This is a genomic window from Shewanella sp. (genome assembly GCF_041630135.1).
Lineage (GTDB): Bacteria > Pseudomonadota > Gammaproteobacteria > Enterobacterales > Shewanellaceae > Shewanella.
Genome location: NZ_JBFKLW010000024.1, coordinates 1 through 55,475, shown reverse-complemented (window position 1 = coordinate 55,475; position 55,475 = coordinate 1). Strand labels below are relative to the sequence as shown.

The following is a 55,475-nucleotide window of genomic DNA, read 5'->3' as shown; positions in this document are numbered from 1 at the left end:
GACTCGGTCAGGGTGTAGTCGCGGTTGGCCATAAAAATCACCCCGGCGAAGATGGCGCAGTTTACCGTCAACAGTGGCAGGAAGATCCCCAGGGTCTGGTACAGCACCGGCATAAAGCGGTCGAGCACCATTTCGAGGATTTGCACCAGCGCCGCAATCACCCCGATAAAGGTGATGAGCTGAAGGTAGGACAAATCCAGCTCAGGGAAGCCGGCCCACGCCAGGGCACCCGGCTTAAGCACGGCCACGTAAATCAGCTGATTGAGCGGCACCGCCAGCACCATTACCACAATCACGGCAATGCCGAGACCGAGTGACGTCGACACCTTCTTCGAAACCGCGAGGAAGGTACACATGCCCAGGAAGAAAGACAGCGCCATGTTGTCGATAAATGACGCCTGGATAAACAGATTAATGTAGTGTTCCATGACGTTATCCTCAGGCCTTGGCGCGCTTGCGCTGGGCTATGTTAACCACCCAGATGATGACGCCAATCAGGAAGAAGGCGCTGGGGGGCAGCTTGAACATCTCATTGGGCAGATACCAGCCGCCCTGCTCTATGGTCTTCAGAATGCTGTGACCAAACAGGGTGCCAGAACCCAAAAGTTCACGCACAAAGGCGACGCTCAGCAGGATAAAGCCGTAACCGGCGGCATTGCCGATGGCATCCATCACCGACAGGTGTGGCGGCTCTTTCATGGCAAAGGCTTCGGCACGGCCCATCACGATACAGTTGGTGATAATCAGACTCACAAACACCGACAGCTGCTTGGATAAGTCCGGCGCCACGTCCTGAAGCACCATATCCACCACAATCACCAGCGAGGCGATAATGGTCATCTGGGCGATGATACGCACGCTGTTGGGGATAAAGGCGCGAATAAGCGAGATAAAGAAGTTGGAGCACACCAACACAAAGGTCACCGCCAGTGTCATCACCAGCGCGGTTTGCATGGAGTTACTCACCGCCAGGGCCGAACAGACCCCCAGCACCTGCATGGCCACCGGGTTATTGGCAAACACCGGGCGCATCAGGAGTTCACGATTGGATAATACTGCGCTCATCTCACACCCCCGCCGCTTTCAGCTTGTCGATAAAGGCATCAAAGCCTTCAGGACCAAACCAGAACTGCACCGCCTTGGCCACGCCCGCACCTGTGCGGGTGGCACCACTTACACCATCGACGGCACTCTTGTCTCCGGCCTTGGCTTCGCCCTTCACAATCTTGAAGGCCACATCGCCCTTGGCGTTGAAGATTTGCTTGCCCTGCCATTTGGCGAGCCAGTCGTCGTGGTTAATAAAGTCGCCGATGCCCGGGGTTTCACCGTGCTCGTAGAACACAGCGCCTGTGATGGTATTGAGGTCGGCCTCAATCCCCACAAAGCCGTAGATAATCGACCACAAACCCTTGCCATACACCGGCAGCACCAGCGCCTGCAGCTCGCCCTTGTCGTCCAGCACTTTGAAGATGCGGATTTCATTGGCGCGGGTCTTGATACGGGCGGTGTCTTTGGCAATCTTGCTGGAGGTATCCGGGTTGATGGCCGCCATACGCTCGTCATAGTCGAGGATGTTGTCACGCTCATGCATCTCGCCGCTGGCAAGGTTCACCATCACCGGGCGCACCCGCGCTTCGAAGGTGGCTTTGACATCACTGACATCCTTGATGTCGGCCGCCACCAGCACGTTTTGCATCAGCTCGTTGCGCTTTTTCACCAATTTGCGCTCCTTGAGCACATCGGCGGTGCCGGTGATCATAAAGGAGCAAACCAGGCACAGGACGACCGTGAAGGTCATGGTGCCGAGAACACTGTCTTTGTTAAAGGCCATTGCGCTTCAGCCTCCGTTTGATATTGAATCTAGCCACCAGCGAATCCAACACAGGCGCCCACAGGTTGGCGAACAGAATCGCCAGCATGATGCCCTCGGGCTGCTTAACGTTGGCCACGCGGATAAGAATGGTCATGGCGCCCACCAGGATGCCGAACATCAGCTTGCCGGGACGGGTGTAGGCGGTGGTCACAGGGTCGGTTGCCATAAACATCATCCCCAGCGCAAAGCCGCCGGTGACCAGATGCCAGGTCCAGGGCATGGCCGCCATGGCATTTTTACCGTCGCCAAACACATTGAACAGCAAGGATGTGGCGATGGCGCCAATAAGCACGCCCACCACAATGCGCCAGTCGGCGAGACGGGTAAGGATAAGCAAGAGACCACCGGCAAAAATCGCCAGCGCCGAGGTTTCACCAATGGCGCCCACTTCGAAGCCTAAGAAGGCATCCCACCAGGCGGCGTCGTTAAAGGCGTGGTACCAGGGGTATTCGGCAAACTTCATCTTGTTGGCAGCAACCTGCGCCAGGGTAGTGGCCGAGCTGTAACCGTCTACCGCTACCAGCTGCGCCGAGGTAGTCACTTCGCTTGGGTAGGCAAAATAGATAAAGGCCAGACCCGCCAGTGCCGGATTCAGGAAGTTGTAACCCATGCCACCGAACAGCTCTTTGGCAACAACCACACCAAAGCTGATACCCATCACCACCAGCCACAGGCTGATATTGGCGGGCAAACACAGGCTGAACAGCAGCGCGGTAACAAAGAAGCCTTCCTGCATTTCCTGACGTCTGGCCCGGGCAAACACCATTTCCCAGAAGATGGTGGTGGTAAGCGCCGCCAGATAAATCGGCAGGTAATAAATAAAGCCGTACGCCATCAGACCAAAGATGCCGGTGCTTTCAGTCAAACCGCCGAAGATGGCGTTGTAAAAGCTCTGATGCCAGGTATCCAGCGGCGCGCTGCCCGCCAGAATCGCAATTTGCGCCTGCAAGCCGGTGTTGTAGATGCCAAACAAAATAGCAGGCAGCAGACACAGACCCACCAGGGTCATGGTGCGCTTCACTTCAATGGCATCACGTACGTGCACCGTATCCTGGGTACTGGCGCCATGGCCGATAAACAGCGAACGGAAATAGTCTTTAATCGTGTGTCCGGGAGCGTAGTAAGCGTCCTGGACACTGGGTTTCTTCATGGGCTTGCTCATTAGCCTTCCCTCTCGATAATCGTCAGGCAGGCGCGAAGCTCCTGGCCAAAATCGTACTTACTGGGGCAGACGAAGGTGCACAGGGCCAGATCTTCTTCATCCAGCTCCAGTGCGCCCAAAAGCTGCGCCTCGTCGGTGTCACGAACCACCAGATCCCGCACCAGCAAGGTGGGCAGAATATCCAGCGGCATCACCCTATCCAGCTGGCCAAAGGCCATCATGGCGCGCTTGGCACCGCCGGTGTGGGTGGTCATGTCGTAAAGCTTCTTGGGCAAAAAGCGCGACAGCACGGTTCGGGTAATGGAGAACTTGTCCCGGCCCAGGCGTACCCAGGGCAGGAAGTGCTCACTGTCATCTTCAGTGACAACCGAAATTTGCGGGTGGAAGCGGCCGAGGAAGTCGAACGCGCCTTCGGCGCTGTGGCCAGACAGCACAGAGCCAGAAACGACTCTGGAATGCACCTCATCTTTGATTTCGCCTTTAACGATATCGCTGACCTTGGCCCCCAGCACAGTGGCAATCAGCCTTGGCTTAAGCACATTGGGGCCGGCGAGCGCGACGATGCGGCGGTTATCCAGCTGTCCGGTGGTAAAGAGGCGACCTACTGCCATCACGTCCTGATAGCCGATGTGCCATGCCTGACGCTCCATGCTGACGGGCATCAACATATGAATGTGAGTGCCCACCAACCCGGCAGGGTGCACGCCCTGGAATCTGTGGGTCTGTACCTGTGGCAGCTCGGCGCCCGGCAGCAGCTCGTGATTGCCGTCCTGACACAAAAATACCGGTCCGTCAGTCAGGTGAGTGAGTACCTGCATACCGGCGGCAAAAGCCTCAGTATCGGTATTGATTATCACCCGTGGGTCGGCGGCCAGAGGATTGGTGTCCACTGCGGTAACAAACAAGCCGGCAGGCACTGAACCCGGTTTGGGCGCGCGGGAAAACGGACGGGTGCGAAGTGCGGTCCACAGGCCACTTTGCAGCAGTTTGTCCTGCACCTGCTCACGTGAAAGGGCAGCCAGATCTGCCTCGGCGCCGAAGTCGATTGCCTCTTCGGTGCCATCACAATCGATGACCACCGACAGCAGCATACGCTTCTCGCCCCTGTGGATAGCAGAAACAATTCCGGCGCAGGGCGCGGTAAAGCGCACACCCGGGTTGCTCTTGTCTTCAAACAGCGCCTGACCCTTGATGACCCGCTCGCCCTCTTCCACCAGCATGGAAGGCTTAAGCCCTACATACTCCTTGCCAAGCAAGGCCAACTGGGAAGGTTTGGCGGCGAGATCAATCTCTTGCCTTGGCGCACCGGCAATGGGCACATCCAGGCCCTTTTTCACTGTGATTATCGCTTCGAAATAATCTGCCATGATTGCGGTCGCTCTCTCGGAAAATACACTGCGGGTGATGTTACGCATTGCCGCAATAAAAATCCGTCAGCCACATCACAATTGGCTAAAAAATGAAATTAAACAACAAAACCCTGTTAAATCGCGTTGTTTACGTGCAAAAAAGGCATAAAAACTGCCAATTACGTTATTTAATTACATAAATTCAGATTATCCTAATTTACTAAATTTACCTTATTTAACATTAAGATAGGTTAATCAACGGGATCTGCATCACTAAATAATTGTATTGAAAATCATAGGATTTAGTGAAAAACAATTTCTTGCCAACGGTGGCCAATCCGAAAAAGCCCGGGTGACCAACCTCTCAATTCCGGAATAAAGGTTACGTGACCTGTAAGACATTGAGCGGCAATTCCTTGTGCCAGGTTCACAATCCTTCCGTCTGCGTCCATTCATTTAACGGCATCTTTTGCCAGCTACACCACTTATCGCCATTCTTTCGCTACCAGTTCCTCTGCTCAAATAAGACAGCATCCTGCCAGCACAAGTTTGGGCTGTTACTAAAGAACAGCTTCCAAAAACAGCAACACCTACCCAAAAAGCAATAACAAAGCAGGAATGACTTTCATTTACTGTTCAGACACTAATCCTGAGTTTAAGAGGCATGGCAAATACCTGAAATCAGGGCGACACACCGACAGTTTGGTTAAATTTCAAACTGAGAAGCAGATCACGGTCAAAAACATGATCTCGATCTACAAACCATTCCGATACCCCCTATGAGGTATACCCACAAAGATAACAAGGTCTAGACTCGAAACTATTCTGATTGGCCCACCAGCCAGTCATATTGACCCCGGTTCAAGTGAGCAAAATGTCATGACAAAGGAATATCACGTCACCAGTCTGGTGGTGCATGCAGCCCCCAGCATGGCCAATGCCATCCATGATGCCATTGCCGCCCTTCCCGGCGCCGAGGTTCATGCCACCAGTCCCGAAGGCAAGTTGGTCGTCACCCTGGAAGGGTCAACCCAGCGAGCCATTCTCGACAATGTCGAGACCATCAACGCCCTTAACGGGGTGCTATCCAGCAGTCTGATCTATCACCAATCAGAGCAAGAACAACAAGTGAGTGAGGAAACACCATGAGCATAAGCCGTCGCGAGTTTCTTAAAGCCAATGCCGCCGTGGCTGCGGCCACGGCAGTGGGTGTCACACTGCCAGTAAAAGTGGTTGAAGCCGCTGAGCAGAAAGACAACATCAAATGGGACAAGGCCCCCTGCCGTTTCTGCGGCGTGGGCTGTTCAGTGCTGGTCGGCACCCGGGGCGGCAAAGTGGTTGCCACCAAGGGCGACCCCGAAAGCCCGGTTAACAAGGGCCTGAACTGTATCAAGGGCTATTTCCTGTCGAAAATCATGTACGGCAAAGACCGTCTGGACACGCCGCTTTTGCGCATGAAAGACGGCAAGTACGACAAGAACGGCGAATTCACCCCGGTGAGCTGGGATGTGGCGCTGGACACCATGGCCGACAAGTGGAAAGCCAGCCTCAAGGCCAAGGGTCCAACCTCTGTAGGCATGTTCGGCTCAGGCCAGTGGACCATCTGGGAAGGCTATGCCGCCGCCAAACTGCACAAGGCCGGTTTCCTCACCAATAACATCGACCCCAACGCCCGCCACTGCATGGCCTCTGCCGTAGGCGCCTTTATGCGAACCTTCGGTATCGATGAGCCTATGGGCTGCTATGACGACCTCGAAGCCGCCGACCACTTTGTGCTCTGGGGCGCCAACATGGCCGAGATGCACCCGATTCTGTGGGCACGCCTGTCTGACCGTCGCCTGAGCAATCCCAACGGCAAGGTGCATGTGCTTTCAACCTTCGAGAACCGCTCCTTCGATCTGGCCGATAATCCCATGGTATTCCGTCCACAAACGGACATGATTATCCTGAACTTTATCGCCAACTACATCATCCAGAACAAGGCGGTAAACAAGGACTTCGTCAGCAAGCACACCAACTTCGCTTTGGGTGTGACCGACATTGGTTATGGCCTGCGTCCTGACCATCCGCTGGAGATGAAGGCCAAGAATCCGGGTAACGGCAAGTCTACCCCGATTTCCTTCGACGAATACGCCAAGTTTGTCAGCACCTATACCCTGGAATACGCCAGCGAAATGAGCGGCGTAGCACCAGAGCGTCTGGTTGAGCTGGCCAAGGCCTATGCCGACCCAAGCGTGAAGGTGATGAGCCTGTGGACCATGGGTGTGAACCAGCACGTGCGTGGTGTGTGGACCAACAACATGATCTACAACATTCACCTGCTGACCGGCAAAATCGCCACCCCGGGCAACAGCCCCTTCTCGCTGACCGGTCAGCCATCGGCCTGTGGTACCGCCCGTGAAGTGGGTACCTTTGCCCACCGTCTGCCCGCCGACATGGTGGTGGCCAATGACAAGCACCGCGCCATTACCGAAAAACTCTGGCAGCTGCCTGAAGGCACCATTCCGCCCAAGCCCGGCTTCCACGCCGTGCTGCAAAGCCGGATGCTCAAAGACGGCAAGCTGAACTGTTACTGGACCATGTGTACCAACAATATGCAGGCCGGCCCCAACATCAACGATGAAATCTATCCGGGCTTCCGTAACCCCGAAAACTTCATCGTGGTATCAGACCCTTATCCAACAGTGACCGCCATGGCCGCCGACCTTATTCTGCCAACCGCCATGTGGGTGGAAAAAGAAGGTGCCTACGGTAACGCCGAGCGCCGCACCCATATGTGGCATCAGCAGGTGAAGGCCCCTGAAGGCGCCAAGTCTGATTTGTGGCAGCTGATGGAGTTTGCCAAGCGTTTCACCGTGGATGAAGTCTGGCCCACCGAGCTACTGGCCAAGAAGCCCGAATACGCCGGTAAGAGCCTGTATCAGGTGCTGTTTGCCAACGGCGTTATCGACAAGTTCCCAAGCTCCGACTGCAAGGGCGAGCTGAACGATGAGTCCGAGCACTTCGGCTTCTATGTGCAGAAGGGTATTTTCGAAGAATATGCTGCCTTCGGTCGCGGCAAGGCCCACGATCTGGCGCCGTTTGATACCTATCACACCAACCGGGGTCTGCGCTGGCCTGTAGTTGATGGCAAAGAAACCCTGCGCCGCTTCGTTGAAGGTTCCGACCCCTATGTGAAGGCTGGTGAAGGCTTTAAGTTCTACGGTAAGCCCGATGGCAAGGCGGTGATTTTCGCCCTGCCTTACGAGCCCGCCGCCGAAGAGCCGAACGATGAATACGATCTGTGGATGAGCACAGGCCGGGTACTGGAACACTGGCACACCGCCTCAATGACCGCCCGGGTACCTGAGCTGTACCGCGCTTACCCTGACGCGCAGATTTTCATGCACCCTGAAGACGCCAAGGCCCGTGGCCTGAACCGTGGCGACGAGGTAATAGTGGCCTCTCCAAGGGGTGAAGTGAAGACACGTGTCGAAACCAAGGGCCGCAACAAGCCACCCCGTGGCGTGGTGTTTATGCCCTTCTTCGACGCCCGTCAGCTGGTAAACAAGCTGCTGCTGGACGCCACTGATCCTCTGTCAAAAGAGACAGACTTCAAGAAGTGTCCGGTGAAAGTGATGAAGGCCTGACAGGGCCGGAGTACGCCAAGAAAGTGAACGGGAGAGCACTATCATGACCAGACAACAGAGTAAGACCCAAGGCATTAACCGTCGCCAGTTCCTGGCGACGACGGCCCGGCTGTCCTGCGCTGTTGCTCTGGCCGGAGGCGGCATTGCCACAGTAGCCAAATCACAGCCGCTGGGTCCCCAGGCCATCAGGCCACCGGGGGCACTGGCCGAACAGGATTTTCTGTCGGCCTGCGTGCGCTGTGGCTTGTGTGTCGAGGCCTGCCCCTACGATACCCTGAAACTCGCCCGCTGGTTTGAACAGGCACCCACCGGCACGCCCTGGTTTGAGGCCCGCAAGGTGCCCTGCGAGATGTGTGATGATATCCCCTGCATCAAGGCCTGCCCCAGCGGCGCCCTCGAGCAGGCTCTCACCGACATCGACCAGGCGAAAATGGGCATTGCCGTACTGATTGATGAGAAAAACTGCCTGAACTTCAAGGGGCTAAGATGCGATGTCTGTTATCGGGTTTGCCCGCTGATTGATAATGCCATCACCCTTGAGCGTTCACGCAATGAACGCAGCGGCCATCACGCCATGTTTATTCCTGTCGTTAACCCGGATACCTGCACCGGCTGCGGCAAGTGTGAACATGCCTGCGTGCTGGACGAGGCGGCCATCAAGGTACTGCCACCCCATATCGCCATGGGTAAAACCGCCGATCACGACACCTATTTCAATACCGAAAGCACCACCCTTGAAATGCTGAACAAGGGGTTTGAACTATGAGCACAGCCAAGGTAAACCAGGCACGCTTTGCCGAGGATGCCATCCGCGAGCTGGGATGGTGGAAGGCGCATCGCTTTTTGCTGCTGCGCCGCGCCACACAGCTGACCGTGCTGGCGCTGTTTGCCATCGGCCCTCTGTTTGGTCTGTGGCTGCTCAAGGGCAACCTGTCGTCCAGCTTGCTGCTCGACACCATTCCCATGGCTGATCCGCTGGTCACACTGCAGCTGCTTACCTCCGGCCATGTGCCAGAGGCCAGCCTGCTGATTGGCGCTGCCATTATCGGCCTGTTTTACGCGCTGATGGGGGGGCGGGTGTTCTGCAGCTGGGTGTGTCCGGTGAACATGGTGACGGATCTGGCGGCATACCTTCGCAGACGCTTTGCCCTGCCAAGAACCCCGGAGCTGCCGCGCCAGCTGCGCTACTTTATGTTGGCGCTGGTGCTGCTGTTGCCTGTGGTGACGGGCGTGGCCGCCTGGGAGTGGCTCAATCCCGTGCCCGTACTTTACCGCGCCGTGCTGTTTGGCGCTGGTGCCGGGCTTGGGCTGCTTGTCGCTATCTTCCTTGCAGATCTCTTGCTGGTCGAGCGGATGTGGTGCTCGCACCTGTGCCCCAGCGGCGCCCTGTTTGCCCTCCTTGGCAAGTTAAGCCCGGTAAAGATGACCGCGGTGAACGCCAAAGACTGCAACAACTGCATGGATTGCTTCGTGGTCTGCCCCGAGCGTCAGGTGCTCAAACCTGCTCTCAAGGGCGCAAATCCGATGATTACAGACTCGGACTGCACCCAGTGCGGCCGCTGTATCGATGTGTGTGCCAAAGGCGTATTCCAGTACAAGAACCGATTTACATTCCAGGATAATCCTTTACAGAAAAGCCCCCGAATTGCCAAGAAGGCGGAGAACGAACAATGAAAAGAGTACTCACCTTAGCTGCGCTGTTTGTCGCCATCGCCGGTTGCAGCGGCCAGAACGCCCCGGTGAACAATGAGCCGGTTAATGTCCAATCACTGGCAGGCAGCGCCCAGATCACTGACGTGCGCCCTGCCGATGCGCTGCCCACCTACCCCAAGCGTGGCACCGCTATCGAGCGTAACTACAGTGAGCAGCCACCGCTTATTCCCCACAAGGACGACTACGCCATCAGCTTAAATAAAAATGGCTGTATGAACTGTCACAGCTGGGATAAGGCCGAGCGGATGAAAGCCACCCCAGTGGCCAAGTCCCACACACTGGACGCCAAGGGCACCCTCAATGGTCAGAACTACTTCTGTACCCAGTGTCACGTGGCCCAGGCCGACAACAAGACCGAGCTGGTGGAAAACACCTTCAGCACCAAATAAGCCGGTTGCCATTAACAAAAAGCCCCGCAATCGCGGGGCTTTTTGTTTGCAGTGTTATTGGTTTGGGTCACTTATCACAGCGCCACCAAAGCAGCCTGTCACCATTTTCCAGCAATTCATCCGGTTGCCAACCTGCCTTAATATAAAAGGCTTCGGCACGGGTGCCGGGCTCAGTGGTCAGTTTTACCTCACACAGATGGTGCTCACGAAAGTAATCCATCATGGTCCGCAGCAGACTCCGGCCATAGCCACAACCTTCAGCGTGGGGAGCCACAAATAACGCCCACACACTGGCCTGCTCCCGATTGGCAATGGCAAACGCCTGAATCTGACCATTTTCCTCCACCACCCAGCCCCGGCCACTTTGCGCAATTTGCGGCAAATAATCGGCTTCGGTAATGGCGCTGCTGGTGAGACGGTTTTCCTTTACCGCCAGGCGAATCCGGTGCATGGCGGCAATATCTTTATCAGTGGCTTGTCTTAACATGTAGCTACCTGAGTTTAAAATCAAATCTGTTGCTGACCAAGGCTCTGGCGTGCGGCCGCCGCCAACGCACGGTAGATAATGGTGGTGTGCTTGGCCTTGATATTCCAATGCTGCCAGTATAGGGCCACATCCATGCCAAGCCCGGGGCACAGGTCAACCAAGGTGCCTGCAGCAATGAGTTTGTCGGCTTGCAGATGCCCCACCAGACCATAGCCCAAATGCTGCACTATGGCATCCAGAAAACCTTCCGACGAGGGCACTGTATGCTGATAAAAACCATTGACTGGCATGGAGAAATAGCTCGACAGAAAGCGCTCATGCAGCCTGTCTTTGGTGGAGAAAATTACCGCCGGAGCCTGGCTCAGGGCCTCGGTGGTCAGGCCGTCGGCAAAAAAGCGCGCCACAAAGTCAGGCGTGGCCACGCAGCGGTAGTGCATCACCCCCAGGAACTCACTGGAGCAGCCCGCCATTGGCTCGGCAGTGGTGGTCACGCAGCCCACCGCATCGCCATTTTTCAGGAGGTTATGGGTATAAGACTCGTCATCCACAATCAGCTTCATCAGCCAGCCGTAGCGGGCAAACAGCGGGCTTAACGCCGGTAAGAACCAGGTGGCGAGGCTATCGGCATTGACTGCGATGGCAATTTGGGTCGGCTTGCCCGGATCTTCTGCGTTAAGCTCGCTGCCAAGCTCACTCTCAAGCAATGCCACCTGCCGATAGTGGCGCAAGAGCCTCTTGCCTGCCGGGGTTGGCGTAACCGGCACCGAGCGGATCAGCAGCGACTGACCTATGCGCTCTTCAAGCTGGCGAATGCGCTGTGATACCGCCGACTGGGTGATACAGAGCACCTTGGCGGCGCGCTCAAATCCCCCCGCCTCTACCACCGCAGCCAATGCTTTCAGATTGGTGTAATCCAGCATGCCCGATCCCCTGTCGCCATCATCTGTTAACAGCGCAAAAACATTATAAGAGTTTCTAATGTCCCATAAAAAACATTAGTTATCTTAATTATTTTTTCTTGGATAAGCTGCGCTCAATTGCTACAGAGTCGAGGAAAACCCAGTGGAAACCGCATTCGTTCAGGGGCTGGCCATAGGCGCCAGCCTTATCATCGCCGTTGGCGCCCAAAACGCCTTTGTACTCAAACAGGGGATAATGCGCGCCCACAGCCTGCCCATTGCCCTGACCTGCTCCATTATCGATGCGCTGATGATTGCAGCCGGTGTGGCAGGTCTGGGGTCACTGGTGCTGGCGTTTCCGATACTGAAACACGCTGCCAGCCTGGGCGGCGCGGCCTTTTTGATCTGGTACGGCACCAATGCCCTGAAGGCCTCCTTCAGCGATAAGGAAATGGATTTGTCCAAAGCCACAGGTGCGGGCAGCCTCAAGGCAGCGCTGATGACGACTCTGGCCATCAGCTTTTTGAATCCACACCTGTATCTGGATACCGTGGTGTTGCTGGGCTCCATCAGCACCCAGTTTTCCGGCCCCGACCGCCAGTGGTTTGGTGCAGGCGCCGTGCTGGCCTCGTTTGTGTGGTTCTTTACCTTGAGTTTTGGTGCCAGACTGATGGCTCCTATGTTTGCCAGGCCTGCGGCCTGGCGTTATCTGGACCGCTTTATCTTTGCCACCATGTACAGTATCGCCACCGCGCTGCTGTGGCCTTACGCCAAGGCGTTGCTGCAATGAATCCCTTATCGCTGTGCCCGCCCCAGAGCGGGCATGGCTTAGCGGCCATTTCCAATAGCTTATCCGGCACTGCACTCCCCAAGCGCGTAGTCAAAGCTGCCGCCGCCATCGAGGCACGCATCCACTGCCATAGATAACCCTTTCTGTCTCATCCCAGGCATCCCCGGAGGCTTGCACCGCGCCGGGACGCGCCAACACAACAAATGCCAATAGCTACTATACTTCTTCATACTCAGGTTGGAGAAAACAGCGATGGACAGAAAATTCATCATCACCGCCCTCATCTACGCCATTATCGGCATGTGCCTTGGCATTTACATGGCCAAGTCCGGCGACCACGGCCACAGGGTCAGCCATGCCCATATCATGCTGGCGGGCTTTGTGGTGTCCTTTATCTATGGCCTGTGCCACAAGTTGTGGCTGCCTGGGGCTTCAGGCGCCCTGGTACAGGCGCAGTTCTGGTTGCATCAAGTAGGAGTACTGATGATGTCGGCGGGATTGTTTCTGCTCTATGGCCAGCATATAGCCGTGGAAACCATCGACCCTGGGCTGGCCATCTCTTCACTGATGTTACTGCTTGGCATGGTGCTTATGCTGGTGCTGTTTATCAAAAAGCCAACAGCACCACATTAACTCAGCGACCAAGAGTCAGGCTGGAACCAGCACCAAGGCCAAGGCGCCATACCCGGCCGAAATGCTTGTAATGGCCTGCTGCAAGCCCGGCATCACTGCCCATGCCGTGGTAAAGGTCGAGATGACCGCCATCCACGGCGCCGCCGGTATCCAGCGCTATCAGCAGCCTCAGCTCATGCTTGCCGGTCCAATTTCCTTCAACATCCAATACAGGCACCTCGGCCAACAGGGGCGTGCCCATGGGCAACAGCAACTTATCAGCGGCAACGGCCGCCATCGGCAGCAGCGGAATACCGGCGCTGCCGAGCACATCCAGGTTGGGGCGGGACTGGAAGAATACATAGGAGGGGTTTTGCGCCAGCACCGGGATGACCTTCTCCTTTGGATTGGTGTCGGCCCAGTTCTTAATGGCCTTTAAAGACATCTGCTCCCGAGGCACTTCTCCCGCCTCAATCAGCACCTTGCCAATGCTGCGATAAGCATGGCCATTTTTGCCACCGTAGCCCAAGTATTCCAGGCTGTTATCATCGCCATAATGCACAAAGCCCGAGCCCTGCACCTCCATCAGAAAGGTGTCGATAAGGCTGTCGCTGTAGGCAAGCTCCAGCCCCTGCCCCGCCAGAGCGCCCTGTAAAATGGCTTCACGGCTTGGACAGGGCGTTTTTTGTTTTACGCACCCAGGCACGCCATAGAGCGGATATTGAAAGCGGCTGTCTGGCTCGTGCCGTACTTCCAGCACGGGGGAGAAATAACCGGTAAAAAGCACGTGCCCCTGACGGTCGGCACCACCCAGCTGGGCTGCTTCTATACCGAAGTTTCCCAGAGACACTGGATCGCCGCCACTTTCAAGCCACTGTGACAGCTGCTGGTATACAGCAGCGTACTTGGCGGCCAGCCTGGGTGAGCGTGCAAGCACCAGGCTGCTTTGGTCAGCAAAAGTGCTGTAGTTACGGCCGGCATCAGACTGCACAGCGGCCACCCAATTGAGAGCCTCTGGCAGCTCTCCGTCCTGATAACGCTTACCAAGTTCCTTGTCAGGCTGACTTGCGCAGGCACTGATAATCGTGGCCAGAAGCAGACAACTGACGGATTTAAACGGGGCTGATTTCACCTTTGGCTCCAAAGCGGTAAAGATTGCCGCACCATGCCAAAAATCACGGATAAAGGCAAAGCCATTCATCATTTTGCGGCCAGTTTCAGCTTGACTCACTCTGGTCAAATTTTTACCATACGCGGCCAGTTTTACAGAGGTGCCTATGGCGCAAATCACTGACCAAATTTCCCTTGCCGTGACCACCCTTAACCGGGGTGAGCTGGTGGCTATGCCCACAGAGACGGTATACGGCCTTGCCGCCGATGCCGCCAACGAGGCTGCTGTCGCCAAAGTATTTACCTTGAAGGGCCGTCCGGCGACAAATCCACTCATTGTGCATGTGGCCGACGCGAGCTGGATTAATGACTGGGCCTGCGATATCAGTACCGACGCCGAAGCGCTGATGGCGGCCTTCTGGCCCGGTCCTCTGACTCTGGTACTACCGGCAAAAGCCGGGGTATCCCGCACTGTAACCGCTGGGCAGGATACAGTTGCCTTAAGAATGCCGGCGCATCCGCAGGCGCTGGCGCTGCTGAATGGCCTTGGCCGCGCCTTGGTGGCCCCTTCAGCCAATAAGTACATGTCCATCAGCCCTACCAGCAGCGACCATGTGGCGCGCCAGTTCGCCGATGATGAGCTGCTTATTCTGGAAGGTGGCAACTGCGAAGTAGGACTGGAATCTACCATTGTGGCACTGCTGCCCGGCGATGAACCCAGATTGCTGCGACCCGGCATGGTAACTGTGGCCAGCATCGAAGCTGTGCTTGGTCGTCCTGTTGCCCAGCAAAGCGGCGGCGTAGTGGCCCCCGGACAGCATCACAGGCATTACTCCCCCGGCCTGCCCTGTTACCGTTTTGGGGCAAACACAGATATGAGCCATCTGTATCAGGCCGAAGATATTGGCTGGATCTTCTGTGGTGGTGGCCAGCCTGTGGCCGGAAAGCTGATTGACCTTGGCGCCGAGCCTGAAGGCTATGCACAGGGGCTATATGATGCTTTGTATCAGCTCGACCACCAAACCTTAAGCGCCATCTACATTGCCGAACCGCCGCACGGCAGCGACTGGCAAGCGGTGCATAACCGTCTCGAGCGGGCCGCCAAGCCGCTCTAAAAAACCGCGGTAAAAATCACCTGTAAAAAAGGGGCCCAGCGGCCCCTTTTCGATATTCACAACAGTCGACTTAAAGGTGTATGGCTATTTGGGCAATTCCAGGGAGCCGAAACGCCCCGTCTGATAGTCATTGATGGTCTGCCGGATTTCTTCCTCGGTGTTCATCACAAAGGGGCCCATATGCACGATTTTCTCACCTATGGGCTCACCGGCAAACAGCAGCACTCCGGCGCCTTCAGCGGCGGCGATAAATTCGATATTACCGGCCTCCAGTACCAGATACTCGCCCTGTTCATGGCGCTCGCCGTCGTCCCCTATCAGAGTCCCCTGATATATATAGGCACCGGCAAAACCGCGATGGCCAAGGGCACAGCGCGCGCTGCCATTGGCTTGCAGGCTTAAGTCTGCCACAGCACCATTGGCAGCCAGGCCTTGGATTAAGCCTTCAAGCTGGTGCCCTTCAAACTGCCAACTGCCTGCGAGCGGATAAAGGCTGGCGCCACGGCCATTGTCATGGCGCGGCTTGTCCATTTGTGTGCTGTCCAGATAGCGTGCCGGGCGCATTTTGTCGGCGGCAGGCATGTTGAGCCATAGCTGAAAGCCATGCAGGCCATCGTTGGCATCGGCCAGCGGCATTTCTGAGTGAATGACCCCGGAGCCGGTGCTCATCCACTGCACATCAGCGCCGCGGATAGCGCGCACATTGCCCATGTGGTCACGGTGCTCAAATCCACCCTTGCGGATATAGGTAAAGGTTTCAATGCCCCGGTGAGGATGTGGCGGAAAGCCGCCGATAAAGTCACTTTTATCGTCAGAACGGATTTCATCCACCATCAAAAACGGATCCAGCAGCAGCCGGTTAAAGTCGGCCACCCGGCGGATATTGACGCCGTCTCCATCCATGGCGGGGCGGGAAAATAAACGGGTCTTGAGTTTCATGACGCTTCCTCCAGTTTAATGAAGAACAGCATATTCCGACTCAAGACGAAAGAATATCGCAATATTACACGCTAACGTTTCGAATAAATCGAATAACCATCAATCGGGTTTAAATACCCCAATCACAGCGCCGGTGGCCTTTTTAGCAACCTTTTCATCTGCTTGTTGCTCGCGGTAATCACACTCAACACACTCAACGGTTTCAACACCATTGTCTTTAAACAGCACTATGCTGTCGGTTGCACCACACTTGGGGCACTTGGCGCCAGCCACAAAACGTCTTTTATTCTGACTCATTGGAAACACCCACCTGAAAAAACGCCGCTATTGTGCCACAGCTTACACAGTCTGCCCTAATCCCGGCTTCACGCTGGATGCCAGCGCCGAACTTGGTTATCATTCAGCCCTTTCCCACTGCGTGTTGAATATCCATGATCACCCTGTCCCAGGCCCAGCTTATCCGCGGCAGCAAAGTCTTGCTGGATGAGGCCAATCTCACCATTTACCCCGGCCACAAAGTTGGTCTGGTCGGCGCCAACGGCACCGGCAAGTCGTCACTCTTGGCGCTGATTATGGGCAAGCTGACGCTGGATAAGGGTGAGCTGCAGGTACCGCGCGAATGGCGCATTGCGTCGGTGGCGCAGGAAACCCCGGCACTGGATGTCTCGGCACTGGAATATGTGCTTGATGGCGACGTGGAGTTTCGGGAGCTGGAAGCGGACCTGCGTCAGGCCGAAGCCGACAACGATGGCCATGCCATTGCCCTGCTGCACGGCAAGCTTGATGCCATTGGTGGCTACAGCATTCGCGCCCGCGCCGGTGCCTTGCTGGCGGGTCTGGGTTTCAGCGAAGACAAACAGTCATCGCCGGTACGCAGTTTCTCCGGTGGCTGGCGGATGCGTTTGAATCTGGCTCAAGCACTGCTTTGTCGTTCAGAATTGTTGCTGCTTGACGAACCCACCAACCACCTTGATCTGGACACCATGTTCTGGCTCGAGGATTGGATCAAGAGCTACCCGGGCACCCTGGTGCTGATAAGTCACGATCGCGACTTTATCGATGCCATTGTCGATGAAATCGTCCATGTGGAGCAGCAAAAGCTCAACTACTACAAGGGTAACTACTCCACCTTCGAGCGCACCCGTGCCGAGCGCATGGCGCAGCAGCAGGTGGCCTTTGAGCGCCAGCAGCGGGAGCGCGCTCATATGCAGTCCTTCGTCGACCGTTTCCGCTACAAAGCCAGCAAGGCCAAGCAGGCACAGAGCCGCCTGAAGGCATTGGAAAAGATGACTGAGCTGCTGCCCGCCAAGGCCGACAGCCAGTTCTATATGGAGTTTCGCGAGCCTGCCAGTCTGCCAAACCCCTTGGTGGCCATGGAAAACGTGTCTGTGGGTTATAGTGAAACGCCCATCCTCGGTAAGGTACATTTAAACTTGGTGCCCGGTGCCCGTATCGGTCTTTTGGGCCGCAACGGCGCCGGTAAATCGACCCTGATTAAACTGCTGGCCAGTGAACTCAAACCACTCACCGGCAAATACGAACCCAACCCGGGCCTCACCATTGGCTACTTTGCCCAGCATCAGCTGGAGTATTTGCACATGGATGACAGTCCGCTGATGCACCTGCAGCGTCTGGCACCCACTCATCGCGAGCAGGAGCTGCGGGACTTCCTCGGTGGTTTTGGCTTTAATGGCGACATGGCGCTGTCACCGGTGGCTCCCTTCTCCGGCGGCGAAAAAGCCCGTCTGGTGCTGGCATTGCTGGTGTGGCAACGTCCCAACCTGCTGCTGCTGGACGAACCCACCAACCACCTGGATCTTGAGATGCGCCACGCGCTGACGCTGGCACTGCAAACCTTTGAAGGCGCGATGGTAATTGTCTCTCACGACAGACATCTGCTACGGTTGACCTGCAACGATTATTATCTGGTCGATGGCGGCGAAGTCAGCACCTTTGAAGGGGACTTGGACGATTACCATCAGTGGCTGCTGGATGCAGCCAAGGCAGCGGCATCCCGCGCCTCCAGCAACGACAATGAACGCCCCACCGTCGACAAAAAGCAGCAGAAACGGCTGGAAGCCGAACTCAGACAAAAGCTATCACCGCTGAAAAAGCAGCAGGACAAACTGGAACAACAACAGCAAAAGCTGGCACAGCGCCTGTCGGTACTGGAACAACGCCTCGCCGACACCAGCCTGTACGACGCAGCCAACAAGGCCGAGCTGACCCAAATTCTGGCCGAACGAACCACCCTTGGGCAGCAACAGGAAGAAAGCGAAATGGCCTGGCTGGAGTTACAGGAACAAATTGATGCCATCGAACTTGAGGCCATGGGCGCCGCTTGATGGCGAAAGGAGCCGGAAATTGACCACAGAGGAAATCTTCACCCCTGAGCTTTGGCATGCCTGCGAGGCTCACTACAGCAGCCACGAGGCACTGTGCCTTTCGCTGCAGGAAGACTACCATCTCAACGTCAATCTGCTGCTGTTGGCCTGCGAACTCGACCGACAGAGTATCGGATTGCCGGCAGAGCAATGGCAACAACTTATCAGGGATGCAGCCTCCTGGGATGAACGGTTAATAGGTCCCTATCGCCGCTTGCGCCAACTGGCCAAAGCCAGTCTCAGCGATAATGAATACCGGCAGATGCTGGATGTGGAACTGATGATGGAGCGCAAGGTGCAAACCTTGCTGCTGCATCGGCTGAATCAGATTGAAGCCACCGAAGGCGATGCTGACAACCTCAGGCTGCTTTTATCCGAATTTGGCCTTGAAATCGACGTGGCCGCCAAGCTCAGATACTGACTTTAACCCACATAAAAAAGGCGCCCATGGCGCCTTTTCTATGTCTTGAATGTCTTACTGTTGAAACTGGCTCTTAGCCCTCAGTCACCGGGGCATCGAGAACGACGTCTGACGCCGGTGCCGCTGCCGGCGTTAACTCCTTTGCCAACGCAGTGGCATTACGGGCGGTAATGCCATAAATCGAAAGCTGCGGGTTAGCCCCCAGACTGGTTGGGAAAACCGAGCCATCCATCACCGACAGGTTTTGCAGATAATGACTGCGCCCCATGCTGTTGACCATGGTTTTGGCCTTATCTTCACCCATGGGGCAGCCGCCCATCACATGCGCCGACGCCACCACAGTTTTCAGTGGCGCCAGTGGCATATCGGCAATTGCCGCTTTAGCCTCCTGCCATGAGTTTAAATACCCCACCCCTTCACTGATAGGCAACACCTTGCGGGCACCGGCGGCAAATTGCAGCTCGGCCATGCTGGCAAAGGCTCGCCGTGCTGCCTGCCAGAAACCTGCGCTGAGCGGATAATCCAGGGTGAAGCCATTGTCGGTCAGCATCACCTTGCCACCGGGGCTGTCGGGATGGAAGCCATCGCGGATCAAGGCTATCACCACCTGCAACTGGTTAAAGTTGGCCATCAGCTCTGCATGGCTCTTTCCAAACCCGAGGGTTTTGGAAGCAATCAGCACGGGATGAATGGGCGGCACTTCCAACTTGTAGCCAAGCTCACCGGCGGCCCCGTTTTGCCAGACAAACTGGTCGGAATAAATTGATTGTGGCGCACCACTGTGGCCATTAATGGCCTCATCGAACAGAGCCCCCGAGAGCACGGTGGGATGCAGCAGGGTACGTTTACCCAGCAGCTGCATGGGGTCGGCAAGTTTGGAGCGCATCATCAGCACCGGAGTATGGATTGCGCCACCAGCCAGAATATAGTGCTTGCCCTTGAGCATCAGCTCATCAGCACGGGGCTTAAGGGCGGCATCCCGGGCCCGAACCCGAATACCAAACACCTTGTCGCCCTGATGTTCAATCTTCACCGCTTCAAAACGGCTCAGCAGGGTCGCGCCACCACTGAGCGCCGCCGGAATTGTGGTAACCAGCATCGACTGTTTGGCATTGACCGGACAACCCATGCCACAATAGCCGGTGTTCCAGCAGCCGAGTACATTGCGCTTGATAACGGTGTAATCCCAACCCAGTTGCTCACAGCCTTTACGCAGCATGGCATTGTTGCGATTGGGATCAAAGGTCCACTGACTGATATTAAGCCGCTGTTCCATTTGCTCAAACCAGGGGGCCATGTCCGCCTCAGACATACCCTTTACAGCATATTCTGCAGCCCAAAAATCCAGCGCATGGGACGGGGTGCGAATCGAGGTGGTCCAGTTCACTGTAGTAGAGCCGCCCACCGCACGCCCCTGAAAAATCCCAATCGCTTTATCGGCTGTTTTCATCGCCGCAGCCTGCTGATACAGATTGGGGTAGGCAGTGCGCTCTTCCATATCAAAGTCACTGGAGGAGCGCAGCGGCCCCTTTTCGACCATGATGACCGACAGGCCAGCCTGAGTGAGAATTTCAGCAGCTGTACCACCGCCAGCACCGGTGCCGACAATAATCACGTCCGCTTCGAGAGTTTGCAGCTTGGCGGGCGCTTCGTAGCTGGCACCATCCAGATGTTTCCAACCAGCCGCCAGCCCTTCACGGATGGGATCCACAATAGCCATAACGGTCTCCTTAAGCCTGGACAGCGATCCCGGGTAACTCGGGTTTTGCGTAGTTGAGTGCAACCCAATGTTCGGGGCAGCTGTAAAAGCTGGCAAGCACCAGCTCCCGAAGACCCAAATAGGCGCTATTAAACAGCGCAAGGCTGCTTTGGCGCCAATCGTCAATAAAGGCGTTCAGCTCTGCTGGCGTGCGCAGCAGCAGCGGTGCCATGCTGCCGGTAAGCAGTAACAGACCGAAGCGATTTTCGAGGGAATCGAGCAACTGCAGCAACTCCTGACGCTGATCGGCAGGCAGCACTGATACGGTTTTGGCAATGGCATCCAAGGTGCGATTCATGGCGGTTTCCCTTGGCAACGCCATTTCGGGTAAGGCACCATCAAGCAATACCGGCAGCAGCACTGAAAACAACAGCCGGTGCTCCTCATCGTAGCTTTCATCCAGCGCAAACTCGGGCTGATACAAGCTCACACCCAGCGCCAGCGCTGCAGTGCCGCCCAGGGCAGCGAGTAAAAATGTGCGTCTATTCATTGACTCCCCTCCTGCCAAGGCAGGTTAAGTCCTGACAGAACCAAACGGCAATCATCGCACAGGGTACTTTGTGCAGCCACCGCTCATGGTTATAATTGCCCAACTTAAACACACGTTTTATTTTCGGGCAACTAAATCAAAGGTATGACCAGCTATTTCAGACCCGCCTGGTGGGCGAAAAGCCCCCACGTACAAACCATACTGCCGGTATTGACCAAAAGGCCAACACCGGCTCTCACACGTGAGCGGCTGGAGCTGCCCGACGGTGACTTTCTCGATTTGGACTGGCTGGGTAAAGCAGAAGATGGCAAGCCGCTGATTTTAGCTATCCATGGATTGGAAGGCAGTGCCCGCTCCCACTATGCCAGCCGCTTGTTGCACAGCTGTAAGGCGGCCGGCATTGCCGCCGTAGTTCACCATCACCGCAGCTGCTCAGGCGAGCCCAATCGACTGCCCCGTTCCTACCACAGCGGCGATACCCAAGACCTGGCCCATACCCTGCAATGTATCCGCCACCGCCTGCCGCACAGCCCCATACTGGCAGTGGGTTACAGCCTGGGTGGCAATGTGCTGGGTAAATATCTGGGGGAACTTGGCAAGCAAAGTGAGATAACGCGGGCGGTAGTGGTCTCGGCGCCACTGCAATTGTCGGCCTGCGCCAAGCGACTGGAGAAGGGCTTCTCACGGGTGTACCAGAGCTACCTTATCCGCCAGCTGCAGACCAAACTTGCTTTTAAAGTAAATGATGCCCGGCTGGGACCGGCTATGCCGGTGCTGTCCCAGGATGTGAATTCACTGCAAACTTTCTTTGAGTTTGATGACAAGGTCACGGCGCCATTGCACGGCTTTGCCAATGTGTACGATTATTATCAACGTGCCAGCGGCATGCCGTTTCTGAAAAACATCACCACTCCGACGCTGGTAATGCACGCCGCGGACGATCCTTTTATGACGGATGCGGTGATCCCCAAAAGTGCCGAGCTGTCACCGGCGGTGGAGTATGAGCTGCACAGCAACGGTGGTCACGTCGGCTTTATCGATGGAGGCAGCCCCTGGCGGCCACGCTTTTATCTGGAGCGACGCATTTTGCAGTTTTTAACCGGAGGTCTGCATGCTGATCCCCTATGACGCCCTGGGGCAGTTGCCCGCGGAAACCCTGAACAACCTTATCCGCGAATACCTGTTAACCCAGGTGGAGGATGGCAGCTTCGCCAGCCTGGATAATGACGGGCTTGAATGTGCCATCGCCCATTGCAAAGGCTTACTGAAAAAAGGCGAGCTTGTTGTGGAATATTCGGAAGACAACGACAGTGTCGGCATTCGTCAAAAGAGTGAACTGGCCGCTTACAAAGGCCTTGAATAACCGCGGGCACTATTGACCGGCAGGGGCCGAACCCCGTATAACTAAAGGGTTTCGCTAGCTTTTCATCTTTTATTAACATTTCAGGAAGCGCCATGTCTGCCAAGCATCCCATCATTGCGGTTACCGGCTCATCCGGCGCCGGGACCACGACGACGACGACCGCCTTCAACCACATTTTCCGCCAGCTTGGTATCAATGCGGCCTATGTGGAAGGCGACAGCTTCCACCGTTATACCCGCGCTGAAATGGAAGTGATGATCCGCAAGGCTAAAGCTGAAAACCGCGACATCAGCTACTTCGGTCCGGAAGCCAATGATTTTGGCCGCCTGGAACAATGCTTTGCCGATTACAGCGCCACCGGCACCGGCGAAACCCGCAGTTACCTGCACACCTTCGATGAAGCCGTGCCCTATAACCAGATGCCCGGCACCTTTACCCAATGGCGCCAACTGCCCGGCGATACCGATATGCTGTTTTATGAAGGTCTGCACGGCGGAGTAGTCACGGCTGAGCATGATGTGGCGCAGCATGTGGATTTATTGATTGGTATGGTGCCTATCGTCAATCTGGAATGGATCCAGAAAATTATCCGCGACACCTCAGACCGGGGCCATAGCCGTGAAAAAGTGATGAACTCCATCGTGCGTTCCATGGACGATTACATCAACCACATGACGCCGCAGTTTTCGCGCACCCATATCAACTTTCAGCGAGTTCCTACGGTTGACACTTCCAACCCGTTCTCTGCCAAGGCTATTCCCAGTCTGGATGAAAGTTTCGTGGTAATTCGTTTCCGCGGCTTTAACAAAGTGGATTTCCCCTATTACCTGTCGATGTTACAGGGCAGCTTTATGTCGCGGATGAACACCATGGTGGTGCCCGGTGGCAAGATGTCACTGGCGATGGAGCTTATCCTGACCCCTCTGATCCGGGAGTTGCAGGAAAAACGCCAAGAAATCCATGATGCAGATACGGGGTCTGAATAAGTCCAAAAAGTGACTTTATTAATCGCGATTTCAGTTTCTCTTAAGTCATAGGGCTTATGCTGTGTTTCGTCGGGATTTCAGGCGAAATTACGATAGTTGACATACTCTCGGGAGCGGATTCCCCCATCTTGATCTGTTCGCTCCCCTGAGTATGTCAGCGACCTCACCCAAAGCAGCACCCTTGTTTGGACTCCCGCCCCCCCTCTCCCCCTCCCAAAAAAATAAACAACAAAAAACCCGAACGAGTCGGGCTTTAGTGCGTTAAGAGGCATTTACGGCTGCAAAGGGATCACTTCCCGATAAGGCTTACCCTGCTGATAATGCTTAAGGCGCTGATGAAACTCTTCGGCCTTTACCTCTGTTTGCTTAACATGCTCAAGGGCCGCAATAGCGCGCTGCTGGGCGGCAACGGCATTGTTAAAGTCTCCAAGTTCGGCATAAGCCGCGGCCAGGTTATCCAGATTTGTCGGGTCGTTGGCGTTTTCAGACAGCAGCTTCAATGCCAGGGTCACCGCCTTGGAGCCATCGCGGTATTTGGCTTCGGGACAGGTGGCTAGAATCCAGGCGGCATTGCCAAGGGCAACCTGATCACCCGCCAGCTGAAATTGCTCAATCGCCCGGCCACAGTTACGTTCAACGCCATCACCACCGGCCGCATAAATAAAGCCGAGACGGAAATTGGCCCAGCGCTCACCGCGAAGACTCATTTGCAAGTACCAACGTTCGGCTTCGGCAAGATTACGATTTACCAACTGGCCTTCAAAACGCAAATCGGCGAGTGCTTTTTGCGCCTTGTCATGGCCTTGATTGGCTGCGCGGCCAATCCATTGCAAACCAAGATCGGCATTTTTGGCAACATAGCGGCCGGACAGATGCATCAATCCCAGCAAAAATTGTGCATCTGCATCTTCTTTGGCGGCCCGCATTTCTATATGCAGTAATTTTCCTGCGGCCTCATCGCCAGCAGGACGGGGCAGCGAGAACGCCTGAACCGCACCCACATTCATCAATAGAACTATTGCTGCAGTAATACCTTGCCAGTACTTCACATCTTGGCTCCCTGTTGCATCAGTTTCATGAGTTAGCCAGAAAACACCAACTATGTCGAGTATCAAAAGGTACCATGGCGCCCCACTTTACCAAATGGAAGAATAACACCACTAATCGCTACAGCATGCCATTAAAGGATGACATCGATCCAAACCGAAAGATTTGGGCGTGTGACATAGACTGCATACTGGCGCTTTGAGTGAGATCCACTTACGGTATTGGTTGACATACATCACCAAAACACCAAAATAAATCATTAATTTTGATGCGTAATTGCGTACATTCTGTTGTTCTGAACTTCGATCTGCATCATGGTTTGACCAGATACATTGGCGTAGAATACTTATTTAGAACGACCTTAGTTAAGTTTTTACATGCGAGGAATACGGGCATGGCACTGATTGGCAAACCAAAACCTGATCCAACTTTGGAATGGTTTTTATCCCACTGTCACATTCATAAGTATCCGGCCAAGAGCACCTTGATCCACGCCGGTGAAGACTCTGATACCCTCTATTACATCGTTAAGGGCTCCGTTGCCGTTCTGATTAAAGACGAAGAAGGCAAGGAGATGATCCTGTCTTACCTCAATCAGGGGGACTTTATCGGTGAGCTGGGTCTGTTTGAAGAACAAGCCGAACGTACGGCCTGGGTTCGCGCCAAGCAGGCCTGTGAAATTGCTGAAATTTCTTACAAGAAATTCAAGCAACTGATTCAGGTAAACCCAGAAATCCTGATGAAGCTTGCCGCACAAATGTCTGTGCGCCTGCAGAGCACCAGCCAAAAAGTAGGCGACCTGGCCTTCCTCGATGTAGCAGGTCGCATTGCCCAGACGCTGCTGCACCTGGCACGCCAGCCAGATGCCATGACTCACCCTGATGGCATGCAAATCAAGATCACCCGTCAGGAAATCGGTCAAATCGTAGGTTGTTCACGCGAGACTGTGGGTCGCATCCTTAAAATGCTGGAGGAGCAGAACCTTATTCAGGCTCACGGCAAAACCATCGTGGTGTACGGCACCCGTTGATATAGCATTCAGCTTGACTTAAGTCTGCTCACGTAAAGTGGCTCTCGATCTATCCGGAGCCACTTTTTCTTTTAGGAGTATGCATGTCGCGACGACTGCCTTTGGGCATCCTCATTACATCCGTTCTTCTACAGGGGAAAGTGGCTGCTTCTGCCATTGAGCTGGAGCACTACGAGGCTAAACGCCTGGTCAGTGAAGGGCAGATCTTATCCCTTGATGCCACCCTCAAAAGGGTCGCGGCCTTTTGCCAGGGAAAACTGCTCGACGCCCACCTGTATCAGGATGGAGACTCATGGCGTTACGATTTGCAGTTTGGCTTTCAACGTGGTGAGATAACTCATCTGAGCGTTGACGCATCGAGCGGGAAGCTCAGTCCCGATTCAGAACTGCCGGACGAATGCCAAACCCATGAAACTGCTACTCGTTGAAGACAATGCGATGCTGGTCAAAGAGCTGCAAAAGCAGCTTAAACAGGCCGGCTTTGTAACCGATGTGACCGACAAGGCGGTAGACGCCGACTACCTTATTAAAGAAACCCAATATGACTGCGTGATCCTCGACATCGGTCTGCCCGACGGCAATGGGCTTACTCTGCTTGAAACATGGCGCAATGCGGGTGTTACCACCCCGGTCATCATGCTCACTGCCCGCAGCCAGTGGCACGAAAAAGTCGAAGGTTTCAATGCAGGTGCCGATGACTATCTGGGCAAACCCTTCCATGCCCAGGAACTGCTGGCACGTATTCACGCATTGATTAACCGCGCCCACGGCCGTCCGGCCAGCCCCGGCAAGCAGCTCAGCTATGGCGGCGTCACCCTGGATGAATCCCAGCAAACCGTGCAGGTTGGCGAGCAAACTCATGAGCTTACTGCCATGGAATTCCGCCTGCTGAAAATCTTTCTGCTGTCACCCAAAAAACTCCTGTCCAAGTCACAGCTCACCGACAAGCTGTACCAGTTTGACGATGAAAAAGAGAGCAACGTGGTGGAAGTGTACGTAACCCACCTGCGCAAGAAGCTCGGCAAGACCGCCATTGAAACCCGTCGCGGTCAGGGATATATCTTCCACGGCGTGGAAGTATGATCTCGATTCGCGCCAAGCTCAGTCTATGGCTGACCGGGCTTGTGATTGTGGGCACCATAGTCGGCCTGTTTTTGTTTGAATCCATGCTCAGACAGGCCTTTCACGACTCCATTATCAACCGACTCGAAGAAGATTTAGAGCATGTTATCCTCGCCACCCACATACAGGACGGCGATATTGGCATAGAACAATCGATGCTATCCGGCTTTTATAAACCCGCCTATTCCGGACGCTACTATCAGCTGAACCTGCCCGAAGACGTCATTCGCTCCCGCTCGCTATGGGACCAACAGCTGGACATTTTGGCTCTCTCCCCCGGTGAAACCCGGGTATGGCAGGCCAAAGGGCCGAAAAATCACGATATGCAACTGCTCAGCGTCGGACTCAAATCCCAAAGTAGTAAAATTCAGGCCACGCTGACGGTGGCTCAGGACTTAAGTATCGGCCGCCAGGTGTTCAGTGAAATCTATGGCACCAAGCTGATGGTGAATCTCGGCATGTTATTGGCAATGATCACTGGCATATTTTTGGTGCTGCGCCAATCATTCCAGCCACTGAGCAAAATAAAAGAAGCGTTGTTCCGTCTCAGGGACGGTGAAACTGACCGTCTGGCGCTGGACACCATTCCTGCCGAGCTGCACCCACTGGCCTCCACCTACAACGAGCTTTTGGATTACACCAGCAAGCAGATTGCCCGTAGCCGCAATAATTTGGGCAATTTGAGCCATGGTCTTAAAACTCCGCTGGCGGTAATGCAGCAACAAGTGGAAACCTTAGGGCTGAGCGATCCAGAGATGGCCGAAGCGATGCAGCAACAGCTGGATATGATCCGTAAGATGATTGAGCGCAAGCTCGCCGCGGCGCGCATCACCGGCGACATGCTGCCGGCAGCGCAAATGCAGATCCCAAGGGATATCGACAGCCTTACCGGCACCCTGGAGAAGGTGCATCGCAGCAAAGAAATTCGCTTTGCGGTGGATATTGCCAAAGGTATCAACCGCATGCCTATTCACCGTGAAGATGGCATGGAGCTGCTTGGCAATCTGCTGGACAATGCCTGCAAATGGGCTGCAGGTGATGTATCCCTGCGTATTTTCCCTTCGGAAAACAGTCTATGGCTGGAGATTGAAGACGATGGTCCGGGAGTGGCACCGGAGGCCTTGTCTCAGCTTACTGAGCGCGGCAAACGTCTGGATGAAGCTGTAATGGGGCACGGACTGGGGCTGTCGATTGTGAAGGAAATCTGCGAGCAATACGAACTCATGTTGGATTTTTCCCGCAGCGAACGCTTGGGTGGCCTTAAGGTCAGCATCGGCTTCAGACTCAGCTAATCATCTGCTCCGCGATACAAAAATCCCGGCCTTGGCCGGGATTTTTGTTTGCTGCATTTTTCATCTGCCCGCTGGCAGCTGCGAGATCACAGAGGATCAGTTAACATTGGTGCTCTCAAAAATCTTGTCGGCCGATGCGGCCACAAAACCTGTGTAAAGCTCACCATCAACCTTGGGATAGCGCAGGGCAAACTCGTAAAAACAGCTGGGCAGTTCAACGGTTTGATCGTCAAAGGCCACTGCAATACGGTCAGCCATGGTAGATGACTGCTCCAGCAGCTCCGCAGGCGAGCCTTTTACTTCTCCGCCGACTGCGTTCAGCACAAAGTCACCCTGCTTGAGGGCATCATTCACCTCAAGGATACTGCTGTAGCCGGGCAAATGGTTGATAGACACAGTAAAGTGGTTGGCGCGATAACCAAAGGCAGCGACCCAGGCGGCGTATTCACTCTCAGCCAACAGTTTTTGATAGGTGGCAAAATCCACTTTCCAGTGGCGACCTGAATAGAGGAAGTTCTCAGCTGTTGTGGCCGACTCATCTACCTGTGCCACCATCTCTTTCACAATGGCTTGCAGTTCAGGGCTGAATTCTTCCACCAGCAGCTCGGAAATAAACACCTTTGGCTGGGTAGTATCGGGATGCTCGAAATGCTTTGCACGCAGCTTCTTCTTTTCAAAGTTATAGTCGGCGCACGCCCTGTAACCCAAGGCTTCAAAATGTGCCGCCAGTACGTCCAGATTTACCTTTTCCAGGTTAAAAGTTCGAAGGGCAATATGATCATTGATAATGGCTTCACCCTTACCAAGCAGCGTATGTACTTTGGCGGCGGAAGGGGTCATGTCGATATAGTCCTGCCAGAGGGCGGCAAACAAGGCATTTACATCAGTGTGCATCAATCACTCCTTAACAGCAGCGGGAACCAGTGTGCTTGTGGTGTCCTGCTGCGCCCGGTATTACGGGTGTTCAGTACGTCAGTGGTTACTACAGATACGGGGAATACAAAACGGCGCGCCCAAATGGAACGCGCCGTCAGAGGTTATATCGACAGACCCGGACTCAGGCTGGCTGGCATGGTCACGCTGTCGGACTCCATGGATGCCACCGGATAAGCGCAGTAGTCGGCAGCATAGAAAGCGCTGGCGCGGTGGTTACCTGAAGCGCCTACCCCACCGAACGGAGCTGAGCCAGAGGCACCGGTGATCTGCTTGTTCCAGTTCACAATACCGGCGCGGATACGATCGAGGAAGTACTCGTAGTCGGCTTTGTCGTCAGCCAGAATACCGGCAGACAGGCCATAGCGGGTGTCGTTGGCCAGACGAATGGCTTCATCAAAGCTGCTGTAACGCACTACCTGCAACAGGGGGCCAAAGTATTCTTCGTCAGGTAACTCAATCACATCGGTCACATCAATAACCCCCGGAGAAACCAGCCCTGTACCTGCTTTAAGATGAGTCAGTTCCACCAGTGATTTTCCGCCCAGATTTTGCAGGTTACGCTGTGCATCCAGCATCCCCTTGGCGGCGGTTTCTGAAATCATTGAGCCCATAAATGGCTGCGGCTCGGCATTCCATGGCCCAACCTTGATAGCCTTAACGGCATCAACCAGTCCGGCGAGCAACTTGTCGCCATCAGTGCCTTTCTCTACGTACAAACGGCGGGCACAGGTACAGCGCTGACCGGAAGAGATAAAGGCCGACTGAATAATGTCGTGTATCGCTGCGCGGGTATCACTGACGCCCTTGATAATTAGCGGATTATTGCCGCCCATTTCCAGCGCCAGGATTTTACCCGGATGACCGGCATACTGCTGATGCAGCAGATGACCTGTGCGCGAGCTGCCGGTAAAGAACAGGCCGTCGAGTTGCGGGTGAGAAGCAAGCGCCTTACCTGTTTCCACTTCGCCCTGTACCAGGTTAATCACGCCCTTGGGCAGACCGGCCTTGTCCCAGAGTTTCAGCATCTCTTCGGCCACTTTTGGGGTCAGCTCAGAAGGCTTGAACACCACAGCGTTACCCGCCAGCAGCGCAGGCACTATGTGGCCATTTGGCAAATGACCGGGGAAGTTATATGGGCCGAATACCGCTACAACCCCATGCGGCTTATGACGCAGCACCGCCCGGCCGGCAGCCCCGTCATTAATCTCGGTACCAGTACGCTTATGGTAAGCAGCAATCGACAAACCAATCTTGCCTATCATAGCGCCCGCTTCGGTCGCGGTTTCCCACAACGGCTTGCCTGTTTCCTGCGCTATTACATCGGCAAGCTCAGACTTGTGCGCTTCAAGTTGGGCTCTGTAAGCCTCAACAATGGCCTGACGCCTTTCGAAGCCCAGCATAAACCAATCAAACTGGGCGTTGCGTGCTGCCATGACCGCGGCTTCAACCTGAGCGGGTACCGCCGCCTTGCCCTGCCAAATCACCTCGCCATTGGCGGGGTTCTTTGACTGCATCTCTTTGCCTTCGCCAGCAAGCCACTGACCATTAATAAATTGCGTCATATCGAAATCCTATATTGCCAGTACGCGCACCAGCTCACCCTCTGTAACCATCAGGCCAGCGGCGAGTTCCGGGCTTAAAACAACGTCATCGCCATCTTTGCTTACTTGCAGTTCGGCGCAGCTGGCACGGTAATCGGCCAACTTGGTATTGGAGATAATAAAGCTGTCCTCAGAGGCTGGCATGTCACCAATTCGTACGGTTAACACCCGACTTTCACGGACCCCACGAATATCCTGCAGGTTACATTCAACCGTTGGGCCAGCATCAAAGATGTCAACATAACCACGGCATCGGAAACCTTCGGCACGCAGCAAACTGATCGCAGGTCGGGTATTGGTATGTACTTCACCAATGACTTTTTGTGCGTCTTCGGGCAACAGGCATACGTAAACAGGGTTTCTGGGCATCATCTCTGCCATAAAGGCCTTTTGCCCCAGGCCAGACAGATAGTCCGCCTCAACAAAATCGATACCCAAGAAGTGTTTCTGCAGCCAGGAGTAGAATGGCGAATTGCCATTTTCATCGCTGACGCCACGCATTTCGGCAATAACAGTCTCACCAAAACGGGCCGCATGTTGCGCCAAAAACAGGAACCGACTGCGTGATAACATTCTGCCGTTGTTGCCTTTGCGGTAATCTGCCTGCAAAAACAAGGTGCAAAGTTCGGCTGCGCCTGTGTAGTCGTGACACAGGGTCAGGGTTTCGACCTCATTACGAACCTGGATTTGTTCGGAGTGATAAACCTCTGTACCGAGACGATAGTGATAAAACGCATCCTCCATGCCCACGGCAGCTTCCAGAGCACAGGTGCCCACTACCTTACCGTTAGCTGTATCTTCCAGCACCATCAGATAGCCTTCATCAAAAGGCTTATCGACCGCTTTCTGAAAGGATGCTTCAGAGCGTGCAATTTTGCGTTTGAGCAGTTCTTCGTTAACAGGCAATGAGGTGAAACCATGGCCTGATTCCACTGCAATGCGGTACAGAGAATCGAAGTCACTGGATCGGATTGGACGTATGATTAACATCGTTGTTTCTCCTCCCGGTCCCGCCCGCCGTTTTTTCTTTAATTTTGCCTTTTCAAGGTGCAATAGCCATCGACAGAAATTCTGTCAATGTAATCACCTCTGGCGATTGGCAGGACTTCGCAGATTTTTGGGGCGATAACGAAACGATCGCCCCGGACTTATCAGGCCGCAGTAACCTTGGCTACAGCACGCTCAAAGCGAGCCAGACCTTCAGCAATATCTGCCTCAGAGATCACCAATGAAGGGGTGAAACGAACCACGTTGGCGCCCGCCATCAGGCTCAGTAAACCTTCGGCAATGGAAGCGTTAAGGAAGTCGCGGCTGCGACCGGCATATTGCTCGTTCAGCACGGCCCCCAGCAGCAATCCCTTACCACGCACTTCAGAGAATACATGGTATTTTTCATTGATAAGGGCCAGGCCATCGCGCAGTAATTGCTCGCGATGTTTCACGCCTTCCAACACGTCTGTGGTGTTCACCACATCCATAACGGCATTACCGATAGCACAGGCCAGCGGGTTGCCACCGTATGTTGAGCCGTGAGTACCTACTTTCAGATGAGCGGCTATCTTGGCCGTGGTCAGCATGGCTGCTATCGGGAAGCCACCGCCCAATGCCTTTGCGGAAGTGAGGATATCGGGAACTATGTCGGTGCCCATATAGGCATACAGCTCACCGGTGCGGCCAATACCGGTCTGGACTTCATCGAAAATCACCAGCGCATTGTGCTTGTCAGCCAAACGGCGAACCGCGCGCAGGAACTCAGGATCACCGTTGATGATGCCACCCTCGCCCTGCAGCGGCTCAAGCATGATGGCACAGGTATTGTCAGATACGGCAGCTTCAAGCGCAGCAATATCGTTAAATGGCAGGTGGGTAATGGCTGCTGGCTTAGGGCCGAAACCATCAGAATACGCGGCCTGACCGCCCACAGAAACGGTAAAGAAAGTACGGCCGTGGAAAGCCTTGTCAAAGGCAATGACTTCAACCTTGTGCTCACCGAAGTTTTCGATGGCATAACGACGGGCCAGTTTCAGGGCCGCTTCGTTGGCTTCGGCGCCTGAGTTGGCGAAATAAACACGCTCAGCAAAAGTGGACTCAACCAGCTTGGTGGCCAGCGCCAATGCTGGTTCGTTGGTCATGGTATTGGACAGGTGCCACAACTTTTCGCCTTGCTCTTTCAGTGCAGAAACCAGCGCGGGATGACAGTGACCGAGACAGTTAACAGCAATACCACCGGCAAAGTCGACATACTCGTTACCCTGCTGGTCCCAGACTCGGCTTCCTTCACCGCGCACGGGAATTACGGCAGCAGGCGCATAGTTAGGCACCATAACTTCATCAAACTGGGCACGTGTCAGATTCATGTTGTCAGTCATTCCTGTTCATCCTTCGTATGTTTGGCAACCCTTGAGATTACCTGTTCCGCCGCTGCCTGACTGTTATTATGCTTGAGTTGGCAGCGTATGCTTGTTTTGGCTGGATGTCATTATTAGCCAAAATGTGATCAAAATACCAGTTTTTCACAATCAACTGCCACAAACCCGCACCTGTCGCTGCATAAAGATTTGCCATATAACAGTAGAAAAGCACCTAATGCGGGGAATTTTGGCATATTTAGTCATAAAAAAACTTATTAACCCGCATTTTTTTAGACTATGCAGCAAATATGCATAACTACACATCTGGCTCACCGCAGATAACGATGAATAAAATCCACGACTATCTGCCGCCCTTCCTTGGCTTCAGGCACAAGCTCAAACAATGGAAATACATGGGGCATATTGGCGATAAAATGGCTTTCCACTAGATTTCCCGCCGCTGCCAGCCGTACGGCCATGCGCTCAGAATCCTCAAGCAGCAACTCGCGCCTTCCCGCCAATAACAGTACCGGCGGCAGTCCATGCAAGTCACCATGGAGCGGACTGACTTCCGGCATCATGGGATTGGCGCCCCGGAGGTAAGCTCCCCGTAATCTGAGCAGTGACTCCGGGGTAAAAAAGGGGTCGTCCGCCGACAATAAGCGCTCACTGTCACCGGTAATCGCCAAATCCAATGCCGGGCTCAGGAGTACACAGCTCTGTGGCAACCGCAATCCCAGATCCCGTGCTTTCAGCAGCAAGGCCATACCCAAATTACCACCTGCGCTGTCACCCATAATCACAAACGGCCCCTGCCACCTGTCCAGAAATGCACTGAACCCTTCCAGCACGTCCTCAAATGGTGCAGGAAAGGGATACTCAGGTGCCAAGCGGTAATCAGGTACAAAAGCCTCAGCACCAAGCTGGCCACAAAGGGTGGCAATATAGCGACCGTGAGCATGGGGGGTTTTGAAACAAAAGCCACCGCCACGAACATAAAAAAGAGCTGGCTTTGCTGTATGCTCAGCCCCCTTCTGGGGGTTACCCGCCAAGCGGTAATGCAACAGCTGGCTGTGTGACAAGGACAATGCTTCTGTTACCAAGTCCTCCGGCCAGGGCAGATATCGACAATCAAGGGTTAAAAGACGCACACGGATATCTGCCAGCGACATGCGAACACCACGGGCGTTCATGCCGGGCTTGGCAATGTAGGAAAGAATGCTATTGAGAACCTTCGCCTGCCAACTTGCCACGATGCGGCCTCAGAAGAGATCCATCTTTCGGTAATTTTGGGCACTGAGGCGGATAACTTCCTGCTCCGAGAGACCGTAATATCGGTACATCAGTCTGGCTTCCTGGGGTTCCAGTAACCGGGCTTCCTCAAGGGTAGTGACCTGAGCATAGCATGACGCTTTGGCTAGAATTTGCGCATCCAAGGGCAACTCGGAGATAGTCAGGGTTTCATCCAATGCCTTTAAACTTTGCACCATCTCATGATTGTCAAATTTAAGCCTGGCCGGTATCGCCCAGGCCAATTTGGATGAGTGTTCGAATACCAGCTTCAGCACTTGCTCAGCAGGAAACTCGGTTGCCATCACAGCATCATAGAGTTCCTTGTCACGGCTGGCACTGGCTTCTCTGAGCCAATTACCCCAATTTTTTTCATAGATGGCTGCGGCGCTTCCAAGCACCATAGTGATCCCGAACTGCTCCAACATGGCACTGACAAAAGCAAGGGTCTCATTACGTTGGTGAAGTCTGGCTAGCGCCCGGGCCGCTGTGGCACACATCAACGAGTATTGCCACAGTTTACGATTGGTCCAAAGCAAACAGGAATGCCCGGTCGGTAACCAGTTACGCATACTGTAATAAGGCACCAACTGGCGCAGATTTTCAACGCCGATAAAGTTGAGAACTAACTTGATATCCGTCACCTGCACATCAGCACGTTGTGGGTGACGTTGGCGAAATGATGTGCTGTTGACTACATTGGTCAAGTCACGTGACAACCATCCCACACCATTCATCAGCAACCGGATCCGGCCCATATCAGGACTGGCTTTACACAGCTGCTCAAACAACGCCAACTGGGTTTCCGTAAGATGTGAGCGCTGAATCAGCCTATCCATATCCGACAAGGTGATAGCTATTTCATCCATGATGGTATCTGTAAGTTGGGCTGATACCGCCTGAAAAGTTTCCCGGGATTTTTGCTGACGTTCAATTCGCTCCAATACAGCTGCACGCTCTATATCGAGCTTGAAGGCAATGGACTCGAGCTCCTGATCCAATTCGTCAGCCATCTTTGACGCTTTCTGCCGGCCAACGATAAGTTGCCGGAATAAACGTCGTTCTAGCTCCAGGACTTTGCCAGGCTTTACACCGCCTACCGCACTGATAACCACCCTATCTTGCTCCCTCGGAGTAAACCTCTGATTTCCTATTCTTCATTATTAGCACATTTCGCCCCGCATGCGGGACTGATATTTGCCCAACTGACTGACAAACTATCAGTTTTTAAAAATAAAACAGGGCCATATGGCCCTGTTATCAACAACCGGTCAGCCGGTTACTTAAGTTCGGATTCAAACAGCTTATAAATCCGCCGGTATTCGTCGAGCCAGCTCGAAGGCTCACGGAAGCCATGGGGCTCAACCGGATAGATGGCGGTTTCGAACATGGACTTTTCAAGCTCAATCAGACGCTGCACCAAACGCACGCTGTCCTGGAAGAACACGTTGTCATCCAGCACCCCACTCATAATAAGCAGCGGCTTGTTCAAGCCTTCGGCATGGTAAATCGGCGAGCTGCGCTCAAAGGCGATGGCGTCCACATCCGGGGTATTGAGGATGTTGGAGGTGTAAGGCGCATTGTAGTGGGCCCAGTCGGTCACAGGGCGCAGTGCAGCACCGGCCTGGAACAGCTCAGGTTCGCGGAACAGCGCCATAAAGGTGAGGAAGCCACCGTAGGAGCCGCCGTAGGTGCCCACACGCTTGCCATCGACATTGGCGTTGTTCACCATCCAGGCCACGCCGTCTTTCAGATCTTCCACTTCAGGGTGGCCCATCTGACGGTAAATGGCGGTGCGCCAGTCACGGCCATAGCCCTTGGAGCCACGGTAATCCATATCCATCACCACGTAGCCTTGCTGGGCCAACAGGTTGTGGAACATGAATTCGCGGAAGTAACCCGAGAAACCAAAATGGGCGTTTTGCAGGTAGCCGGCACCGTGGTTGAAGATGACCGCAGGATACTTATCGGCCTTGGACGCATCATAGCCCTCGGGCAGATACACCCGCGCATAAACCACACCGGCGCCGTGGTTTGATGACACGGCCACCACGTTTGGTGCCTGCCAGGCGTAGTTCTTGAAGGCATCTGAGGTGTAGTGAGTCAGGCGGGTAAGCTTGCCGCCAATCTCCTGCACGTACAGCTCATCCGGCTGAATACGACTGGAGGCCGTCAGCAGCAGCTTGCTCTCATCAGGGCTTAAGCTGTAATCCAGAGTACCTTCCCACCAGGTAAGCTGCTCATCGCTGCCATCGGCCACAGACACACGGTACACATTGTAGATCCCGGGGTGGTCCTTGTTGGCCTTGTAGTAAATGAAGTTACCGTCTTTGCTCAGGGTCACGTCGCTGACCACAAAGCGGCCCTTGGTCAGCGCCTTATGCGCCTGGCCGGGAGCCTTGATATACAGCTGCGAGTAGCCGGACTCTTCCGACAGGAAGTAGAAGCGGCCATCGTTGAGCCAGCCAAACTGGTTGTAGTCGTAGTTTACCCAGGCATCGTCATGAAGACGATGCTCGGTGCTGAGCTTGCCTGAGTCGAGGTTAACCGAGGCAATCCAGCGGTCTTTGTTGTCCACGGCTTCCAGCATCACGAGCAGCTTGCCATCGTCGCTCCACTGAATGGCGCTCTGGCTCCAGCCCCAGTCCTGCATCAATTGCAGTTTACGGGCGGCTTTTTCGCTGCGGTATTCTTCACCGCGGGCCTTGGCGTTTTCGGCTTTCACCGATGCCAGCACATCCTCATCAAAGCCGGTAAGGCCTTCGATGCTGATTTCGTGTTTTTGACGCTCTTCAAGGTCAATCAGCACCAGGCGTTGGCCTGGGGGATTATCTTCGGCCACCCGGGCGCGGGCTGGCACTGCATCCACATATCCGTCTTTACCCAGGTAATTGGGCATGATGTCGTGCTCACTGCGGCCCTGATAGCTTTTATCCTGCAAAGCCAGCAACAAATAACGACCATCGGCCGACAACGACAGCTCGGTCACCAGCTCAGCGTCACCCAGATACCAGGGCTCAGCACTCATGGTGGCGTCGGCTTTCTCCAAGTCGGCTTTGAAGGCTTCTCTCGCCTTGGCTTTCTCGTGTTGGGCAGCAACGTATTGAATAAGACGTGCCTGCTCTTTGGCAAGATAAGTATCAGGAGCGGCCACACCTTTGGGCGCCTTGCTCATGCGTACATCAGCAATCTGCTCTACCAGGCCATTGCTGTGAAGACGGAATACTGCGTTGCCCTGCCAGAAGGCGATGTCACCATTATTGAGGAAACGCACACCATCCACCGGCGTATTGGTGCGGGTGAGCTGGGTGATGTCACCTGTTTGCAGCTGCTTTACAAACAGATTGCCCTGATAAACATAGGCTTTGCGCTTTGCTTCTGCGTCGAGGACGCCGTTGCGCTGGGATGCTTGATTCAGCTCAGCCAAACCAAGCTCTCTGGCCGCGCCATTCAGCGGCTGCACATAATAGTTTTTCACCGCAGCGGCGCTTGGCATGCGTTCGAAATAGACGCTGCTGCCATCATCGCTCCAGTAAGCGTTGCGGGCAAAAACTCCCATCCAATCAGGATTGGCCATGATTTGCTTCATGGTCAGCTTTTCTCCGGCGGTCACCGGCATAGCAAGCACTGGCTGGACTGACTGGGTTTGATTGATTTCTGCGGGGGCGGCCGATGGCTGCTCGGTGGCACTGCAGCCCGCCAAAATGGCAAGCGCCAGGGCACTCACGGCAAAGTGTCTGGTAATTGGGTTCATCATGCTTCCTTTGTTGTTATATGGGCGGGGCTTTATGGGCGGTGCCTCGTCTCGTAGTGGTGCCTGTTATACCATATTTGCCAACGGAACGACGAAAACCGCCGCCATCAAGGCCGCGAAAACTTGTAACAGAACGTCAAACGAAGGAAGGATCAGCGGGGCTGTTTAAGGAAGTTGTCCAGCAGTTCATGGCCCTGGGCGGTCAGAATGGACTCGGGATGAAACTGAACGCCGTACAGGGGCAGGGTTTGATGGCTGATGGCCATGATCTCACGGCCGTGCACAGGATCATCGAACCAGGCATCGAGAACAAACTCGCTGGGCACAGACTCAACCAGCAACGAGTGATAGCGGGTCACCCTGAGCGGGTTATCAAGCCCACGGAACAGCCGCTGCTGATTGTGGTCGATGTCGCTGGTTTTGCCGTGCATCACACGGCCTGCGCGGATCACTCTGGCGCCAAACACCTGCGCCATCGCCTGATGACCAAGACACACCCCGAGAATTGGCAATTTACCGGCAAAGTGCTCGATGGCCGCCAGCGAAATACCGGCATCGTCCGGCGTACAAGGGCCGGGAGAAATCACCAGATGGTCGGGGGCCAAGGCCTCGATTTGAGCCAGTTCAATGTCATCATGACGGCGCACCACGACTTCCTGTCCCAGTTGCTGAAAATACTGCACCAGGTTGAAGGTAAAGGAGTCGTAGTTGTCTATCATCAGCAGCATAATTGCGATTGCCCGTCCGATTTTTGCGCGTGGCTTGATTGGCGGCGAATGCTAGCACAGTGATACGCCACGGTCATCCGGCATAACTTATTTTGTCTATACTTATCTGACAACAATGACAAATAACGCCGCACGCCTATGACTGATTGGGAAGCCGGGCTGGTTCGTGCCATAACGATTGGCATACAACACTGCAAGGGGAAAACTGAAGAACGTAAGCTCATCCAGTGCAATGCCGGCGTCTATGTCGCCATGTCTACCATAGCCGCTTTTAACCTCGCTTTTATTATAAATGGTAACCTGGGTCTTATATATTCTGGCCTGGTACAACTTCCTTACCTGCTGTTAATGCCCTCTGTGCTGTGGTTAAACCATCGAGGCTTAAGATATCAAGCCACTATTTTATTGTTTATCTTGGTCACGGCAGATGCCCTGACTGCGCTTACCATGGCCCAGGGTGTCAGCATTGGCTTACATTATTATTTTGTTCTGTTTGCAATTCTGCCTGCTTCGTTTTTTGATGCTCATCGATGGTTGACCAGCATTAGTGTCTCTGTTTTCAACCTCTTGTTATTCAGCTATTTCGAAAACTTTGGCTGGCATGCACATCCGGCGGTGGCCGAAATACCCGAACTGGTGCTAAATCCATTGCGCATCTTGATGATTGGATCCTGTGTTGTCACCATACTGTTGCTGATCCTGATAAGCGAATATTACTCGACAGCGAATGAACGCCAACTGCAGCATCTGGCCGATACCGATGGATTGACCGGATTACCCAATCGGCGCGCCTTTATCGAACGTCTGGAACATGCAATTAAAGAGAGCCGCCCCTTTTGTCTGTTGATCATTGATGTTGATTACTTTAAGCGCATCAATGATTCTCACGGGCATCTTGCCGGAGATAAGGCGCTGAAGTTCATTGCCAATGAACTGAAACTGCATATGCGGTCGAATGAATTGATAGGACGGATCGGAGGCGAAGAATTTGCCATGGTGCTTTATACACCGTCGCCAGCTGACAATGTTCTCCGTACGGAAAAGGTATGCAACGATATCGCCGCAAAATCGCTGGAGCTGAATAAAAAAAGGGTGACACTCACGGTGAGCATTGGTGCCTGCCAGGTAAAGCCCCCGGCGAACTCACTTAATATTCTCACGCTGGCGGATGCTGCCCTATATGAAGCCAAGAGTCGAGGCCGCAACCGAGTTGAGGTGGTGAAGAGCTTTTGCAGCCGCTGATCCCCCTATCCAGCGCATTCCCAAACGAACACTTTGTGCAATATTTACAATAATTTCAGCGCATAAAAAAACCGGCAGCATTGCCGGTTTTAATTTGAAGATAAAGGTATTTCACCCCAGTGCTATTTCACCACGGTAAGATGGCCACGACGCTTTGGAGTATCGCTCGGCTCCTGCTTAACAGTGCTGACATCTTCAATATCAGTTGCTGGCAGATCCGATACTTCAGACTCGACCACACTGAAGAGCTCTTCTTCACTGTCATCGAGCAGATAGGCATCTTCAGCATCGAACACGGTACCGGCGCCGTTTTCACGGGCATAGATGGCGACAATAGACGCCATAGGCAACACCAGCTGATGCGGAACACCACCAAAGCGGGCATTAAACATCACGGCCTCATTACCAAGTTCCAGATTACCAACGGCACCTGTGGCAATATTAAGCACTATCTGACCATCCCGCACATATTGCTGCGGCACTTCAGTACCGGGAACAGTCGCATCCACCACCACGTGGGGAGTGAGCTGGTTATCCATCAGCCAATCGTAATAGGCTCGCAGCAAGTAAGGACGACTGGGAGTCAGCGGCTTCATTACATACCCATACGCATTTCGCGCTCGGCTTCGGTCAAAGAGGCCTTGAATGACTCACGGTCAAAAATACGGGTCATGTAAGCTTTAATATCTTTGGCCACACCGGTATCCAGATGGATCCCCAGTACCGGCAAACGCCACAGCAAGGGGCCAAGGTAACAATCAGCCAGACCGAATTCTTCACTCATGAAGTAAGGCATTTCACCAAACAAAGCGGATATGGCAATCAAACCTTCACGCAGTTCTTTACGGGCTGCATCGGCTCGGTCACCTTTCTTAATACGGTCAACCAGGGTGTACCAGTCAGTATCGATACGATGCATCATCAGACGGCTCTGACCACGGGAAACCGGGTAAACTGGCATCAGTGGCGGATGTGGAAAGCGCTCGTCGAGATACTCCATGATGATGCGTGATTCATACAGCACCAGTTCACGGTCCACCAGAGTAGGGACTGAATTATAAGGATTCAGCTCCAGCAGATCTTCAGGCATGTCATTAGGATCGACCTGTAAAACATCAACGGTAACGCCTTTTTCAGCCAGTACAATACGCACCTGATGGCTGTAGAGATCGTCGGCGCCGGAAAACAGAGTCATGATAGAGCGTTTGTTGGCAGCAAGAGCCATTGATACCCTCCAGAATCGAAACAAATAAAATAAACGAGGGGCTAATGCCCCCCGTTTCAATACGCGGATAGAGTATTTTACCCGCTATTGGCTATCAGTGTACATCCTTCCAGTATTCTTTCTTCAGGAGGAAGGCCACAATAAAGAAGATGAACAGGAAGCCAAGAACCCAAACACCCAGAGCTTCGCGCTCAAGTTTGACGGGCTCAGCTGAGTATACCAGGAAGCCGGTGATGTCACGGGCAGCTTGATCGTACTCTTCAGCATTCAGTTTACCGCCGGTGGCAACCAGACTACCGTCTGCCTGCTTCACTGCAATACCCTGCAAACCTTCAAGAACATGTGGCATACCCACTGATGGGAACACTGTGTTATTCACCCCAAATGGACGGCTTGGGTCTTTGTAGAAACCCTTGAGGTAGGAGTATACCCAGTCCTCACCACGCACACGGGCAACCAAGGTCAGATCAGGTGGTGCAGCACCAAACCACTTGGCCGCATCTTTCTCAGGAATGGCATTCTCCATCAGTTCACCCACTTTGGCGTCGGTGAAGATGAACTTACTGCGCATATCATCGATAGACACACCCAAGTCAGTCGCTACACGCTCGTAACGCTGGTACTGAGTGCTGTGACAGCCGGAGCAGTAGTGTTGAAACAGATCCAGACCACGAACCAGAGACTCTTTATCCTTCAGATCGATATTGGCCTTTTCCAGGTGCACGTTGTGGCCGCCAGCGGCGAAGCCAAGAGTCGGCACCAGAGCAACCAAAGCAATGAGTAACTTTTTCATTATTTAGTCAACCTCGCTGGAACTGGCTTGGTTTTCTCGTTCTTGCTGTATACCCACAAAGCGACGAAGAAGCCGAAGTAGGTAATGGTGAACACCTGAGCAGCAATGGTCAGAGCCGGGGTCGCAGGCACGGCACCGAGGTAACCCAGTACGATGAAGGACACAGAGAACTGAGCAATGTTCAGCTTATGAATGAAGCTTCTGTAGCGAACAGATTTCACCTTACAGCGATCCAGCCATGGCAACAGGAACAGTACCGCGATGGACAGACCCATCATGATAACGCCACCCAGCTTGTGTGGAACAGCACGCAAAATGGCATAGAACGGGGTGAAGTACCACACAGGTGCAATGTGCTCTGGGGTCTTCATTGGGTTAGCAGCCTCGAAGTTAGGCTTTTCGAGGAAGTAACCACCGCCCTCAGGCATAAAGAACAGCACGTAGCAGAACACAATCAGGAAGCCCGCCACACCTACAATGTCTTTCACAGTGTAGTAAGGGTGGAATGGGATACCGTCAACAGGCCAGCCGTTTTCGTCTTTGTTCTTCTTGATTTCGATACCGTCTGGGTTGTTTGAACCCACTTCGTGCAGGGCAATCAGGTGCAGGAACACCAGAACAACCAGTACCAGCGGCAGTGCAATCACGTGCAGGGCGAAGAAGCGGTTCAGGGTTGCGCCCGATACCACATAGTCACCACGGATCCACAGCGTCAGGTCATCACCGATAACAGGGATGGCACCGAACAGAGAGATAATTACCTGAGCACCCCAGTATGACATCTGACCCCATGGCAGCAGGTAGCCCATGAAGGCTTCGGCCATCAGCACGAGGAAGATCAGCATACCAAACAGCCACAGCAGCTCACGTGGCTTCTGGTATGAACCGTAGATAAGACCACGGAACATGTGCAGATAAATCACCACGAAGAAGGCCGAGGCGCCGGTGGAGTGCATATAACGCAGCAGCCAGCCATACTCTACATCACGCATGATGTATTCGATGGAAGCAAAAGCGCCTTCTGCGGTAGGTACGTAGTTCATGGTCAGCCAGATACCGGTAAGGATCTGGTTTACCAGCACCAACATGGCAAGAGAGCCAAAGAAGTACCAGAAGTTAAAGTTTTTTGGGGTCGCATACTGACCCACATGACGGTTATAAGTGGCCGTCATTGGGATACGTGCATCGATCCAATCGATAATGTTCTTAACCATTATGCAGTCTCCCCGTCGACACCAATGATCACATTCGCATCATCAAGGTACTTATGCGGAGGGATCACCAGGTTCAGTGGCGCAGGAACGCCCTGGAATACGCGGCCGGCCATATCAAACTTAGAGCCGTGGCAAGGACAGAAGAAGCCGGAGCTTACGCCCTCAACCTGCTCGCCGAATGACTCTGGCAGATAGGTAGGAGAACAGCCCAGGTGAGTACAGATACCAACAGCGATAAAGTACTCAGGCTTAATAGAACGTACACCGTTTTTGGCATACTCAGGTTGCTGTAATTCATCAGAAGAAGGATCACGCAGCTGACCATCGAGTTCAGGAAGTTGCTTAAGCACTTCCTCGGTGCGGCGTACAACCCAAACGGGCTTACCGCGCCACTCTACACGGATCAACTGACCTGGTTCCAGCTTACTGATATTAACTTCTACCGGCGCACCTGCAGCTTTCGCCTTGGCGCTCGGATTCCATGACTTGATAAAAGGAACCGCTACAGCGACGGCACCAGCACCGCCAACTACAGCGGTTGCGGCTGTCAGGAATCTGCGACGTCCGGTATCGACTGGCGCATTGCTCATCCACATATCTCCCAGCGGGGGTTGGAATTTTTTGTTATTCAAGAAGTTGCCTTGAGATAGCACATCCCGAAGCAAAATCAAAGTTTGAGGCGGGGCTCATTATAGCCAAAAAGTGGAGGCGGATCATAGTGAAAACACGCAACTAAGTTATGGAGATAGTGTTTTTTTTCATTCACTAATCGACACACTGGAGACTTGGAGGAGATCCTGCACGGAAAAACCGGTGACAACAAAACAACCACAAAAGCTAAATTAGTATTTAGTAATAATATTAAGCCAAAAAAAGCCCAACTTTTGTTGGGCTTTTCTCTGATTCAGTCACTTATTTAGGCTTGGCTTCCTTCATATAGCGGAAAAATTCGCTGTCAGGCTCAAGCACCATGACGTTGCCACTGCCGGCAAAGCTGGCTCGATAAGCGTCCAGGCTACGCATAAAGGCATAGAACTCAGGATCCTTCTTGTACGCATCGGCGTAGATCTTGGCAGCAACCGCATCTCCTTCACCGCGCAGGACCTGAGCATTACGCTGAGCATTGGATAGACGAACTACCACGTTGGCATCGGCGGTCGCACGAATTTTTTCAGCTTCCTCACGACCCTGAGCACGGTGTTCTTTCGCCACGGCCTGACGCTCGGCGCGCATACGCTGAAAAATCGATGAGCTGACGTTGGTTGGCAGATTAATCTGCTTCACCCGCACATCAACCACTTCGATACCCAGATCTTCGGCACTCTTGCGTACATTCTCCAGCGCATTGCGCTGCAGTTCATCACGGCCACTGTTTTCCTTATCTACCTTCTCACCCTCGCGGATGCCGGAAACAATTTCCTTGATGGTACGCTGACCGAACTCGGTGCGCAGGTCACTGTTGACTTTACGCTGCAATAGGGCTTCGGCATTGGACTTGATACCACCGTTGGTAGACAGGTAGTACTTCTCAAAATCATGAATGCGCCACTTCACATAAGAATCCACCATCAGGTCTTTCTTCTCGGAAGTTACGAAGCGATCTGCGGCACCATCCAGGGTCTGCACCCGGGCGTCGAGATTACGGACTGTGTCGATAAATGGCAATTTAAAGTGCAGGCCGGGACCAAACACCTTGGTACGCTCAACACCGTCCACATTTTCTTTCACGATGGCGTTAAAGCGAGACACAATGGCCCGTTCACCTTCATTAACTACCATCAGTGATGAACTCAGCACCGCAACAACTACCGCCAGGATAACCAGTAATAAACGACTCATTTCTTATTCCCTCCCCTGACGAACACGATCTTCACGGGACGGACGACCACTTACCGGCAGGCCAGTAGAGCGGCTGGAAGTGTTTGAGTCCACATGGTTTTGGGTAGGCATACCCGAATCATCACTGTTAGTTGCACCAACAGCAGGGCTCATCAGCTTATCCAATGGCAGGTACATCAGATTACCGTTGTTTTTAGCATCGATAAGCACCTTATTATTGCCGGAAAGCACCTCTTCCATCGCTTCGATATACAGACGCTGGCGGGTGACTTCAGGGGCAGCCTTGTATTCAGGCAGCATCTTATCAAAGCGTGCCACGGCACCCTGAGCCTGCTGAACTACCTGCTCCTTATAGGCTCGGGCATCTTCGGCAATACGTTGCTCCTGACCTCGGGCGCGAGGTTCAACTTCACGTTGATAGGCTTCGGCTTCACGGATATAGCGCTGTTCGTCTTCCTGTGCCGCAATGGCGTCATCGAATGCATCTTTGACTTCTTCCGGCGGACGGGCCGGCAGGAAGTTCACGTCAACAATGGTCAAGCCCAGCTTGTAAGGCTCGATAATACGCTCAAGCTCAGCCCAGGTGTCAGTACGGATTTTGTCACGACCAGTGGTGAGGATGTCATCCATGCGCGAATGACCCACAATATAGCGCAGGGCGCTGTCAGTGGCTTCACGCAAAGACGAGTTTGCATCGACGGCACTGAACAGGTACTGGTAAGCATCAGTGACCTTGTACTGCACAGCCAGTTCTACCTGCACTACGTTTTCATCGGACGTCAGAATGCTGCCCGCAGCGGGAATGGTGCGGAAAGCTTCCACATCCACCGGGAACACTTCATCAATAAAGGTGGCTTTCCAGCGCAGGCCGGGACCAACTTCACCTATATACTCACCAAATCGCAGGTGGACGCCACGTTCTGCTGTCTTGATGGTATAAAAACCAGACAGGAACCACACAGCAGCACCCAGCGCAAAAATAATGCCCAAGCCGCCGAAACCGACGCCATTGCCATTACCCTTGCCACCAAAGCGTTTGGAAATATTACGAAAGACTTCGTCCAGATCCGGTGGCCCCTTATCGTTGCCACCCTTGTTTCCCCAAGGGTCCTGCCCCTTGTTACCGGGCTCGTTCCAAGCCATTTAATACTCCATAAGTGGATGATATTAATAGTTAACAAACTACCCTATCAGTCGCTGTATCGACAATAAAGGTTTCCAACTCACCTTGACTCTGTTTAGCAAGCCTGCGCCAATCGGCATCAGACATACGAACAGACAAGATACAGTTCCCCAGATCGTCATACTCTTTCTGCTGTATCGCATCCAGTCGGTAAAACTGGCCAAGATAATGCCCGGCCGTGGCCGGAATTTTCAGGGTCAGTTCGGCAATCACATTGCCAACCAGCTCCTGAATTGCCTGGCGCAGTAAATCCAATCCCTGACTCTGCTGCGCAGATAACCAGACCCGGAAAGGCTTTCCGGTGTCATCTCGGTCTATGGCAGCTTGCATGCCTTCGACCAGGTCAATTTTGTTACACACGATAAGCTGAGGGATCTCGTCAGCTTCAATTTCCTTGAGAACCGCCTGCACCTGCTCTATGTTGTCACGCATCTTTTCATCTGCGCAATCAATCACGTGCAGCAAGAGGTCGGCCTCACGCGTTTCCTGCAGTGTCGCCTTAAAGGCAGCAACCAGATCGTGAGGAAGATGACGGATAAATCCTACGGTATCGGCAAGAATGGCTGCGCCATCGGGCAAGTCCAACTTGCGAAGGGTAGGATCCAGAGTCGCAAACAACTGATCAGCCGCATAAACCTCAGAGCTGGTCAACGTATTGAACAGAGTCGACTTGCCAGCGTTGGTATAACCAACCAGAGACACCGCTGGCATATCACTGCGTTGACGCGCCCGACGACTCTGTTCACGTTGTTTGTCCACCTTATCCAGACGACGGTTAATCGTCTTGATCCGACCGCGCAGCAGACGTCTGTCGGTTTCCAACTGAGTCTCACCCGGACCGCGAAGACCGATACCACCCTTCTGACGTTCAAGGTGAGTCCAGCCCCGTACAAGGCGAGTCGACATGTGGCGCAATTGCGCTAGCTCCACTTGCAACTTACCTTCGTGCGTTCTGGCACGCTGAGCAAATATGTCCAGAATCAGTGTGGTACGGTCGAGGACACGACAGTGGCACACCTGTTCCAGATTTCGCTCCTGAGCAGGACTCAGAGCGTGATTGAATATAACCACATTGGCATCAGTGGCGGCCACCATGGCGGCCAGCTCTTCTGCCTTACCGGAACCTACAAAAAACTTGCGATCCGGAGCTCGGCGACTTCCTGTGATTACACCAACGGCACGGGCACCCGCCGATTCCACCAATAACTGCAATTCGGCGAGATCTTCCCGACTGCCTTCGTCGGTAAAATCGATATGGACAAGAACCGCTGTTTCTCCCGCCTCATAACGATCAAACAAGAAGCAAACCTCTCAAATTCAGACTGCTATGATTACTGTTCGCCAGCACTGTCTTCCTGCTGGGCGTTATAACCGTTGCCGCCACCCTGATGGTTACCCACGTTAAAGGGACGTGATGGAACAACAGTAGAAATGGCGTGCTTGTAAACCATCTGACTCACAGTATTTTTCAGCAGGATTACGAATTGGTCAAAAGACTCAACCTGACCCTGGAGTTTGATGCCGTTAACCAAATAAATTGAAACAGGAACACGCTCACGGCGTAGTGCGTTCAAAAACGGGTCTTGTAAAGATTGCCCCTTAGCCATTTTTATTTCCTTTTTAAATTATAAAAATTCAACGCAAACCTTTTCTGTTTGAATTGAGTAGTATACAGCAAAATGCGGACACGCTAGCGGGATTGCTGTACAAGTTTCTCCAAATTCCCTTCGTCGCCGCTAATCAGCCATTGCAAATCAGGCCATCCCCGCAACCATGTTAATTGACGCTTGGCCAATTGCCTAGTGGCGGCAACAGCTTTTTCGACCATAGTATCATGGTCATACTGCCCCTCCAGATACTGCCATACCTGTCGGTAGCCCACACAGCGCATCGAGGGTAACTCAAGGTGCAGGTCGCCCCTGTCTTTAAGTCTTGCCACTTCATCGATAAAGCCCTGCTCAAGCATGGCTTCAAACCGCTGCCCGATAAGCTGGTGCAGGGTTTTGCGCTCCTTGGGTGCAATGGCAAATTGCACCATCCGATAAGGCAGAGACTCAGCTTTAGTTTGAGTGAGCTCAGTCAATGTCTTACCGGTGATCCGATAGACCTCAATCGCCCTCGACAGACGCTGGGGATCATTGGGATGAATACGCTCGGCGGCAACCGGGTCAATCTGCTTCAACTCATCATGAAGCGCCTGCCAGCCTTTTGCTTCCACATCCGCAGCAATCCCGGCTCTGACAGCGTCATCGGCACTGGGCAGCGGCGACAAGCCATCGAGTAAGGTCTTGAAATACATCATAGTTCCCCCAACCAACAGTGGGGTTCTACCACGGGATAGAATCTCTTCGATTTCCCGTACCGCATCGGCGCGGAAATCCGCTGCCGAGTAGCTCTCAAGCGGATCGAGAATATCAATCAACCTATGTGGTCCACGGGCCAGTTCAGCGGCCGTGGGTTTGGCGGTACCTATATCCATACCGCGATAAATCAGCGCCGAATCAACCGAGATGATTTCGCAGTTGTGGTGCTCGGCAAGCTCCAGAGCCAAGGCGGTCTTACCCGAAGCGGTTGGCCCCATCAAAAACAGCACCTTGGGCAGGTCTGTTTGCTCAGTGTTTGTGTTCATCAAGCCATGTCCGCCAGGGTAACTCCCGGGCACTCTCTAAAATGCGTTGCTGTGCGTCAGTATCCAGTGCCTGCAGCCGCTGCCACAGCCTGGGTGCCGCCTCAAAGCTGCTGACCTGGGCGGCAAGCCAACTGGCAAGCGCTTCATCAGCTGGAGGTTCGTGCTGTATCCAGGCCAATAATTCCGGAATAAGCCGCGCTAACTGACTGTCCCTCAGATATGGGGGCACTTTTTTGATTATCAACTGCTGATAGCGAATTGTCAGTTCCAGCCCCATTTTCCGCAGCAGCGCATCACGGCTTTGCAATATATCGGCCCAATCTGAGTCTGCCTGCACCGATACCGGCATCAGCAGCGGCTGACCAATCAGCCCTGTTGGCAACCTGCCAATAAGCTCTTGCCTTAACAGATCTTTTGCAACCTGAGTCAGTGAAAGCAACCTGAGGCTATCACCTTCACACACAACCCAATACTGGCCATCAAGTAATGGCGGCATGGGTATCAGGCTCGACTGCCGCTCAGCACCCGGAGCGGCAAATCCCTGCGCCTGACTTAACGGAATGGTACTGGCGGGCGTACTTAACAGCTCGCCGTAGCGCTGCGCGGCAATTTGCCTGTCTCGGCCACTTTTGTCACCAAAACCCGGTTGAGCAAGGTGGTCCCGCACATAACGGCTGCCCTGGCCTGAACTGGCACCATAGCCTTTGTGCTCGGATGCAGCCTGCCCCAATCCAGCCGAAGCCGGAGCGGCGCCCCGCACGCTCGCGCTGGCAAAGTTTGCTGATTTCGACTGTTGGCCGCCACCCAGCGTAAAGGCTTCGGCGTATTCAGCGCTCTCGGCCCGATAACTGGCGTGAGACTCTGCCACTGCCTTTTGACCTGATTCCGGCTCACCATCGTTATGCTGGAAGCTGCCAATGCCATCCTTCGGTGCATTCGCAGTCAGTGGCAAGTCGCGCATTTGACTCAAGGCCGATTGCAGCACCTGCAGAATAAAATCATGAACATAACGAGCCTGATGAAAACGAACTTCGTGCTTTGCCGGGTGCACATTCACATCCACCTGATGGGGATCTACATCCAGCCGCAGTACAAACCCGCCCTGCTCCAACGCACCGCATTCAGCAAACGCCTGACGTACAGCGTGGTTCACCAGACGGTCACGCACCAGGCGTCCATTCACATAAAAGTAATGACATTCAACAGTATCATTCAACACAGGAGACTGCAGATATCCGCCAAGATGCATCCCATCATGACGACAATCTACCTTAATTGCTGTGTCAGCAAAGGCGCGTCCGGCAACCTGCCCCAACCGCTGCAGATACTGAACTTCGGTGGAGGCCGCGCGGAACTGTCGTACGGGTTTACCGTTGTGAGTCAGGGAAAAATGCACATCAGAGCGTACCAGAGCTATACGCTTAAGCCACTCATCAATATGGGTGAATTCGGTTTTGTCGCTCTTTAAAAAACGCCTGCGGGCCGGGGTGTTAAAGAAAAGGTCGGCCACTTCAATAGTGGTGCCCACCGGATGGGCGGCAGGCATGACCTTAAGTGCAACTTCCGAGCCTTCCGCATAGGCCTGCCAAGCTTCGGCCTGCTCGGCGGTACGGGAGGTTAAGGTAAGACGGGACACTGAGCTGATACTCGCCAGCGCTTCACCGCGAAAACCAAAACTCAGAATGGCTTCCAGGTCTTCCAGAGTTTGCACCTTGGAGGTGGCATGACGGGCCAGCGCCAATGCCAGCTCATCCTTGGGGATGCCACCACCATTATCGCGAATGCGAATAAGCTTGCTGCCGCCTTTGTCGATATCGATATCGACCCGGGTAGCACCGGCGTCCAGACTGTTTTCCACCAGCTCTTTGATGACAGAGGCTGGCCGCTCCACCACCTCGCCGGCTGCAATCTGGTTTGCCAACTGGGGGGGCAATACCTGAATTGCCATAAAAATCCTTGTTTAACCTTTGGGAATAACCAACTGCTGACCAATACGGAGGGTATCGGACTTAAGGTTATTGGCTTGACGCAAGGCCGTTATTGAAATGCCATATTGAGCGGCAATAACAGAAAGAGACTCACCGCGGCTCACTTTATGCTTGCTACTGCCACTGCGCTTTGCCAATAAAGAATCTGCTGGGGCATTGGCTTCGAAATAACGCAGCACCCCTGAGTGTATCGCGCGCGCCAACTTATCTTGATGGGTCGCGTTCTTCAGCTGGCTTTCCTCTTTGGGATTGGAGATAAAGCCGGTTTCCACCAAAATAGAAGGAATATCCGGTGATTTAAGTGCCGCAAGGCTTGCTGACTCGGGCAGATTTTTATGTAGTGGCGTAACCTTTCCCAATTCCTTGAGTACATCACCGGCAATGCTGTGACTAATCGCCATGGAGCGGTCCATCGACATATCAAGCAATGTCATCGCCAGGTACTGCTCATTATCTGCGTTTTGAATAATTTCGCCGGCGCCGCCCAAAAGTTCGGAGTGCTTTTCCTTTTGTTCAAGCCAACGACCAATCTCGGTATTTGCTCTGCGCATGGACAGCACCCACACAGATGCACCACGGGGCTCTGGTGATGTAAAAGCATCAGCGTGAATGGAAACCAGCAAATCAGCCCTGTGCTTACGAGCCAACTCAGAACGCTTATTTGGATGAATGTAGTAGTCGCCGGTTCTTGTCAGCACCGCTTTCATCCCTGGTGTGGCATCAAGCTTGGCCTGAACCCGCTTGGCGATTTCAAAAGCGACCTTTTTCTCATAAAGACCAGAGGGGCCAATAGAACCCGGATCATCACCGCCGTGGCCGGCATCTATGGCCACAATAATATCTCTCGCTGACTCACTCGGAGCCGCTATGGTACGAGTTTCTTTGCCTTTTTCCTCCAAATCGACAACCAGTCGGTTGCCATAGGGTTCGGTGGGAGGCAATGAAAACAAATTGGCATTGACCGGCCTGTTTAAATCTATCACAAGCCGCAACACGCCTTTTTTCGGCGGTTTACTTAAGCGGATCCGTTTAACCAACTTAGAATTATTGGCAATCTTATCCAGCGCCAGCTTGGTTTGGGAGTCATCCAGATCCACGACCAAACGATCCGGCGCAACCAGAGTCGACTGGGTGTACGAAGGCTTGGCGGTGAGATCGAACACCACCCGGGTAGATTCCGGTGCAGCCCAAATTCTTACCCCTTCAAGCTTGTTGGCAGCCAAACTGCCAAAGGATAAAAACAGGCCCAAAATACATAAAACGCGATTTATAGTTATATTCATTCGGCAAGATATTTCAGTACTGTCACACCTGCATCTGAACCGGCATGAAGCTTCAGCTCACGTCCCAATCCAGCGTAATTTAAATGAAGATGGAGGTCAGCCTCTGGTAATAAGCCCTGCCCTCTTTCAGGCCACTCTACTATACATAGACTGGTGTCAGAAAAATAATCCCGGATCCCCATAAACTCCAGCTCTTCCGGATCGGCCAAGCGATAAAGGTCAAAATGATATATTTCTATACCTGGAAGCTCATAGGGTTCCACCAGGGTATAAGTCGGGCTTTTAACCGCCCCATCATGACCCAGTGACTGAATGAGACCTCGACTGAACGTGGTCTTTCCAGCACCCAGTTCTCCGGTGAGGTAAATAGTTAACGGGGGATGTATAACTTGGGCAAGCTTCTTGCCAAGCGCTACAGTGTTGGCTTCGTCTTCGAGAAAAATCTTAAGGTCTTTCATCCCGGCTCTTCAATAAATACAGCAGTACCGGCACCGTATGCCGGTACTGGCGTCATCATTGTGGCCTAGATTAAATCACTATTGACCAATTGGCGAATAAAAGGCATCAGATCGCTGGCCAACATGCCACGCTCACCGTCTTTTGCGGCCAAATCGGCTGCTTCTCCATGTATAACTACACCGGCAACTGTCGCCGTCATAGTCTCAAGCCCCTGTGCCATCAACGCTGCGATAATACCCGATAAAACATCACCACATCCACCACTGGCAAGGCCCGGATTACCCACTGGCGCAACAATCAGCATATTACCGTCATAAATCAGTGTCCCAGCGCCTTTTAGTAACACCACGCCACCAAAAATTTGATGCAATTTGCGCACGGCATCAAAACGGTTGGCCTCCACTTCAGTAATAGTAACGCCCAATAAGCGGGCAGCCTCTCCGGGATGCGGTGTCAACACACGATTGACCTGTCGGCATGGCTCTTTCGAAAGCAAGTTAAGTGCGTCTGCGTCCAGTACACACGGCTTATCCGACAAACCTACAGCCTTATAAAGGTTGTATGCCCAGTCATCCTTGCCTAACCCAGGCCCCAATACCAGCACGTCAGCCCAACCGAGTCGCAAATACACTTCCATATCGACCAGTTCGCAGCCCCAAAACATCAGTTCCGGGCGGTTGGCATTCACAGTCAGCTGATGCTCAGGCCGGCTTATTACCGTGACCAAACCGGCTCCGGCCCTCAGGCATGCCTCACCCGCGAGACGAACGGCACCGGCCATACCATAGTTGCCTCCCATCACGGTTACCTTACCGGACTTACCTTTATGGCTGTCTCGGGCGCGTCTCCCAAGCAGATCTTTAAGAAATCCACCATCCACCCGTTGTGCGGCAGGCTGGGTTTCAGCCAATATCTCCCCCAACCCAACTGAGGCATACATGACAGTACCGGCAAAATGACGAGCCCGGGAAGTGAAAAGTCCCTGCTTCAAGCCACCAAAACAGAGAGTAACATCTGCCTCAATAGCCACAGGAATAATATTTCCTGTGTTGGCATTTACGCCAGAAGGCAAATCCAGGCTCAATACCCAGGCACGCTGTTCATTTACGGCCTCAATGCATTGCTTTAAGGGCTCAGATAATTCGCCTGCTACACCAGTTCCGAGCATTCCATCCACTATGACTTCGGCTTCTGCAAGCAGGTCTTCGTCAAAGTTTTCAATTTCCCCACCTGCATTGACATAAGCCTTGAGTGCCTGTGCATGCTCCGGCGTTTTCCCTGCGGCCAAAAGGGCAACCCTTGGGGTGTTACCACGAGCCAATAGCAATCTCGATAACACTAAAGCATCAGCGCCATTATTGCCTTTACCGACCAGAACCAGAGTGCGGCAATCACTTTTCTCCAGAGAGTCAAGAATCGCCATGGCCGCAGACCCCGCCTGTTCCACCAAATCGTACTGGGAACACTGACCTCTATGGATGGCCTCGTGTTCAGCCTCCCTAATCTGAGCCGCGGTGTATAGTGATTGTGGCAAGGTGATAGTGAGCGCGCTCATGCCATGACTCCGTTTTTACCTTATAACAATGAGATATCAATCTCTTAAAGACTTAAATTCGTGGACATAACTGGCGACCGACTGGATTACTTTATACACTTGGGAATGGGCACTTTGGGTTGGCCTGAATCTAAGTCGGAGAACACCAATGACTGGCACAAGGACGATGCTGCTCACCTTGTTGATCTTGGTACTTTCAGTACTCTTGATCAGTCTTCCTTTGTCTTCAAATATTCTTATCCAAGCCTTGCTGCTGCTCTGCGTACTACTGGTCGCTTTAGGCCTTTATAAAGCCATCACTCTCCCCCTGCAGGATAAAGACAACGACAAGTCCTGAGGGCAAACTCAATCGAAAGGTAGCAGCCCCAAGGTATAGCGAACCATGACTTACATCATTTAAATCGTAATTAACTAAATTACGCATAAAAAAGCCGGCAACTTGTGCCGGCCTTGAGCGTCAGGAGCTAGGCTTAAATATCATCCATGCGGATAGTGCTGTGCACCAATCGTTGTTGCTGAATTTTCTCAACCCGGACTAAATCTGCCAGCGCGCTGCGGATCTCTTCGGTTTGCGAAGTTTCCACCGTTTTCTCCAGCAAACCAATCAATCGATTCTCCAGATCCAGATGTAAGCTCAATACATCATCTTCCTGCATATTAGCCGGCAACATTGTACGTTGGCAGCGCTTTACAAAATCTTCAAAAATCAGATCTTTGTACCAAGTGTCCAACAGCCTTGCCGGCGCATCATCCACATAGTCTTCCAAGGTTTGGGCTACGTGTTTTTGCTGTTGTTGAAAGTACTCGAGCATCAGCTTAACTCTGGACGAATCCGCCTGAGCATGCAGTCTGCCATACAGCTGCGCCATCTCCAGCCGGCATGTAGCCAAATACTCCAGAAGCTCACGCAATTGTTGAATACGCATAGGACTGCCTCCTTTTGGGGTGACCGCTTAACGGTCAAAAATGAACTTTGTCTGCAGGCATTATGGAAGTTATTCAAACCGTTTTTTTTGAAATGCATCATAATTCAGCACTGGCGAAATCCAGTCTGGGTGGGCTTTTGGCAGTTTTTTGCAGGGGATCACCCTCTTTGAAGACTCTGTGCTGAGCTTCACATCAATTGGCAAGAATACGCCAACGAAAGCACGACGAATAAAGCGTCAGTGAAAATCAATAACTATAGGTGTTGATTAAATAGAGGGGGGTAGAGATTGGAGCGACATATCGGGTTCGAACCGATGACCTATACCTTGGCAAGGTATCGCTCTACCAACTGAGCTAATGTCGCATTTTCGTTTTAAGGCCGAAACGCCTGAAAATTTGGAGCGACATATCGGGTTCGAACCGATGACCTATACCTTGGCAAGGTATCGCTCTACCAACTGAGCTAATGTCGCATTTTCGTTTTAAGGCCGAAACGCCTGAAAATTTGGAGCGACAT

General features: G+C 53.5%; 54 protein-coding genes and 2 tRNA genes. 18 read left to right on the top strand and 38 right to left on the bottom strand.

Features of this window, described 5'->3' with window-relative positions; all coding sequences use genetic code 11:
* The 5 genes from ABYK60_RS08800 to ABYK60_RS08780 form a co-directional block, all read right to left on the bottom strand.
* Positions 1-428, bottom strand: a 428-nt coding sequence (locus ABYK60_RS08800) for an NADH:ubiquinone reductase (Na(+)-transporting) subunit E (RefSeq protein WP_372871618.1), incomplete at its 3' end; no start/stop codon positions are given.
* Positions 429-438: 10 nt separating this feature from the next.
* Positions 439-1,065, bottom strand: a complete 627-nt coding sequence (locus tag ABYK60_RS08795; RefSeq protein WP_011761085.1) for an NADH:ubiquinone reductase (Na(+)-transporting) subunit D — start codon at positions 1,063-1,065, stop codon at positions 439-441.
* A gap of 1 nt (position 1,066) precedes the next feature.
* A complete protein-coding gene (locus ABYK60_RS08790; RefSeq protein ID WP_240590938.1) occupies positions 1,067-1,831 on the bottom strand; it encodes a Na(+)-translocating NADH-quinone reductase subunit C in 765 nt (254 codons plus the stop codon).
* Positions 1,821-3,035 (bottom strand): NADH:ubiquinone reductase (Na(+)-transporting) subunit B, encoded by a 1,215-nt coding sequence (locus ABYK60_RS08785; protein WP_372871617.1) that lies wholly within the window; start codon positions 3,033-3,035, stop codon positions 1,821-1,823. The genes ABYK60_RS08790 and ABYK60_RS08785 overlap by 11 nt, the downstream gene beginning before the upstream one ends.
* Positions 3,035-4,402 (bottom strand): Na(+)-translocating NADH-quinone reductase subunit A, encoded by a 1,368-nt coding sequence (locus tag ABYK60_RS08780; RefSeq protein ID WP_372871616.1) that lies wholly within the window; start codon positions 4,400-4,402, stop codon positions 3,035-3,037. Before ABYK60_RS08780 ends, ABYK60_RS08785 begins: the two co-directional genes overlap by 1 nt.
* A gap of 861 nt (positions 4,403-5,263) precedes the next feature.
* Here ABYK60_RS08780 and ABYK60_RS08775 point away from each other — a divergent pair.
* Genes ABYK60_RS08775 through ABYK60_RS08755 form a run of 5 tightly spaced genes read left to right on the top strand, consistent with a single transcriptional unit; the run spans position 5,264 to position 10,115 of the window.
* Positions 5,264-5,533 carry a chaperone NapD gene (locus ABYK60_RS08775; protein ID WP_372871615.1) on the top strand — a complete coding sequence of 90 codons (270 nt, stop codon included), beginning with the start codon at positions 5,264-5,266 and terminating at the stop codon, positions 5,531-5,533.
* Entirely contained in the window at positions 5,530-8,013 is a 2,484-nt protein-coding gene (napA, locus tag ABYK60_RS08770; RefSeq protein ID WP_372871614.1) for a nitrate reductase catalytic subunit NapA, read from the top strand. The genes ABYK60_RS08775 and napA overlap by 4 nt, the downstream gene beginning before the upstream one ends.
* Before the next feature lie 43 nt (positions 8,014-8,056).
* Positions 8,057-8,779 carry a ferredoxin-type protein NapG gene (gene napG / locus ABYK60_RS08765; RefSeq protein ID WP_041410561.1) on the top strand — a complete coding sequence of 241 codons (723 nt, stop codon included), beginning with the start codon at positions 8,057-8,059 and terminating at the stop codon, positions 8,777-8,779.
* Positions 8,776-9,687 carry a quinol dehydrogenase ferredoxin subunit NapH gene (gene napH / locus ABYK60_RS08760; RefSeq protein WP_372871612.1) on the top strand — a complete coding sequence of 304 codons (912 nt, stop codon included), beginning with the start codon at positions 8,776-8,778 and terminating at the stop codon, positions 9,685-9,687. Before napG ends, napH begins: the two co-directional genes overlap by 4 nt.
* Positions 9,684-10,115, top strand: coding sequence for a nitrate reductase cytochrome c-type subunit (locus tag ABYK60_RS08755; RefSeq protein ID WP_372871611.1), 432 nt, complete (start codon positions 9,684-9,686; stop codon positions 10,113-10,115). Before napH ends, ABYK60_RS08755 begins: the two co-directional genes overlap by 4 nt.
* 67 nt (positions 10,116-10,182) lie before the next feature.
* On the opposite strand, the gene ABYK60_RS08750 is transcribed toward ABYK60_RS08755, so the two are convergent.
* Together ABYK60_RS08750 and ABYK60_RS08745 are read right to left on the bottom strand one after the other, a co-directional pair.
* Positions 10,183-10,602: a GNAT family N-acetyltransferase gene (locus ABYK60_RS08750; RefSeq protein WP_372871610.1), complete on the bottom strand. Its 420-nt coding sequence runs from the start codon at positions 10,600-10,602 to the stop codon at positions 10,183-10,185.
* Positions 10,603-10,622: 20 nt separating this feature from the next.
* Positions 10,623-11,522 (bottom strand): LysR family transcriptional regulator ArgP, encoded by a 900-nt coding sequence (locus ABYK60_RS08745; RefSeq protein WP_372871609.1) that lies wholly within the window; start codon positions 11,520-11,522, stop codon positions 10,623-10,625.
* 142 nt (positions 11,523-11,664) lie between these two features.
* Here ABYK60_RS08745 and ABYK60_RS08740 point away from each other — a divergent pair, with 142 nt between their 5' ends.
* Positions 11,665-12,291 carry a LysE/ArgO family amino acid transporter gene (locus ABYK60_RS08740; RefSeq protein WP_372871608.1) on the top strand — a complete coding sequence of 209 codons (627 nt, stop codon included), beginning with the start codon at positions 11,665-11,667 and terminating at the stop codon, positions 12,289-12,291.
* A gap of 252 nt (positions 12,292-12,543) precedes the next feature.
* Positions 12,544-12,924, top strand: coding sequence for a TonB-dependent receptor (locus tag ABYK60_RS08735; RefSeq protein WP_372871607.1), 381 nt, complete (start codon positions 12,544-12,546; stop codon positions 12,922-12,924).
* Between the two features lies 1 nt (position 12,925).
* Here ABYK60_RS08735 and mltA read toward each other — a convergent pair whose 3' ends face one another.
* On the bottom strand, positions 12,926-14,134 hold the full coding sequence (mltA, locus tag ABYK60_RS08730; protein WP_372871620.1) for a murein transglycosylase A: 1,209 nt from the start codon (positions 14,132-14,134) through the stop codon (positions 12,926-12,928).
* A gap of 46 nt (positions 14,135-14,180) precedes the next feature.
* Here mltA and ABYK60_RS08725 point away from each other — a divergent pair, with 46 nt between their 5' ends.
* Positions 14,181-15,128, top strand: a complete 948-nt coding sequence (locus tag ABYK60_RS08725) for an L-threonylcarbamoyladenylate synthase (RefSeq protein WP_372871605.1) — start codon at positions 14,181-14,183, stop codon at positions 15,126-15,128.
* Positions 15,129-15,212: 84 nt separating this feature from the next.
* Here ABYK60_RS08725 and ABYK60_RS08720 read toward each other — a convergent pair whose 3' ends face one another.
* Both ABYK60_RS08720 and ABYK60_RS08715 read right to left on the bottom strand, forming a co-directional pair.
* The gene (locus tag ABYK60_RS08720) at positions 15,213-16,067 is read right to left on the bottom strand and encodes a pirin family protein (RefSeq protein ID WP_372871603.1); all 855 of its coding nucleotides are present in this window, start codon (positions 16,065-16,067) and stop codon (positions 15,213-15,215) included.
* Between the two features lie 99 nt (positions 16,068-16,166).
* Entirely contained in the window at positions 16,167-16,364 is a 198-nt protein-coding gene (locus tag ABYK60_RS08715; protein WP_372871602.1) for a YheV family putative zinc ribbon protein, read from the bottom strand.
* A gap of 134 nt (positions 16,365-16,498) precedes the next feature.
* Between ABYK60_RS08715 and ABYK60_RS08710 the strand changes: the two genes are divergently transcribed.
* Positions 16,499-18,412: an ABC transporter ATP-binding protein gene (locus tag ABYK60_RS08710; protein WP_372871601.1), complete on the top strand. Its 1,914-nt coding sequence runs from the start codon at positions 16,499-16,501 to the stop codon at positions 18,410-18,412.
* A gap of 19 nt (positions 18,413-18,431) precedes the next feature.
* Positions 18,432-18,872, top strand: coding sequence for a TIGR02444 family protein (locus tag ABYK60_RS08705; RefSeq protein ID WP_372871600.1), 441 nt, complete (start codon positions 18,432-18,434; stop codon positions 18,870-18,872).
* 73 nt (positions 18,873-18,945) lie between these two features.
* On the opposite strand, the gene ABYK60_RS08700 is transcribed toward ABYK60_RS08705, so the two are convergent.
* Entirely contained in the window at positions 18,946-20,592 is a 1,647-nt protein-coding gene (locus ABYK60_RS08700; protein WP_372871599.1) for a GMC family oxidoreductase N-terminal domain-containing protein, read from the bottom strand.
* A gap of 10 nt (positions 20,593-20,602) precedes the next feature.
* Entirely contained in the window at positions 20,603-21,121 is a 519-nt protein-coding gene (locus tag ABYK60_RS08695) for a TAT leader-containing periplasmic protein (RefSeq protein WP_372871598.1), read from the bottom strand.
* Between the two features lie 144 nt (positions 21,122-21,265).
* Here ABYK60_RS08695 and ABYK60_RS08690 point away from each other — a divergent pair, with 144 nt between their 5' ends.
* The 3 genes from ABYK60_RS08690 (at position 21,266) to ABYK60_RS08680 (ending at position 23,470) form a co-directional block, all read left to right on the top strand.
* Positions 21,266-22,249 carry a hydrolase gene (locus ABYK60_RS08690; protein WP_372871596.1) on the top strand — a complete coding sequence of 328 codons (984 nt, stop codon included), beginning with the start codon at positions 21,266-21,268 and terminating at the stop codon, positions 22,247-22,249.
* Positions 22,233-22,484 (top strand): YheU family protein, encoded by a 252-nt coding sequence (locus ABYK60_RS08685; protein WP_372871594.1) that lies wholly within the window; start codon positions 22,233-22,235, stop codon positions 22,482-22,484. Before ABYK60_RS08690 ends, ABYK60_RS08685 begins: the two co-directional genes overlap by 17 nt.
* A 92-nt stretch (positions 22,485-22,576) precedes the next feature.
* Positions 22,577-23,470: a phosphoribulokinase gene (locus ABYK60_RS08680; RefSeq protein WP_372871593.1), complete on the top strand. Its 894-nt coding sequence runs from the start codon at positions 22,577-22,579 to the stop codon at positions 23,468-23,470.
* A 272-nt stretch (positions 23,471-23,742) separates the two neighbouring features.
* On the opposite strand, the gene ABYK60_RS08675 is transcribed toward ABYK60_RS08680, so the two are convergent.
* Positions 23,743-24,519 carry a sel1 repeat family protein gene (locus tag ABYK60_RS08675; RefSeq protein ID WP_372871592.1) on the bottom strand — a complete coding sequence of 259 codons (777 nt, stop codon included), beginning with the start codon at positions 24,517-24,519 and terminating at the stop codon, positions 23,743-23,745.
* A gap of 392 nt (positions 24,520-24,911) precedes the next feature.
* Here ABYK60_RS08675 and crp point away from each other — a divergent pair, with 392 nt between their 5' ends.
* The 4 genes from crp to ABYK60_RS08655 all read left to right on the top strand — a co-directional run bounded on the left by crp (position 24,912) and on the right by ABYK60_RS08655 (position 27,961).
* On the top strand, positions 24,912-25,547 hold the full coding sequence (crp, locus tag ABYK60_RS08670; RefSeq protein WP_011761111.1) for a cAMP-activated global transcriptional regulator CRP: 636 nt from the start codon (positions 24,912-24,914) through the stop codon (positions 25,545-25,547).
* An 83-nt stretch (positions 25,548-25,630) separates the two neighbouring features.
* Complete coding sequence (locus ABYK60_RS08665) at positions 25,631-25,975, top strand: PepSY domain-containing protein (protein ID WP_372871591.1); 345 nt, start codon at positions 25,631-25,633, stop codon at positions 25,973-25,975.
* Complete coding sequence (locus ABYK60_RS08660; protein WP_372871590.1) at positions 25,956-26,630, top strand: response regulator transcription factor; 675 nt, start codon at positions 25,956-25,958, stop codon at positions 26,628-26,630. Before ABYK60_RS08665 ends, ABYK60_RS08660 begins: the two co-directional genes overlap by 20 nt.
* Positions 26,627-27,961, top strand: a complete 1,335-nt coding sequence (locus ABYK60_RS08655; protein ID WP_372871589.1) for a sensor histidine kinase — start codon at positions 26,627-26,629, stop codon at positions 27,959-27,961. Before ABYK60_RS08660 ends, ABYK60_RS08655 begins: the two co-directional genes overlap by 4 nt.
* Positions 27,962-28,057: 96 nt before the next feature.
* Here the strand turns inward: ABYK60_RS08655 and ABYK60_RS08650 are convergent, their stop codons facing one another.
* The 8 genes from ABYK60_RS08650 to ABYK60_RS08615 form a co-directional block, all read right to left on the bottom strand.
* A complete protein-coding gene (locus ABYK60_RS08650; protein WP_372871587.1) occupies positions 28,058-28,855 on the bottom strand; it encodes a DUF1338 domain-containing protein in 798 nt (265 codons plus the stop codon).
* 143 nt (positions 28,856-28,998) lie between these two features.
* Entirely contained in the window at positions 28,999-30,459 is a 1,461-nt protein-coding gene (gene astD, locus ABYK60_RS08645; protein WP_372871586.1) for a succinylglutamate-semialdehyde dehydrogenase, read from the bottom strand.
* A 9-nt stretch (positions 30,460-30,468) separates the two neighbouring features.
* Complete coding sequence (gene astA, locus ABYK60_RS08640) at positions 30,469-31,488, bottom strand: arginine N-succinyltransferase (RefSeq protein ID WP_372871585.1); 1,020 nt, start codon at positions 31,486-31,488, stop codon at positions 30,469-30,471.
* Positions 31,489-31,649: 161 nt separating this feature from the next.
* Positions 31,650-32,867: an aspartate aminotransferase family protein gene (locus ABYK60_RS08635; protein WP_372871584.1), complete on the bottom strand. Its 1,218-nt coding sequence runs from the start codon at positions 32,865-32,867 to the stop codon at positions 31,650-31,652.
* 311 nt (positions 32,868-33,178) lie between these two features.
* Positions 33,179-34,102 carry an alpha/beta hydrolase gene (locus ABYK60_RS08630; RefSeq protein ID WP_372871583.1) on the bottom strand — a complete coding sequence of 308 codons (924 nt, stop codon included), beginning with the start codon at positions 34,100-34,102 and terminating at the stop codon, positions 33,179-33,181.
* Between the two features lie 9 nt (positions 34,103-34,111).
* A complete protein-coding gene (locus tag ABYK60_RS08625; RefSeq protein WP_372871582.1) occupies positions 34,112-35,254 on the bottom strand; it encodes an HDOD domain-containing protein in 1,143 nt (380 codons plus the stop codon).
* 164 nt (positions 35,255-35,418) lie between these two features.
* Entirely contained in the window at positions 35,419-37,893 is a 2,475-nt protein-coding gene (locus ABYK60_RS08620; protein ID WP_372871619.1) for a prolyl oligopeptidase family serine peptidase, read from the bottom strand.
* A gap of 152 nt (positions 37,894-38,045) precedes the next feature.
* Positions 38,046-38,621 (bottom strand): aminodeoxychorismate/anthranilate synthase component II, encoded by a 576-nt coding sequence (locus ABYK60_RS08615; RefSeq protein ID WP_372871581.1) that lies wholly within the window; start codon positions 38,619-38,621, stop codon positions 38,046-38,048.
* Between the two features lie 138 nt (positions 38,622-38,759).
* On the opposite strand from ABYK60_RS08615, the gene ABYK60_RS08610 reads away from it, so the two are divergent.
* On the top strand, positions 38,760-39,863 hold the full coding sequence (locus tag ABYK60_RS08610; RefSeq protein ID WP_372871579.1) for a GGDEF domain-containing protein: 1,104 nt from the start codon (positions 38,760-38,762) through the stop codon (positions 39,861-39,863).
* 122 nt (positions 39,864-39,985) lie between these two features.
* Here the strand turns inward: ABYK60_RS08610 and ABYK60_RS08605 are convergent, their stop codons facing one another.
* The 17 genes from ABYK60_RS08605 to ABYK60_RS08525 form a co-directional block, all read right to left on the bottom strand.
* Positions 39,986-40,459, bottom strand: coding sequence for a ClpXP protease specificity-enhancing factor (locus ABYK60_RS08605; RefSeq protein ID WP_372871578.1), 474 nt, complete (start codon positions 40,457-40,459; stop codon positions 39,986-39,988).
* Positions 40,459-41,088 (bottom strand): stringent starvation protein SspA, encoded by a 630-nt coding sequence (gene sspA, locus ABYK60_RS08600; RefSeq protein WP_372871577.1) that lies wholly within the window; start codon positions 41,086-41,088, stop codon positions 40,459-40,461. The genes ABYK60_RS08605 and sspA overlap by 1 nt, the downstream gene beginning before the upstream one ends.
* 94 nt (positions 41,089-41,182) lie before the next feature.
* Complete coding sequence (locus ABYK60_RS08595) at positions 41,183-41,881, bottom strand: cytochrome c1 (RefSeq protein WP_372871576.1); 699 nt, start codon at positions 41,879-41,881, stop codon at positions 41,183-41,185.
* Positions 41,881-43,095, bottom strand: a complete 1,215-nt coding sequence (locus ABYK60_RS08590) for a cytochrome bc complex cytochrome b subunit (protein ID WP_372871575.1) — start codon at positions 43,093-43,095, stop codon at positions 41,881-41,883. Before ABYK60_RS08590 ends, ABYK60_RS08595 begins: the two co-directional genes overlap by 1 nt.
* Complete coding sequence (gene petA / locus ABYK60_RS08585) at positions 43,095-43,685, bottom strand: ubiquinol-cytochrome c reductase iron-sulfur subunit (RefSeq protein ID WP_372871573.1); 591 nt, start codon at positions 43,683-43,685, stop codon at positions 43,095-43,097. The genes ABYK60_RS08590 and petA overlap by 1 nt, the downstream gene beginning before the upstream one ends.
* A 322-nt stretch (positions 43,686-44,007) precedes the next feature.
* Positions 44,008-44,934, bottom strand: a complete 927-nt coding sequence (gene hflC, locus ABYK60_RS08580; RefSeq protein ID WP_372871572.1) for a protease modulator HflC — start codon at positions 44,932-44,934, stop codon at positions 44,008-44,010.
* 3 nt (positions 44,935-44,937) lie between these two features.
* Positions 44,938-46,077, bottom strand: a complete 1,140-nt coding sequence (hflK, locus tag ABYK60_RS08575) for an FtsH protease activity modulator HflK (protein WP_372871571.1) — start codon at positions 46,075-46,077, stop codon at positions 44,938-44,940.
* Between the two features lie 31 nt (positions 46,078-46,108).
* A complete protein-coding gene (hflX, locus tag ABYK60_RS08570) occupies positions 46,109-47,416 on the bottom strand; it encodes a ribosome rescue GTPase HflX (RefSeq protein ID WP_372871570.1) in 1,308 nt (435 codons plus the stop codon).
* A gap of 32 nt (positions 47,417-47,448) precedes the next feature.
* Entirely contained in the window at positions 47,449-47,724 is a 276-nt protein-coding gene (hfq, locus tag ABYK60_RS08565) for an RNA chaperone Hfq (protein ID WP_372871569.1), read from the bottom strand.
* Between the two features lie 83 nt (positions 47,725-47,807).
* Positions 47,808-48,746: a tRNA (adenosine(37)-N6)-dimethylallyltransferase MiaA gene (gene miaA, locus ABYK60_RS08560; protein WP_372871568.1), complete on the bottom strand. Its 939-nt coding sequence runs from the start codon at positions 48,744-48,746 to the stop codon at positions 47,808-47,810.
* The gene (mutL, locus tag ABYK60_RS08555; RefSeq protein ID WP_372871566.1) at positions 48,730-50,694 is read right to left on the bottom strand and encodes a DNA mismatch repair endonuclease MutL; all 1,965 of its coding nucleotides are present in this window, start codon (positions 50,692-50,694) and stop codon (positions 48,730-48,732) included. The genes miaA and mutL overlap by 17 nt, the downstream gene beginning before the upstream one ends.
* 12 nt (positions 50,695-50,706) lie before the next feature.
* Positions 50,707-52,017 (bottom strand): N-acetylmuramoyl-L-alanine amidase, encoded by a 1,311-nt coding sequence (locus ABYK60_RS08550; RefSeq protein ID WP_372871565.1) that lies wholly within the window; start codon positions 52,015-52,017, stop codon positions 50,707-50,709.
* A complete protein-coding gene (gene tsaE, locus ABYK60_RS08545) occupies positions 52,014-52,475 on the bottom strand; it encodes a tRNA (adenosine(37)-N6)-threonylcarbamoyltransferase complex ATPase subunit type 1 TsaE (protein WP_372871564.1) in 462 nt (153 codons plus the stop codon). The genes ABYK60_RS08550 and tsaE overlap by 4 nt, the downstream gene beginning before the upstream one ends.
* A 65-nt stretch (positions 52,476-52,540) precedes the next feature.
* Complete coding sequence (locus tag ABYK60_RS08540) at positions 52,541-54,031, bottom strand: NAD(P)H-hydrate dehydratase (RefSeq protein ID WP_372871563.1); 1,491 nt, start codon at positions 54,029-54,031, stop codon at positions 52,541-52,543.
* Positions 54,032-54,501: 470 nt separating this feature from the next.
* On the bottom strand, positions 54,502-54,957 hold the full coding sequence (locus tag ABYK60_RS08535) for a hypothetical protein (protein ID WP_372871562.1): 456 nt from the start codon (positions 54,955-54,957) through the stop codon (positions 54,502-54,504).
* Between the two features lie 289 nt (positions 54,958-55,246).
* A tRNA-Gly gene (locus ABYK60_RS08530) sits at positions 55,247-55,322 on the bottom strand.
* A gap of 33 nt (positions 55,323-55,355) precedes the next feature.
* Positions 55,356-55,431 (bottom strand) — tRNA-Gly (locus ABYK60_RS08525).
* Positions 55,432-55,475 lie beyond the last annotated feature (44 nt).

Excerpts from the sequence above, each read along its gene's own strand:
- ABYK60_RS08795 (WP_011761085.1), bottom strand. The coding sequence starts at position 1,065 with ATGAGCGCAGTATTATCCAATCGTGAACTCCTGATGCGCCCGGTGTTT.
- ABYK60_RS08790 (WP_240590938.1), bottom strand. The coding sequence starts at position 1,831 with ATGGCCTTTAACAAAGACAGTGTTCTCGGCACCATGACCTTCACGGTC.
- ABYK60_RS08785 (WP_372871617.1), bottom strand. The coding sequence starts at position 3,035 with ATGAGCAAGCCCATGAAGAAACCCAGTGTCCAGGACGCTTACTACGCT.
- ABYK60_RS08780 (WP_372871616.1), bottom strand. The coding sequence starts at position 4,402 with ATGGCAGATTATTTCGAAGCGATAATCACAGTGAAAAAGGGCCTGGAT.
- ABYK60_RS08775 (WP_372871615.1), top strand. The coding sequence starts at position 5,264 with ATGACAAAGGAATATCACGTCACCAGTCTGGTGGTGCATGCAGCCCCC.
- napA (WP_372871614.1), top strand. The coding sequence starts at position 5,530 with ATGAGCATAAGCCGTCGCGAGTTTCTTAAAGCCAATGCCGCCGTGGCT.
- napG (WP_041410561.1), top strand. The coding sequence starts at position 8,057 with ATGACCAGACAACAGAGTAAGACCCAAGGCATTAACCGTCGCCAGTTC.
- napH (WP_372871612.1), top strand. The coding sequence starts at position 8,776 with ATGAGCACAGCCAAGGTAAACCAGGCACGCTTTGCCGAGGATGCCATC.
- ABYK60_RS08755 (WP_372871611.1), top strand. The coding sequence starts at position 9,684 with ATGAAAAGAGTACTCACCTTAGCTGCGCTGTTTGTCGCCATCGCCGGT.
- ABYK60_RS08750 (WP_372871610.1), bottom strand. The coding sequence starts at position 10,602 with ATGTTAAGACAAGCCACTGATAAAGATATTGCCGCCATGCACCGGATT.
- ABYK60_RS08745 (WP_372871609.1), bottom strand. The coding sequence starts at position 11,522 with ATGCTGGATTACACCAATCTGAAAGCATTGGCTGCGGTGGTAGAGGCG.
- ABYK60_RS08735 (WP_372871607.1), top strand. The coding sequence starts at position 12,544 with ATGGACAGAAAATTCATCATCACCGCCCTCATCTACGCCATTATCGGC.
- ABYK60_RS08725 (WP_372871605.1), top strand. The coding sequence starts at position 14,181 with ATGGCGCAAATCACTGACCAAATTTCCCTTGCCGTGACCACCCTTAAC.
- ABYK60_RS08720 (WP_372871603.1), bottom strand. The coding sequence starts at position 16,067 with ATGAAACTCAAGACCCGTTTATTTTCCCGCCCCGCCATGGATGGAGAC.
- ABYK60_RS08715 (WP_372871602.1), bottom strand. The coding sequence starts at position 16,364 with ATGAGTCAGAATAAAAGACGTTTTGTGGCTGGCGCCAAGTGCCCCAAG.
- ABYK60_RS08710 (WP_372871601.1), top strand. The coding sequence starts at position 16,499 with ATGATCACCCTGTCCCAGGCCCAGCTTATCCGCGGCAGCAAAGTCTTG.
- ABYK60_RS08700 (WP_372871599.1), bottom strand. The coding sequence starts at position 20,592 with ATGGCTATTGTGGATCCCATCCGTGAAGGGCTGGCGGCTGGTTGGAAA.
- ABYK60_RS08695 (WP_372871598.1), bottom strand. The coding sequence starts at position 21,121 with ATGAATAGACGCACATTTTTACTCGCTGCCCTGGGCGGCACTGCAGCG.
- ABYK60_RS08690 (WP_372871596.1), top strand. The coding sequence starts at position 21,266 with ATGACCAGCTATTTCAGACCCGCCTGGTGGGCGAAAAGCCCCCACGTA.
- ABYK60_RS08685 (WP_372871594.1), top strand. The coding sequence starts at position 22,233 with ATGCTGATCCCCTATGACGCCCTGGGGCAGTTGCCCGCGGAAACCCTG.
- ABYK60_RS08680 (WP_372871593.1), top strand. The coding sequence starts at position 22,577 with ATGTCTGCCAAGCATCCCATCATTGCGGTTACCGGCTCATCCGGCGCC.
- crp (WP_011761111.1), top strand. The coding sequence starts at position 24,912 with ATGGCACTGATTGGCAAACCAAAACCTGATCCAACTTTGGAATGGTTT.
- ABYK60_RS08665 (WP_372871591.1), top strand. The coding sequence starts at position 25,631 with ATGTCGCGACGACTGCCTTTGGGCATCCTCATTACATCCGTTCTTCTA.
- ABYK60_RS08660 (WP_372871590.1), top strand. The coding sequence starts at position 25,956 with ATGAAACTGCTACTCGTTGAAGACAATGCGATGCTGGTCAAAGAGCTG.
- ABYK60_RS08655 (WP_372871589.1), top strand. The coding sequence starts at position 26,627 with ATGATCTCGATTCGCGCCAAGCTCAGTCTATGGCTGACCGGGCTTGTG.
- ABYK60_RS08650 (WP_372871587.1), bottom strand. The coding sequence starts at position 28,855 with ATGCACACTGATGTAAATGCCTTGTTTGCCGCCCTCTGGCAGGACTAT.
- astD (WP_372871586.1), bottom strand. The coding sequence starts at position 30,459 with ATGACGCAATTTATTAATGGTCAGTGGCTTGCTGGCGAAGGCAAAGAG.
- astA (WP_372871585.1), bottom strand. The coding sequence starts at position 31,488 with ATGTTAATCATACGTCCAATCCGATCCAGTGACTTCGATTCTCTGTAC.
- ABYK60_RS08635 (WP_372871584.1), bottom strand. The coding sequence starts at position 32,867 with ATGACTGACAACATGAATCTGACACGTGCCCAGTTTGATGAAGTTATG.
- ABYK60_RS08620 (WP_372871619.1), bottom strand. The coding sequence starts at position 37,893 with ATGAACCCAATTACCAGACACTTTGCCGTGAGTGCCCTGGCGCTTGCC.
- ABYK60_RS08615 (WP_372871581.1), bottom strand. The coding sequence starts at position 38,621 with ATGCTGCTGATGATAGACAACTACGACTCCTTTACCTTCAACCTGGTG.
- ABYK60_RS08610 (WP_372871579.1), top strand. The coding sequence starts at position 38,760 with ATGACTGATTGGGAAGCCGGGCTGGTTCGTGCCATAACGATTGGCATA.
- ABYK60_RS08605 (WP_372871578.1), bottom strand. The coding sequence starts at position 40,459 with ATGAAGCCGCTGACTCCCAGTCGTCCTTACTTGCTGCGAGCCTATTAC.
- sspA (WP_372871577.1), bottom strand. The coding sequence starts at position 41,088 with ATGGCTCTTGCTGCCAACAAACGCTCTATCATGACTCTGTTTTCCGGC.
- ABYK60_RS08595 (WP_372871576.1), bottom strand. The coding sequence starts at position 41,881 with ATGAAAAAGTTACTCATTGCTTTGGTTGCTCTGGTGCCGACTCTTGGC.
- ABYK60_RS08590 (WP_372871575.1), bottom strand. The coding sequence starts at position 43,095 with ATGGTTAAGAACATTATCGATTGGATCGATGCACGTATCCCAATGACG.
- petA (WP_372871573.1), bottom strand. The coding sequence starts at position 43,685 with ATGAGCAATGCGCCAGTCGATACCGGACGTCGCAGATTCCTGACAGCC.
- hflC (WP_372871572.1), bottom strand. The coding sequence starts at position 44,934 with ATGAGTCGTTTATTACTGGTTATCCTGGCGGTAGTTGTTGCGGTGCTG.
- hflK (WP_372871571.1), bottom strand. The coding sequence starts at position 46,077 with ATGGCTTGGAACGAGCCCGGTAACAAGGGGCAGGACCCTTGGGGAAAC.
- hfq (WP_372871569.1), bottom strand. The coding sequence starts at position 47,724 with ATGGCTAAGGGGCAATCTTTACAAGACCCGTTTTTGAACGCACTACGC.
- miaA (WP_372871568.1), bottom strand. The coding sequence starts at position 48,746 with ATGAACACAAACACTGAGCAAACAGACCTGCCCAAGGTGCTGTTTTTG.
- mutL (WP_372871566.1), bottom strand. The coding sequence starts at position 50,694 with ATGGCAATTCAGGTATTGCCCCCCCAGTTGGCAAACCAGATTGCAGCC.
- ABYK60_RS08550 (WP_372871565.1), bottom strand. The coding sequence starts at position 52,017 with ATGAATATAACTATAAATCGCGTTTTATGTATTTTGGGCCTGTTTTTA.
- tsaE (WP_372871564.1), bottom strand. The coding sequence starts at position 52,475 with ATGAAAGACCTTAAGATTTTTCTCGAAGACGAAGCCAACACTGTAGCG.
- ABYK60_RS08540 (WP_372871563.1), bottom strand. The coding sequence starts at position 54,031 with ATGAGCGCGCTCACTATCACCTTGCCACAATCACTATACACCGCGGCT.
- ABYK60_RS08535 (WP_372871562.1), bottom strand. The coding sequence starts at position 54,957 with ATGCGTATTCAACAATTGCGTGAGCTTCTGGAGTATTTGGCTACATGC.